The sequence below is a fragment of the Amycolatopsis sp. NPDC004625 genome (assembly GCF_040609695.1).
Taxonomy (GTDB): domain Bacteria; phylum Actinomycetota; class Actinomycetes; order Mycobacteriales; family Pseudonocardiaceae; genus Amycolatopsis.
Genome location: NZ_JBEXKX010000022.1, coordinates 115,632 through 156,145, shown reverse-complemented (window position 1 = coordinate 156,145; position 40,514 = coordinate 115,632). Strand labels below are relative to the sequence as shown.

The 40,514-nt window shown below is 74.4% G+C and carries 10 protein-coding genes (1 of these 10 only partly in view); 5 read left to right on the top strand and 5 right to left on the bottom strand.

Features of this window, described 5'->3' with window-relative positions; translation table 11 throughout:
- From ABZW17_RS25110 to ABZW17_RS25095, 4 genes are all read right to left on the bottom strand, one after another.
- Window positions 1-7,850: type I polyketide synthase (locus tag ABZW17_RS25110; RefSeq protein ID WP_354818768.1), on the bottom strand; the 7,850-nt coding region annotated here is incomplete at its 3' end.
- 20 nt (window positions 7,851-7,870) lie between these two features.
- Window positions 7,871-27,085, bottom strand: coding sequence for a type I polyketide synthase (locus ABZW17_RS25105; RefSeq protein WP_354818765.1), 19,215 nt, complete (start codon window positions 27,083-27,085; stop codon window positions 7,871-7,873).
- 38 nt (window positions 27,086-27,123) lie between these two features.
- A complete protein-coding gene (locus ABZW17_RS25100) occupies window positions 27,124-29,877 on the bottom strand; it encodes an acyltransferase domain-containing protein (RefSeq protein WP_354818762.1) in 2,754 nt (917 codons plus the stop codon).
- A 16-nt stretch (window positions 29,878-29,893) separates the two neighbouring features.
- On the bottom strand, window positions 29,894-31,366 hold the full coding sequence (locus ABZW17_RS25095; RefSeq protein WP_354818759.1) for an FAD-binding protein: 1,473 nt from the start codon (window positions 31,364-31,366) through the stop codon (window positions 29,894-29,896).
- 232 nt (window positions 31,367-31,598) lie between these two features.
- Between ABZW17_RS25095 and ABZW17_RS25090 the strand changes: the two genes are divergently transcribed.
- From ABZW17_RS25090 to ABZW17_RS25070, 5 genes are read left to right on the top strand one after another with little or no spacing between them, the layout of a single operon-like run.
- Window positions 31,599-32,390: a hypothetical protein gene (locus ABZW17_RS25090; protein ID WP_354818756.1), complete on the top strand. Its 792-nt coding sequence runs from the start codon at window positions 31,599-31,601 to the stop codon at window positions 32,388-32,390.
- Between the two features lie 34 nt (window positions 32,391-32,424).
- Entirely contained in the window at window positions 32,425-33,846 is a 1,422-nt protein-coding gene (locus ABZW17_RS25085) for a methyltransferase (RefSeq protein WP_354818753.1), read from the top strand.
- Window positions 33,833-36,592 carry a condensation domain-containing protein gene (locus ABZW17_RS25080; RefSeq protein ID WP_354818750.1) on the top strand — a complete coding sequence of 920 codons (2,760 nt, stop codon included), beginning with the start codon at window positions 33,833-33,835 and terminating at the stop codon, window positions 36,590-36,592. Before ABZW17_RS25085 ends, ABZW17_RS25080 begins: the two co-directional genes overlap by 14 nt.
- Entirely contained in the window at window positions 36,589-38,325 is a 1,737-nt protein-coding gene (locus ABZW17_RS25075; protein WP_354818747.1) for a non-ribosomal peptide synthetase, read from the top strand. Before ABZW17_RS25080 ends, ABZW17_RS25075 begins: the two co-directional genes overlap by 4 nt.
- 10 nt (window positions 38,326-38,335) lie before the next feature.
- Complete coding sequence (locus ABZW17_RS25070) at window positions 38,336-39,565, top strand: cytochrome P450 (protein WP_354818744.1); 1,230 nt, start codon at window positions 38,336-38,338, stop codon at window positions 39,563-39,565.
- Between the two features lie 185 nt (window positions 39,566-39,750).
- Here the strand turns inward: ABZW17_RS25070 and ABZW17_RS25065 are convergent, their stop codons facing one another.
- Window positions 39,751-40,514, bottom strand: partial view of a glycoside hydrolase family 3 C-terminal domain-containing protein gene (locus ABZW17_RS25065; RefSeq protein WP_354818741.1) — the end only. It continues 1,648 nt past the right edge of the window; only the last 764 of its 2,412 coding nucleotides appear in the window; its start codon lies off the right edge, out of view — the gene reads right to left on this strand; the stop codon is at window positions 39,751-39,753.

Genomic DNA, 40,514 nt, shown 5'->3' with positions numbered 1-40,514 from the left:
GTGTCCGTGCTCCAGTTGGGTCCGGGGCGGCCGGGGGGGGTCGGCCCCGCGGGCGTGGTGGGGGTGGGTTGTGTGTTCGGGCTGTAACCCGCCTTACCACTCACGACAGCCGAGGTGAGCGGGACCCATTCCGTTCGGAACAGGGCGTCCGGCACGTCGTCCACTGTGGACGACGTCGCCTGGAACGCGAGCGAGCCGATGCTCGCGACCGGGTTCCCGGCGGGGTCGGTGGCAGCGACCGACACCGCGTTCGGGCCCGCCGCGGCCAGCCGCACGCGCAGGGCGGTGGCCCCGGTGGCGAACACGGCGACGTCGGTGAAGGCGAACGGGAGGCGTGCCCGGCCGTCGTCGGGGAAGAACCCGCCGAGGCCCAGCGCGTGCAGGGCGGCGTCGAGCAGGGCCGGGTGGACGGCGAAGGCGTCCGTGGCGGGCAGGGCAACCTCGGCGAACACTTCTCCGTCGCCGCGCCAGGCCGCGCGCAGGCCGCGGAAGGCCGGTCCGTAGTGGTAACCGGCGTCCGCGAGGGCGGCGTAATGGGCGTCGACGTCGAGAGGTTCGGCGCCGGCGGGTGGCCACTCCGCCGGGGTCGCGGCGGGTTCGGGTGTGCCGGGCGCGAGGACGCCTTGGGCGTGCCGGGTCCAGCGCGCGCCGGGCCGGTCGGGGCGGGCGTTGACGGTGACGCCGCGGCGGCCGTCGTCGCCGGGTTCGTCGACGACGACCTGCAGCTGGACGCCGCCGGTGGCGGGCACGGCCAGTGGCGCGCCGAGGGTGAGCTCTTCGACGGTGCCGCAGCCGGTGTGGTCTCCGGCGTGGACGGCGAGCTCGGCGAACGCCGTGCCGGGCAGCAGGGCCGTGCCGAGGATGTCGTGGTCGGCGAGCCAGGGGTGGGTCTGGCGGGCCAGCCGTCCGGTGAGGACGAGCCGGCCGTCGTCGGCGAGGGTGGTGGCGGCGCCGAGCAGCGGGTGGTCGACGGCGCCGAGGCCGAGCCCGGCGGCGTCGCCGGTGCGGGTGGCCGGGCGGGGCCAGTACTGCTTGCGCTGGAAGGCGTAGGTGGGGAGGTCGACGGCGTGGGCATCGGGGAAGGCCGGGGTCCAGTCGACCCGGACTCCGTTGACGTGCGCTTCGGCGAGGGCGGTGTGGAAGCGGGTCAGGCCACCGTCGTCGCGGCGCAGGCTTCCCAGGGCGACGACGTCCTCGCCGAGCGCCATGGTCAGGACGGGGTGCGGTGACGCCTCGACGAAGGTGCCGAAGCCGTCGCTCTTCAGCCGCTCGATCGCGGTGTCGAGGCGGACTGTGCTGCGGAGGTTAGTGTACCAGTACTCGGCATCGACGCTCTCGTTCCACTCTCCCGTCACCGTCGAGATGAAGGCGATCTCGCTTCGGCGGGGCGTGATCGGGGCCAGGACGTCGAGCAGTTCGTCGCGCAGCTGCTCCACCTGCACCGAGTGCGAGGCGTAGTCCACCGGAACGCGCTTGGCGCGGATGCCGTCGGCTTCGCAGGACTTGACCAGCTCGTCGAGCGCGTCGGACTCGCCGGACACCACGACCGCCGACGGGCCGTTCACCGCCGCGATCGACAGTCCCCCGGTCAGCCGCCCTTCCACGGTGGCGAGGGACGCGGCCACCGAGACCATGCCACCACGCCCGGCCAGCGCCAGAATCGCCCTGCTGCGCAACGCGACCACGCGAGCACCGTCCTCAAGGGACAGTGCCCCCGAGACCACCGCGGCCGCGATCTCGCCCTGGGAGTGGCCGACCACCGCGTCCGGGACCACGCCGAACGACCGCCACAGCTCGGCCAGCGACACCATCACCGCGAACAACGCGGGCTGCACCACGTCGACCCGGCTCAACGCGTCCGCATCGGCCAGGACGTCGCGCAGCGACCAGTCCACAAAGGAGCCGAGAGCCGTCGCACACTCGTCGAGGCGCGCCGCGAACACCGGGGACGACTCGGCCAGTTCGAGGGCCATTCCCGGCCACTGCGCACCCTGCCCCGGGAACACCAGGGCGACCTTGCCGGGATCGCCGGCCACGCCGGTGACGACGTTCGCCGCCGGGGCGTCCTCGGCCAGGGCGGTCACCCCGGCGGAGAGGTCACCGACCACCACCGCGCGGTGCGGGAGGGAGGCACGCGTGGCGACCAGGGAAAAGCCGATGTCGGCGGCGGAACCACCGGTGTGCTCGAGCAGGGCCTGCGCCTGTCCGCGCAAAGCATCGGCTGACCGCGCCGAAAGCACCCACGGCACCGGTCCCGGTGCCGTGCTCGGCTCGATCGCCACCGCAGGAACGGCTTCCAGGACGGTGTGCGCGTTGGTGCCGCTCATGCCGAACGACGAAACCGCGGCCCGCAGCGGACGGTCGGCCGTCCACCCGCGCGACTCGGTCAGGAGCTCGACCGCACCCGCCGACCAGTCCACATGGGACGAGGGGGCATCGACGTGCAGGGTCCGCGGCAGCACACCGTGCCGCATCGCCATGACCATCTTGATCACACCCGCGACCCCCGCCGCCGCCTGGGTGTGACCGATGTTGGACTTCACCGAACCCAGCCACAGCGGCGTTTCCCGCTCTTGGCCGTAGGTCGCCAGCAGCGCCTGGGCCTCGATCGGGTCACCGAGCGTCGTTCCGGTGCCGTGCGCCTCGACCGCGTCGACGTCCGATGTGGACAACCCGGCGTCGGCCAGTGCGGCGCGGATGACCCGCTGCTGGGCCGGGCCGTTGGGCGCGGTCAAGCCGTTGGACGCGCCGTCCTGGTTGACCGCCGAGCCGCGGACCACGGCCAGCACGCGGTGACCGTGGCGCTCGGCGTCCGACAGCCGCTCCAGCAGCAGCAGGCCGGCGCCTTCGCCCCAGGCCGTGCCGTCCGCGGCCTCGGCGAACGCCTTGCAGCGGCCGTCGGGGGCGAGCCCGCGCTGGCGGCTGAACTCGACGAACGTCCCCGGCGTGGCCATCACCGTGACCCCGCCGGCCAGGGCCATCGAGCACTCGCCGAGCCGCAGCGACTGGACGGCCAGGTGCAACGCCACCAGCGACGACGAACACGCCGTGTCGACGGAGACAGCCGGGCCCTCCAGCCCGAACGTGTAGGCCAGCCGGCCCGAGGCGACGCTCGCCGCGTTGCCGGTGGCGAGGTGCCCCTCCAGGACGTCGGCCGAATTGAGGAGCAGGGTCGTGTAGTCGTGGCTGTTGGTGCCGGCGAACACGCCGGTCCGGCTGCCGCGCACGGTCGCCGGATCGAGGCCCGCGCGCTCGAAGGCCTCCCACGCGAGTTCCAGCAGGAGCCGCTGCTGCGGGTCCATCGCGAGCGCCTCGCGCGGCGAGATGCCGAAGAACCCGGCGTCGAACCCGCCCGCCGAGCCGAGGAACGCGCCCTCGGTCACGGTCACCGAGCCGAGGCGGGCCGGGTCGGCGTCGTACAGGTTCTCCAGGTCCCAGCCGCGGTCCGCCGGGAAGCCGGACACCGCGTCCGCACCTTCGGACACCAGGCGCCACAGGTCTTCCGGCGACGCCACGCCGCCCGCGTACCGGCAGCTCATCGCGACGATGGCGATGGGTTCGTCGGCGGCGGCCACCGTCGTGGCGACGTGTTCGACATCGTCCCCCAGAACCCCGGCGCGCAGGTGCCCGGCCAGCGCGACCGGCGTCGGCCAGTCGTAGACGAGCGTCGCGGGGAGGGCGAGCCCGGTTTCCGCGCGCAGGGCGTCCCGGAACTCGATCGCGGTCAGGGAGTCGAAGCCGATCTCCTGGAACGCGCGATCCGGGGCGACGGCGGCCGCGCTCGGGTGGCCGAGGACCGCGGCGGCCTGGTCGCGGACGAGCTGCAGCAGCACTTCGTCGGCGACGGCCGGGGTCAGGCCGCGCAGCCGGGCGACGAGCCCGCCGGGCTCGGTCACCGGCTCGTCGTGGGCGGCTTCGGGGATGGTGGCTTCGGGGATGGTGGCCAGCAGCGGGCTCGGCCGCCGAGAAGTGAAGGCCGCGGTGAACCGGGCCCAGTCGACGTCGGCGACCGTGACGTTGCCGCCCCCCGCGGCCCGCAGGAGGGCCGAGACGGCGTTGGCCGGGTCGAGCGCGCGGAGGCCGCGGCGCAGCAGGTAGTCCTCGGCGTCGTTGTCGGCGGCCATCCCGCCGTCCGCCCACGGGCCCCAGGCCACCGCGGTGGCGGCCAGGCCGCGGGCACGGCGGGCTTCGGCGAGCGCGTCGAGGTAGGCGTTGGCGGCGCCGTAGCAGCCCTGCTGTCCGCTGCCCCACACCCCGGCGATCGAGGAGAAGAGGACGAACGCGTCGAGGTCGGTGTCGGCGAGCAGTTCGTCGAGGTGCCGGGCGCCGGTCGCCTTGGCCGCCCACTGCGTGGCGAAGTCGTCCACTTCGGACAGTGGCGCGGACCGGACGACCCCGGCGGTGTGCACGACGGCGGTGAGCCCGGCGCTGACCCGGTCCAGGAGGTCGGCGACGAACTCCCGGTCCGCGACGTCGCCGGCGGCGAACGTCACGCGGGTGCCGAGTTCGGCCAGCTCGGCGCTCAGTTCGGTGGCGCCGGGCGCGCCGGCGCCGCGGCGGGAGACGAGCACGAGGTGGTCGGCGCCTTCGCGGGCGAGACGGCGGGCGACGTGCGTGCCCAGCGCGCCGGTGCCGCCGGTCACCAGCACGGTGCCGCGTGGGGTCCACGCCGGCCCGGCCGGTGGCGCGTGCTCGAGCCGGCGGCCGAAGGTTCCTTCCGGGCGCAGCGCGACCTGGTCTTCGGTTCCGCCGAGGAGGGCCTGGAACCGTTCCGGATCCACGGTGGACGACATGTCGACCAGGCCACCCCAGCGGCCGGGGTGTTCGAGCGCGGCGACGCGGCCGAGGCCCCAGACGGCGGCTTGATCCGGATCCGGTGCGGGGTCCGCCTCGGTGACCCGGACGGCGCCCGCGGTGACGCACCACAGGGGCGCGTCGATCCCGGCGTCACCGAGCGCCCGGAGCAGTTCGATGGTCCGTTCCGGACCGGCGCCGCTGAGCACGACGGCCGGTACGGCTCCGCGGAGGTCCTCGGCGGTGACCGGGCCGTCGAGCCGTACCACCCGGCCGTTCCACCCGGCCAGGGCGGCTTCCAGCTGCGGGGACGGGTCGACGACGAGGCAGTCACCCGCCGGTACGGGGGTGTCTTCGGCCGCCAGGGGCGTCCAGGTGACCCGGTACCGGCCGACGGTCTCGGCACGGCGTTGCCGCACGGCCGCCAGCGCGGGACGCAACGTGTCTTCGGGGAGGTCGAGTTCGGCGGCGAGAGCGGCCACGTCGAGCGTGCCTTCGCCGGGTGTCGGCCAGAAGCGTTCCCGCTGGAAGGGGTAGGTGGGGAGGTCGGCGCGCGGGCCGGCGGGCAGGTAGGCGGCCCAGTCGACGGCGCCGCCGCGGACCCACACCCCGGCGAGGGCGGTCAGGAGGGTCAGCTCCTCGGGCCGGTCGCGGCGCAGGGCCGGGACCGCGGCGCCGCCGACCATCGCACTGAGCACGCCGTCAGGACCGAGTTCGAGGAACGTGCGGACCCCTTCGTCCCCGAGGGTGGCGACACCGTCGGCGAACCGGACGGCTTCCCGGACGTGGCAGACCCAGTAATCCGCGGTGAACAGCTCCGCGAGAGCACCGCTCACATTCGAGATCACCGGTATTTCCGCCGGGTGGTACGTCAAGGTTTCCGCCACCGCACGGAACTCGTCCAGCATCGGATCCATCAGCGGCGAGTGGAACGCGTGACTCACCTTGAGACGCTTGGTCTTCGGGAACTGCGCCGCGATCGCCAGCACCGCAGCCTCGTCACCCGAGATCACCACCGACTCCGGGCCGTTCACCGCCGCGATCGAGACACCGTCGGTCAGCGTGATCGCCGACTCCGGCGCGGCGATCGACACCATCGCCCCGCCCGCGGGCAGCGCCTGCATCAACGAGGCCCGCGCCGAAACCAACCGGCAAGCGTCCTCAAGGGACAGCACACCGGCCACGTGCGCGGCCGAGATCTCGCCGATCGAATGCCCCGCCACGAAATCCGGGCGCACACCGAACGACTCGGCCAACCGGAACAGAGCGACCTCAAGAGCGAACAGCGCCGGTTGGGTGAACTCGGTCCGATCCAGGCGCTCGGCGTCGTCGAATGCCTCGCGCAACTCCGCGCCGAAGTGCGCGCACACCGCGTCGAAAGCTTCCGCGTAGACCGGGAAACGCTCGTACAGCTCCCGGCCCATCCCGGCCCGCTGGGCGCCCTGGCCGGTGAACAGCACCGCCAGGCGACCGTCCTCCTGCACCTCCCCGGTGACAACTTTGCCCTCGATGACGACCGCGCGGTGCTCGAACGCGGTCCGGGTGATCAGCGTCCGGGCGACGTCCGCGGGGTCGGCCGTCACCTCGGCGAGCCGGGAAATCTGCGCCTGCAACGCTTCCGGCGTCTTCGCCGACAGGGCCCACGGCGTCAGCGTCCCCGCCTCCGCGGGCACGGGCTCGGCAGGCGGAACGGATTCGAGAATGGTGTGCGCGTTGGTGCCGCTGACGCCGAACGACGACACCGCGGCCCGCAGCGGGCGATCGGCCGTCCACGCGCGCGACTCCGTCAGCAGCTCGACCGACCCGGCCGACCAGTCCACATGGGACGAGGGCGCGTCGACGTGCAACGTCCGCGGGAGCACGCCGTGCCGCATGGCCATGACCATCTTGATCACCCCGGCGACGCCCGCCGCCGCCTGGGTGTGGCCGATGTTGGACTTCACCGAACCCAGCCACAGCGGCGTTTCCCGGTCCTGCCCGTAGGTGGCCAGCAGCGCCTGGGCCTCGATCGGATCGCCGAGCGTCGTCCCGGTCCCGTGTGCTTCGACGACATCGATGTCCGAAGTGGACAGCCTGGCGCTGTCCAGGGCAGCCCGGATCACGCGCTGCTGGGCCGGGCCGTTCGGGGCGGTCAGGCCGTTGGAAGCGCCGTCCTGGTTGACCGCCGAACCGCGCACCACGGCCAGTACCTCGTGCCCGTGGCGCTGCGCGTCCGACAGCCGCTCAACCAGGAGCACGCCCACGCCTTCGCCCCAGCCGGTGCCGTCGGCCGCCTCGGCGAACGCCTTGACCCGGCCGTCCGGAGCGAGCCCGCGCTGGCGGCTGAACTCGACGAACGTCCCCGGCGTGGCCATCACGGTGACCCCGCCGGCCAGCGCGAGGTCGCATTCGCCCTGCCGCAGCGCCTGCGCGGCGAGGTGCAGGGCGACCAGCGACGACGAACACGCCGTGTCGACAGTCAGCGCCGAGCCCTCGAAGCCGAACAGGTACGCCAGCCGGCCGGAGACGACGCTCGCCGCGTTGCCGGTGCCGAGGTAGCCCTCGACGTCCTCGGCCGAGGACCGCAGCAGGGTGGCGTAGTCCTGGCCGTTGGAGCCGACGAACACGCCGGTCCGGCTGCCGCGCAGCGACGCCGGGTCGATCCCGGCGCGCTCGAACGCCTCCCACGACGTCTCTAGCAGCAGCCGCTGCTGCGGGTCCATCGCCAGCGCTTCGCGCGGCGAGATGCCGAAGAAGCCCGCGTCGAAGAGGTCCGCGTCGTGCAGGAAGGCGCCTTCGCGCGCGTAGGTCGTGCCTGCCCGGCCGGTGTCGTCGAACAGCGACGCGGTGTCCCAGCCGCGGTTGGCCGGGAAGGCCGAGACGGCGTCCCCGCCGCGGGCGAGGAGGTCCCACAGCCCCTCCGGCGAGCTCACGCCGCCGGGGAACCGGCAGGCCATCGCGACGATGGCGATCGGCTCGGTCGCGGCCTCGACGAGCTGCCGGTTCTGCCGCCGCAACCGCTCGGCCTCCTTGACGGAGGCGCGCAGCGCGTCGAGCACCTTCTCGGGCGTGGCCATGGTTCAGCTCCAGGAGTGGGTCATCGGGAATCGGTACCGTCGAGCGCCAGCCGCACCAGCGCCTCGGCGTCCAGGTCGTCGACGTCGCCGGGGCCGCCGGGGCCGCCGGCCGGCGCGTCGAGCCCGGCCAGTTCCAGCAGGGCCGTCATCAGCCCGGCGTCGCGGAACCGGGCCAGCGGCACGGTGGCCAGAGCCGCCCGGATGCGGGCTTCCTCGGGGTCGGCCGCGGCGTCCGGGCGCAGGACGCCGAGGAGGTACGCGGCCAGCGCGGCGGGCGTCGGGTGGTCGAACACGACGGTCGCGGGCAGGGCCACGCCGGCCGCGGAAGCCAGGCGGTTGCGGAACTCCACCGAGGTCAGGGAGTCGAAGCCGAGCTCGGTGAACGGCCGGGCGGCGCCGACGGCGTCAGTCCCGCGGTGCCCCAGCGCGACCGCGGCTTCGGTGCGGACCAGGCCGAGGAGTGCCCGTTCGGCCTCCACTTCGGACAGTCCGGCGAGCTGCTCCCGCAGGTCGGTCTCGGGGACCTCCGCTTCCTGCTGCGCGTCCGGGACGCCGCGCAGCAGGGCGCTCGGGCGGGCGGAGGTGAAGGCGGGCGCGAACCGCGCCCAGTCGACGTCGGCCACGGTCACCGCGGTCTCGTCGCGCCCGACCGCGGCGGCGAGCGCGCGGAGGGCGAGGGCGGGCCGCAGCGGGGTCAGGCCGCGGCGCCGCAGGTAGTCCTCGGCGTCGTGGTCGGCGGCCATGCCGCCGCCGGCCCACGGGCCCCAGGCGAGCGCGGTCGCGGTCCGGCCCGCGGCCCGGCGGCGGCGGGCGAGCGCGTCGAGGTGGGCGTTGGCGGCGGCGTAGGCGGACTGGCCGCCGCTGCCCCAGACCCCGGCGATGGAGGAGAACAGGACGAAGGCGTCGAGTTCGGTGTCGCCGAGCAGGGCGTCCAGGTTTTCGGCGCCGGTGACCTTGGCGGCCAGGATGTCCGCGAACGGGCCGAGGTCGGGGTCGTCGAGCGGGGTCGCGCCGCCGGTCCCGGCGGTGTGGACGACGGCGGTCAGGCCGCCACGGATGTCGTCGAGCACAGCGGCCAGTGCGGCCCGGTCGGCGACGTCGCAGGCCGCGATCGTCACCTGGGCGCCGAGGCCGGTCAGTTCGGCTTCGAGGGCTTCCGCACCCGGTGCGTGCCGGCCGCGACGGCTGGTGAGGACGACGTGGCCGGCCCCGGCGGTGGCGAGCCAGCGGGCGACGTGCGCGCCGAGGGCGCCGGTGCCGCCGGTGACGAGGACCGTGCCGCGCGGCTGCCAGGGCCGGTGGGCCGAAGTGCCGGTGACCGGGGTGAGCCGCCGGGCGAACCGGCCGTCCGGCCGGAGAGCGACCTGGTCTTCGGCTGGGTCGGCCAGGGCTTGGAGGAGGAGGTCGCCGATCCGGCCGGTGAACTCCGCGGGCAGCTCGATCAGGCCACCCCAGGCGTGCGGCCGGTCGAGGGCCGCGGTGCGGCCGAGGCCCCGGACCTGGGCCTGCACGGGGTCGCCGGCCCGGGTGACTGTCCACACCGGAGTGTCCGGAAGGGACCGCAGCAGGGCGAGCGTCGCCGCCACCCCGGGCGGGACGGCCCCCGTTCCCGGGGTGAGCGCCAGCAGCGACAGGACCGCGTCCGCGGTCCGGCCCGCCGCGGCGAGGTCGTCGGCGGTCGGGTCGTCGAGGCGCGTGACGTCCACTCCGCGCGTGCTGAGGGCCGCTTCGACCTGGTCGCCCAGCCTGGCCTCCCCGGCCGGGACGGCCAGCAGCCAGTGCCCCGACGGTGTGGCCGCGGTTTCGGGGGCCGGTTGCCATTCGACGCGGTAACGCCATCCGTCCACAACGGACTCTTCGGCGTGCTGGCGCCGCCAGGACGACAACGCCGGGAGCAACGCGGTCAGGGACGCCCGCTGGGTCTCGTCAACGGCCAGGGTGCCGGCCAGCTCGCCGACGTCCTCGCGCTCGACCGCCGACCAGAACGCGGTGTCCGACGCCGGGGCGGCCGCCGGTTCGAGCCAGTAGTGCTCGTGCTGGAAGGCGTAGGTGGGCAGGTCCACGCGCCCGGCGGGGCCGAAGACGGTGGCCAGGTCGGCCGGTGCGCCGTTGGCGAACAGGGTCGCCAACGCCGTCAGGGCCGCTTCGCCGTCGGGACGGTCGCGCCGTAGGGACGGCACCACCACGGCGTCCTCGGAGAGGCTGTCGCCGGCCATCGAGCTGAGGACGCCGTCCGGGCCGAGCTCCAGGAAGAAGCGGGCGCCTTCGGCTTCGAGGGTCGTGACGCCGTCGGCGAACCGGACGGCTTCCCGCACGTGCCGCACCCAGTAGTCCGCCGTGAACGGCTCGGCGAGAGCACCGCTCACATTCGAGATCACCGCTATCTCGGCCGGGTGGTAGGTGACCTTGTCGGCGGCCGCGCGGAACTCGTCGAGCATCGGGTCGAGGTGCGGTGAGTGGAAGGCGTGGCTGACGCTGAGCCGCTTGGTCCGCACGCCCCGGCCGGCGAACTCCGCGGCGACGGCCAGGACATCGGGTTCGTCGCCGGAGACGACGACCGACGCCGGGCCGTTGACCGCGGCGATCGAGACGCGGTCGCCGAGGCGGAGCCGGACCTCGGCCTCGGGGGCCGCGATCGACACCATCGCGCCGCCCTTCGGCAGTGCCTGCATGAGCGCGGCCCGTGCGGACACGAGCAGGCAGGCGTCCTCCAGTGAGAACACGCCGGCGACGTGCGCGGCGGCGAGTTCCCCGATCGAGTGCCCGGCGACGAACGACGGCCGGACACCCCACGACTCGAACAGCCGGTACAGCGCGACCTCGACGGCGAACAGCGCGGGCTGGGTGAAGCCGGTCTCGTCCAGGCCCGGGGCGTCGCCGAAGACGACATCGCGGACGGGCACGGTGAACTCGGCGCAGATCCGGTCGAACGCCGCGGCGTAGGCGGGGAACCGGTCGTACAGCTCGCGGCCCATGCCGGGCCGTTGCGCGCCCTGGCCGGTGAAGAGGACGGCGAGCCGGCCGGAGACCGCGGTCCCGCGGACGAGGCCGGCCGCGGATTCCCCGGCGGCCAGCGAGTGCAGCCCGGCGAGGAGGTCCGCCCGGTCGGCGCCGAGCACGACGGCACGATCTTCGAACTGCGCACGGGTGGCGAGAAGCGCCCCGGCGACGGCCGCAGGTTCGCCTGCCTCGCCCGGCCCGTCCTCGGGCGACAACACCCCCAAGAGCTTGCGGGCCTGGGCTCGCAACGCCGGCTCACCCTTCGCCGACAGCGCCCAAGCCACCACCGGCAGCTCCGGCGTCGCCACCGGCACCGGCGCCGCTTCCACCGGCAGCTCCAGAATCGCGTGCGCGTTGGTGCCCGAAATCCCGAACGCCGACACCCCCGCGCGCCGCGGCCTGCCCACCGAAGGCCACGGGCGCTGCTCCGTCAGCAGCTCGACCGCGCCCGCCGTCCAGTCCACCCGGGACGATGGCGCGTCGACGTGCAACGTCTTCGGCAGCACGCCGTGGCGCATCGCCAGCACCATCTTGATCACCCCGGCCACGCCCGCCGCCGACTGGGTGTGGCCGAGGTTCGACTTCAGCGATCCCAGCCACAGCGGCGCCGAACGCTCCTGGCCGTAGGTCGCCAGCACCGCCTGGGCCTCGATCGGGTCGCCCAGCGTCGTGCCGGTGCCGTGGGCCTCGACGGCGTCCACATCGGACGGTCGCAGGCCGGCGCTCGCCAGTGCCGCCCGGATCACCCGCTGCTGCGAGGGACCGTTCGGCGCCGTCAGGCCGTTCGACGCGCCGTCGGAGTTGACCGCCGATCCGCGCAGCAGGGCCAGGATCTCGTGGCCGTTGCGCCGCGCATCGGAAAGCCGTTCCAGGACGACCATTCCGGCGCCCTCGCTCCAGCCCGTGCCGTCGGCGGCGTCCGAGAATGCCTTGCAGCGGCCGTCCGCGGACAGGCCGCGCTGACGGCTGAACTCGACGAAGATGTCCGGGGTGCCGAGGACCGCGACCCCGCCGGCCAGGGCCAGGTCGCACTCGCCGTGGCGGAGGGCCTGGCCGGCCAGGTGCAGCGCGACCAGCGACGACGAACACGCCGTGTCCACGGTGACCGCGGACCCCTCCAGGCCGAGGTGGTAGGCGATCCGCCCGGACAGCACGCTGCCCGCGTTGCCGGTGAGCAGGTGCCCCTCGACGCCCGCCGTCACGCCCGCCGCGTAGCCCGAGTGGGCGGCGCCGACGAACACGCCGGTGTTGCTGCCGCGCAGCGTGCCCGGGTCGATGCCCGCCCGCTCGAACGCCTCCCACGAGACTTCCAGGAGCAGGCGCTGTTGCGGGTCCATCGCCAGCGCCTCGCGCGGCGAGATCCCGAAGAACGCCGCGTCGAACTGCGCGGCGCCGGGCAGGAAGCCGCCGCCGGTGGCGTAGAACGTGCCCGGGTGCGCCGGGTCCGGGTGGTACAGCTCGCCGACCGGCCAGCCGCGGTCGGCCGGGAACCCGCCGATCGCGTCGCGGCCCTCGGCGACCAGCCGCCACAGCGCGTCCGGCGAATCGACGTCACCCGGGTAGCGGCAGCTCATCGCGACGATCGCGATCGGGTCGTCCGAGGAGCTGCGCACCGCCGGAACCGCCGCCGTGGCGGCGAATTCGCCGTGCAGGAACCGGGCCAGGACCTCGGGGTTCGGGTAGTCGAAGACGAGCGTCGCGGGCAGCGGGCGGCCGAGCGCGGTGGCGAGCCGGTTGCGCAGCTCCACCGAGGTCAGCGAGTCGAAACCGGTGTCCTTGAACGCTTTCGCGGGGTCGACGGCGTCCGGGCCCGCGTGCCCCAGCACCGCCGCGACGTGCTTGCGGACCAGGTCCAGCAACCGGCGCCGGGCTTCTTCGGCGTCCAGGCCGGCCCAGCCGTCGTCGACGACGGTGGCGGCCGCGGCCCGGCGGACCGGAGTGCGCACCAGCCCGCGCCACAGTGGAGCGACCTCGCGCAGGGCCGCGAGGTCCAGGCGCAGCGGCACGGCGACCGGCCGGCCGAGCTCGACGGCGGCGTCCATCGCGGCCAGCGCGTCCTCAGTGGACAGTGGCCGGATGCCCGAACGCTCGATGCGGCCGCGGTCGCGTTCGCCGAGCTGCCCGGTCATCGCGCTGCTGAGCGCCCACTGGCCCCAGGCAAGCGAAACCGCGGGCAGGCCCTCGGACCGGCGTCGCACGGCAAGGGCGTCCAGCGCGCTGTTCGCCGCGGCGTACCCGCTCTGGCCGGCCGCGCCGACGATCCCGGCGACCGAGGAGAACAGGACGAACCAGGCCAGGTCGTGGTCCCGGGTCAGCCTGTCGAGCGCCGACGCGCCGTCCACTTTGGCGCGAAGCACCGAGGCCACCCGGGCCGGTGTCTGCGCTTCGAGCACGCCGTCGTCCAGGATCCCGGCGGCGTGCACCACCCCGATCAGCGGCTGCCCGGCGGGGATCGCCCGCAGCACGTCCGCCACGAACCCGGGCTCGGCCACGTCCCCGGCGACCACGGTCGCCTCGACGCCGAGCGCGGTCAGTTCTGCGCACAGCTCCGCGGCGCCGGGCGCGTCCGGGCCCCGCCGGCTCACCAGCACCAGCCGCCGGACCCCCGGCCGGTGGGCCAGGTGCCGGGCCACGGTGGCGCCGAGCGTGCCGGTGCCGCCGGTGACGAGCACGGTGCCCACCGGCTCCGGCCGCGGCAGCGTGAGCACGTTCTTGCCGACGTGCCGGGCCTGGCTGACGAACCGGAAGGCGTCGGCGGCCCGGCCGAGGTCCCAGGCGCGCACCGGCAACGGCGTCAGCTCGCCGCGGGCGAAGGCGGCCAGGAGGTCGGCGAGGATGGCCGCGATCCGGTCCGGGCCCGGGTCGCCGAGGTCGAACGGGTGGTGGCCCGGGCCCTCGCGGACGTCGGTCTTGCCCAGCTCGACGAACCGGCCGCCGGGCGCGAGCAGCTCCAGGGAGGCGTCGATGAACGGCCCGGTCAGGGAGTTGAGGACGACGTCGACGGGCCCGAACCGGTCCCGGAAGTCCAGGGTGCGGGAGCTCGCCAGGTGGGCGTCGTCGAGGCCGAACTCGCGCAGCAGGGCGTGCTTGCCCTCGCTCGCCGTCGCGAACACCTCGGCGCCCTTCCAGCGGGCCAGCTGCACCGCGGCCATCCCGACCCCACCGGCCGCCGCGTGGACCAGCACCGACTGCCCGGCGTCGAGCCCGCCGAGGTCGAAGAGGCCGTAGTAGGCGGTCACGAAGGCCACCGGGACGGTCGCCGCCTCGGCGAACGTCCATCCGGCCGGAATCCGCGCCAGCCGACGCGCATCCGTGCCGGCCCGCGGGGCGAAGGCGTCGTCGACCAGGCCGAACACGCGGTCCCCGACGGCGAGGTCGCTGACCCCTGAGCCGATTTCGACGACCACGCCCGCCGCTTCGGAGCCGAGGCGCGCTTCCGGGTCGGGGTACATGCCGAGGGAGATGAGCACGTCCCGGAAGTTCAGCCCGGCCGCGCGCACCTCGATCCGGACGTCCCCCTCGCCGAGCGGCGCTTCGGCCGCCTCGGCCAGGGCCAGGCCGTCGGTGGTCCCGGTGCCGGTGGTGACGAGCAGCCAGGAGTCGCCGGCCGGTGTCAGCGGCATTCCGGTCGCCCGGACCAGGCGCGGGGCCGTGGCGGCGCCTTCACGGAGGACCAGCTGCGGCTCGCCGAAGGCGTCCACAGTGGACAGCAGGGCCGCGGACCGGGGGTCGTCGTCGACGTCGACGAGGAGGAACCGGTCCGGGTGTTCCGACTGCGCCGACCGCACCAAGCCACCGGCGGCGGCCGCGGCGAGGGTGCCGTCGGCCGCCCCGCGGGTGACGAAGACGAGCCGGCCGGGCCGCTCTTCGGCGAGCCAGGACTGCAGCCGTTCCAGGACTTCGACGGTGGTTTCGCGGACGTCGTCGCCGGTCACGTGGGCGAAGGTGAGGTCCGAGGCTGCCGCCGAGGGGTCGGCTGTGACCGGGGTCCAGACCTGCTCGAACAGGGTGTCGGGAACGGTTTCCGCGGGCGCGGCGACCGCGCGCAGCAGCAGCGAGCCGACGGTCACCACGGGCGCGCCGGTCGTGTCCCACGCGGTGAGCGCGACGGCGTTCTCCCCTGCCGGTGACAGCCGGACCCGCAGCTCGGTCGCGCCGGTGGCGTGGACGGCCGCGCGGGTGAAGGAGAACGGGACCCGGGCCGAACCGTCGTCCGGGGTGACGATGCCGAGGCCCAGCGGGTGCAGGGCGGCGTCGAGCAGCGCCGGGTGCACCGCGAAGCCGGCGGCGTCGAACGGCTCGGGCAACGCCACCTCGGCGTACACGTCGGTGCCGGTGCGCCAGACGCGGCCGAGGCCGCCGAAGGCGTCGCCGTAGACGAAGCCCATCGCGGCGAGCCGCGGGTACAGCCCGGTGACGTCGACCGGCTCGGCTCCCGGCGGCGGCCACGCGGTGCCGTTTTCCCGGGGCAGGGGCGCGGGGCTGACGCTGCCGGTGGCGTGCTGCGTCCACTCGGCGCCGGCGGACCGCGAGTGCACCGCGATCGGGCGGCGTCCCGCGACATCGGCCGGACCCGCCGACACCTGGACGGTGACCGGGCCGCGGCTGGGCAGCACCAAAGGCGCGGCGAAGGTCAGCTCGTCGACGATCGCGCAGCCGACCTGGTCACCGGCCTGCACCACGAGTTCGAGCAGCGCGGTCCCGGGGACGAGCACGGTGCCGGACAGCGCGTGCCCGGCCAGCCACGGGTGCGTCTCCAGCGACAGGCGTCCACTGAGGACGGTGCCTTCGTCGCCCGCCAGGTCCACGGCCGCGCCGAGCAGCGGGTGCTCGAGCGCGCCGACGCCGGCCGCACCGAGGTCGCCGCGGGCCGCTCCGGCGCGTGGCCAGTAGCGCTCGCGCTGGAACGGGTAGGTCGGGAGGTCGATCCGGCGGCCGCCGGGGAAGAACGCGGCCCAGTCGACGTCGATGCCGTGGACGTGAACAGTGCTCAACGCCGAGAGCAGCGCTCTCTCTTCAGAGCGGTCGCGGCGCAGAGCCGGGACCGCGAGGCCATCGACCATTGCGCTGAGCACGCCGTCCGGGCCCAGCTCCAGGAACACTCCGACGCCCGCGGCCTTCAGCGCGTCGATGCCGTCGGCGAACCGGACGGCTTCCCGGACGTGCCGGACCCAGTAGTCCGCGGTGAACGGCCCGGCGAGAGCACCGCTCACATTCGAGATCACCGGTATCCGCGCCGGGTGGTACGCGAGGGTCTCGGCGACCGCACGGAACTCGTCGAGCATCGGGTCCATCAGCGGCGAGTGGAACGCGTGGCTGACCTTCAGGCGCTTGGTCTTCGGGAACTGCGCCGCGATCGCCAGGACCGCCGCTTCCTCGCCGGAGATCACCACCGAGTCCGGGCCGTTGACCGCGGCGATGGAGACACCCTCGGTCAGGACGATCTCGGACTCGGCCGCGGCGATCGAGACCATCGCCCCGCCCACGGGCAACGCCTGCATCAGCGCCGCCCGGGCGGCGACGAGCCGGCAAGCGTCCTCAAGGGACAGCACCCCGGCCACGTGCGCGGCGGAAATCTCACCGATCGAATGCCCCGCCACGAAATCCGGCCGGACACCGAACGACTCCACCAACCGGAACAGCGCGACCTCAAGAGCGAACAACGCGGGCTGGGTGAACTCGGTCCGGTCGAGCCGCTCGGCATCCTCGAAAGCGGGCAGCAAGCCCGGAAAGTGGGCGCAGACCTCGTCGAAGGCCGAGGCGTAGACCGGGAACCGCTCGTGGAGCTTCCTTCCCATGCCGGCCCGCTGCGCACCCTGGCCGGTGAACAACACCGCGAGCAGGGCGTCCGGGTCGGCGGTACCGGTGACGACGTCCTCGCCCAGCAGCACCGCGCGGCGCTCGAGCCGGGCGCGGCTGGTGGCCAGCGAGAAGCCGACGTCCACCGGGTTCGTGTCCGGGAGCCGGGCGATCAGGGTGTCGAGGGCCGCGTCGTCGTGAGCGGAGAGGACGAACGGCAGCAGCGCGTCCGTCGGCTCGGGTTCGGGTTGCGGGAGAACGCCCGGCGCCTGTTCGAGGATCGTGTGGACGTTGGTGCCGCTGACACCGAACGCCGAAACCGCGGCACGGCGCGGCCGATCGCGCTCCGGCCACGCACGGGCCTCCGTGAGCAGCTCGATCGCACCGGCCGACCAGTCCACCTGGGACGACGGCGCATCGACGTGCAGCGTGCGCGGGAGGACGCCGTGCCGCAGGGCCTCGACCGTCTTGATCACGCCGGCCATCCCGGCCGCGGCCTGCGTGTGGCCCAGGTTCGACTTCACCGACCCGAGCCACAACGGCTCGTCGCGGTCCTGGCCGTAGGTGGCCAGCAGCGCCTGGGCCTCGATCGGGTCGCCCAGCCGGGTGCCCGTGCCGTGCGCCTCGACCGCGTCGACGTCCGAAGTGGACAGACCGGCGGTGGCCAGCGCGGCCCGGATCACCCGCTGCTGCGAGGGACCGTTCGGGGCGCTCAGGCCGTTGGACGCGCCGTCCTGGTTGACCGCCGAACCGCGGACCACGGCGAGCACGGTGTGGCCGTTGCGCTGTGCGTCCGAAAGCCGCTCCAGCAGCACCAGGCCGACGCCTTCGCCCCAGCCGGTGCCGTCCGCCGCGTCGGCGAACGCCTTGCAGCGGCCGTCGGCGGCCAGGCCGCGCTGGCGGGCGAACTCCAGGAACGCCATCGGCTTGGCCATGATCGCCACGCCGCCGGCCAGGGCCAGGGAGCACTCGCCCTGCCGCAGCGCCTGCGCGGCCAGGTGCATCGCGACCAGCGCCGACGAGCACGCGGTGTCCACTGTGACGGCCGGGCCCTCCAGCCCGAAGGTGTAGGACAGCCGCCCGGACAGCACGCTGGGTGCCTCGCCGGTGAGCAGGTAGCCTTCCGAGCCGGATTCGAGGTCGGCGCCGTAGCCGGAGCTGCTGGCCCCGACGAACACGCCGGTCGCGCTGCCGCGCAGCGACGCCGGGTCGACGCCCGCCCGCTCGAACACCTCCCACGACGTCTCCAGCAGCACCCGCTGCTGCGGATCCATCGCCAGGGCTTCGCGCGGTGAGATGCCGAAGAAGCCCGCGTCGAACTCCGCCGCGTCGGCCACGAACCCGCCGACCTGGGCGAATTCCGCGTCGCCGAACGAAGCCAGGTCCCAGCCGCGGTCGGCGGGGAACGCCGTCAGCGCGTCGACGCCGTCGGCGACCAGCCGCCAGAGGTCCTCCGGCGAGCGCACGCCGCCGGGGAACCGGCAGCCCATCGCCACGATCGCGACCGGCTCGTCGACGGCCGCCGCCGCGGTGACCACCGCGGTTCCGGTCCGGCCGAGCAGCAGCCGGTGCAGTTCCGCGGCGAGCGCGGCCGGGTTCGGGTGGTCGAACACCAGCGTCGCGGGCAGGGTGAGCCCGGTTGCGGCGTTGATCCGGTTGCGCACCTCGACCGCGGTCAGCGAGTCGAAGCCGAGGTCGCGGAACGCGCGTCCGGCCGGAACCGCCGTCGTGGAGTCGTGTCCCAGCACCGACGCGGCCTGGCCGCGCACGAGGTCCAGCAGCATCCGGCGGGCTTCGGTCTCCCCCAGCTCCGCGACCCGCCGGGCCAGCGCGGGCCGCTCCGGCGCTTCGGGGGTCTGCGCGAGCGCCCGGACTTCGGGCAGGTCCTCGATCAGCGGACGCCGCCGGGACAGCGTGAAGCCGGGCGCGAACCGGGCCCAGTCGACGTCGGCGACGGCCAGGAAGACTTCCTGCGTGTCGAGGGCCTGGCAGAGCGCCTCCACCGCGGCTTCCGGCGCCATCTCGCGCAGGCCGCGGCGGCGCAGCTGGTCCTCCAGCTCGACGTCGCCCGCCATGCCCCCGCCGCCCCAGAAACCCCAGGCGACCGAGGTCGCGGCGGCCCCGCGGGCCCGGCGCTGCTCGGCGAGCGCGTCGAGGTAGGCGTTGCCCGCCGCGTAGGCGCCCTGACCGCCGCTGCCCCAGACCCCGGCGTTCGAGGAGAACAGCACGAAGGCGTCGAGGTCGTCGCCGAGGAGCTCGTCCAGGTTGCGGGCGCCGTCGACCTTGCCGCCGATGACGTGGGCGAACTCGGCCGGGGTCGTGTCCAGCACCGGGGTGGCCTGCGGGAGCCCGGCCGCGTGCACGACCGCGCGCACCGGTTCGTCCAGCTCCGCCAGCAACGCGGAGAGGGCGTCGCGGTCGGCGACGTCGCAGGCGGCGATCGTCACGCGCGCCCCGAGCGCGGACAACTCGGCTTCGAGGTCGGCCGCGCCCGGGGCGTCCGGGCCGCGGCGGCTGGTCAGCACGAGGTGCTCGGCGCCGTCGGCGGCGAAGCGGCGAGCGACGTGGCCGCCCAGCGCGCCGGTACCGCCGGTGATCAGCACCGTGCCGCGCGGCTTCCACCGCCGCGCCGGCGGGGTGAAGGGCGCGCGGACCAGCCGCCGGGCCAGCAGCCCGGACGGCCGGATCGCGAGCTGGTCTTCGCCGTCCACTCCGGACAGTGCGGCAGCGAGCACCGTCCCGGTCGCCGCGTCCGGCTCGGCGGGCAGGTCGAGCAGCCCGCCCCAGATCCCGGGCAGTTCCAGGCCGATCACCCGGCCGAGACCCCACGTCATCGCCTGCGCGGGCGAGACGGCGTCCCCGGCGACACCGCCGCGGGTCAGCAGCCACAGTGGAGTGTCGACCAAGGCCTGGGCGAGCGCGAGGTTTCCGATGGCTCCGGCGGTCTCGTCGAGTGCGAGCAGCGACACGACTCCGGCGCACCCTTCGGCGCCGGTGAATTCGGACGTCACGACCGGCTCGGCGCCGTGGGCGGCCAGCGCGTCCGGGACGCCGGCGTCGTCGCCGCCCTCGGGGACCACGACCAGCCAGCGCCCGGACAGCTCCGGCGCGGACGGCGTGGCCACCGGCTTCCACTCGATGCGGTACCGCCAGGAGTCCACTTCGGACGTTACGCGCGCCCGGTCACGCCAGCGGGTCAGCGCGGGCAGGACCTCGGCGAGAGTGCTGCCGGGTGCGATGTCGAGGGTGCCCGCGACGGCGTCGAGGTCGAGGCCGTCCACGGCGGCCCAGAACGCGGCGTCCACCGGGTCGGCGGCCGCGGTGCCCGCGTCGAGCCAGTAGCGACGGCGCTGGAAGGCGTAGGTGGGCAGTTCGACGCGGTGGGCGCCGGGGAACGCGGGCGTCCAGTCCACCGCGACCCCGCGGACGTGCGCCTCGCCGAGCGACCGGAGGAACCGCTCGTACCCGCCGTCGTCACGGCGCAGCGAACCGAGCGCCTCGGCACCTTCGGTCTCGCCGATCGCCGTGGTCAGCACGGGGTGCGGCGAGGCTTCGACGAACGTGGCGAACCCTTCCGCCGCGAGGGTGCCGACCGCGATGTCGAGCCGGACGGTTTCGCGGAGGTTGGTGTACCAGTACCGCGCGTCCAGCTCGGCGCCGTCGAGCCAGGTGCCGGTGACGGTCGAGAAGAACGCGATCTCGCCGGTCCGCGGCCGGATCGGGGCCAGCACTTCGAGGAGTTCCGCGTGCAGCTGCTCGACCTGCGCCGAGTGGGACGCGTAGTCGACGGGGATCCGCTTGGCGCGCACGCCGTCCGCCTCGCACGCGGCGACCAGCGCGTCCAGCGCGGCGGGTTCGCCGGAGACGACAACGGCGGCCGGGCCGTTCACCGCGGCGATCGAGAGCCCGTCGGCCAGCCGGGCCTCGACGTCCGCCAGGGGTGCCGCGACCGACACCATCCCGCCGCCACCGGCCAGCGCCAGGATCGCCCTGCTCCGCAACGCGACCACCCTGGCACCGTCCTCAAGGGACAGTGCGCCGGACACGACCGCGGCGGCGATCTCCCCCTGGGAGTGCCCGACGACGGCGTCCGGCACCACGCCGAAGGACCGCCACAGCTCGGCCAGCGACACCATCACGGCCCACAACGCGGGCTGCACGACGTCGACGCGAGCCAGCGCCTCGGCATCGGCCAAGACGTCCCGCAACGACCAGTCCACCAAGGCCGCCAGAGCGAACCCGCATTCGTCGAGGCGGGCCGCGAACGCGGGCGAGGTCTCCGCCAGCTCCAGAGCCATCCCGGCCCACTGCGAACCCTGCCCGGGGAACACGAGCGCAGTACGGCCGGGGGCCACGGTCCCGGTGACCACGTTCGGCGCCGGGAGGCCCTCGGCCAGCGCGGAAAGCCCGGTGGCCAACGCCGTCCGGTCGCCGGTGACGACCGCGCGGTGCGGGAAGCCGGTCCGCGAGCCGGCCAGCGAGAACGCGATGTCCGCCACGCTGTCCTCGCACTCCTGGAGGGCAGCGGCCTGCGCCTGCAGTGCTTCCGGCGTCTTCGCCGACAGCACCCACGGCACCACCGCGGGCTCGGGCGTGGGCGCCGGGCCGGCGTCCCCCTGCTCCAGGATGACGTGCGCGTTCGTACCGGAGATGCCGAACGACGAGATGGCCGCCCGCCGCGGCCGGGGCCGCTCCCAGCCGCGCGGCTCGTCGAGCAGCCGCACCGCCCCGCTGTCCCAGTCCACATGGGACGACGGCGGGCCGGCGTGCAGCGTGCGCGGCATCAGCCCGTGCCGCAGCGCCTGCACGGTCTTGATCACCCCGGCCACCCCGGCCGCCGCCTGGGTGTGGCCGATGTTCGACTTGAGCGAGCCGAGCCACAGCGGCTCGTCGCGGCCTTGGCCGTAGGTGGCCAGGAGCGCCTGCGCCTCGATCGGGTCGCCCAGCGCGGTGCCGGTGCCGTGCGCTTCGACCAGGTCGACGTCCGAAGTGGACAGACCGGCGTCGGCGAGTGCCGCGCGGATGACGCGCTGCTGGGCCGGGCCGCTCGGCGCGCTGAGGCCGTTGGACGCGCCGTCTTGGTTGAGCGCGCTGCCGCGCAGCACGGCGAGCACCGGGTGCCCGAGCCGCCGGGCGTCGGACAGCCGCTCGACCAGCACCAGGCCGGCGCCCTCGGCCATGCCCATGCCGTCGGCCCCGGCCCCGAACGCCTTGCAGCGCCCGTCGGCGGCCAGCCCGCGCTGCCGGCTGAAGGCGGTGAGCGACGACGGCGTCACCATCACCGCCACGCCACCCGCGAGGGCCAGCGAGCATTCCCCGCGGCGCAGGGCCTGCGCGGCCAGGTGCAGCGCGACCAGCGACGACGAACAGGCGGCGTCGATGGTGACGGCGGGGCCTTCCAGCCCGAGCGTGTAGGCGATCCGGCCGGACAGGACGCTCGACACGCTGCCGGTGAGCAGGTGCCCTTCGAGGCCGTCGGGGATCTCCCGCATCCGGGCGTGGTAATCCTGGTAGTTCGCGCCGACGAAGACACCCGCGGGCTCGCCGCGCAGGGTGGCCGGGTCGATCCCGGCGTGCTCGATCGCCTCCCACGAGATCTCCAGCAGGAGCCGCTGCTGCGGGTCCATCGCCAGCGCCTCGCGCGGCGAGATGCCGAAGAACCCGGCGTCGAAATCGGCGACGTCGTGCAGGAAGCCGCCTTCCCGGACCGTCGAGGTCCCCTGCTCGCCCGAGCCGAACAGCTTCGCGAGGTCCCAGCCGCGGTCGGTGGGGAACCCCGAGATGGCGTCGCGGCCTTCGGTGACCAGGGTCCACAGGTCGTCCGCGGACCGCACCCCGCCGGGGTAGCGGCAGCCCATGCCGATGATGGCGATCGGGTCGTCGGCGTCCGCCGCCCGCGTCACCACGGCCGGCCCGGTGCGGGTGCCGAGGACGGCGTCCCGCAGGTGCGCGGCCAGCCGCCGCGGGGTCGGGTGGTCGAAGACGAGCGTCGCGGGCAGCCGCACGCCGGTCGCGGCGGCGATCCGGTTGCGCACGTCCAGCGCGGTCAGCGAGTCGAAGCCGAGGTCGGTGAACGGCCGGTCCGGATCGACAGCGGTGCTGCCGGTGTGCCCGAGCACCGCGGCAGCCTGGGCGCGGACCAGGTCCAGCAGCAGCCGGTCGGCGTCGTCGCCGGACAGCCCGGCGAGCTGCTGGGCCAGCGGGGTCGCCCCGGGGCCCGGCGACGAGGCTTCCGGCCGGACTTGCGGCAGGTCGTCGAACAGCGGCCGGGCGCGGCCGGCGGTGAACACCGGCAGGAACCGGGCCCAGTCGACGTCGGCGAGCACCACGAACGGCTCGTCGTGGCCGAGGGTCTCGTGCAGCGCGGCGATCGCCGTGGCCGGGTCCATCAGCGGCAGCCCGCGGCGAGCGAGCTGACCGGAGTCGACGCCCTCGGACATCCCGCCCCGGCCCGCGATCTCCGTCGGCGCCCAGACGCCCCAGGCGATCGACGTCGCCGTCGCGCCCCGGGCCCGGCGCTGCTCGGCGAGGGTGTCGAGGAAGGTGTTGGCGGCGGAGTAGGCCGCGTGGTCGCCACTGCCCCACACCCCGGCGATCGAGGAGAACAGCACGAAGGCGTCGAGGTCGTCGCCGAGCAGCTCGTCGAGGTGCCGGGCACCGGCGACCTTCGCCCGGACGACCTCGGCGAACCCCGCCACGGTCGTCTCGCGCACCGGCAGCAGCTCGACCGTGCCCGCGGCGTGGAAGACCGAGCGGACCGGCTCGCCGGTGTCCGCCAGCAGCGCGGCGAGCGCGGCGCGGTCGGCGACGTCGCAGCGGGCGAGGGTGACGCGGGTGCCGAGCGCCTCCAGCTCGGCGGCCAGTTCACGCGCTCCCGGCGCGTCCGGGCCGCGACGGCCGGTCAGCACGAGGTGCGGGGCGCCTTCCGCGGCGAGCCAGCGGGCGACGTGCGTGCCGAGCGCGCCGGTGCCGCCGGTGACGAGGATCGTGCCCTCGGGCCGCCAGGTCCGCGGCCGGCCGCCGCGGGCGGCGGGGTGCAGCCGCCGGACGCGGAGGCCGCCCGGCCGGACGGCGAGCTGGTCCTCGTCGCCGGGGGCGGCGAGGACCCGGGCCAGCCGGTCGAGTTCGGCCGGGCCGGGGTCCGGCGTGAGGTCGACCAACCCGCCCCAGCGACCGGGGTGTTCCAGGGCGAGGACGCGGCCGAGGCCCCAGAGCAGCGACTGCTCGAGGCCGGGCAGGTCGTCGGCGGGCCCGGTGCGGACCGCGCCGCGGGTCAGCACCCACAGCGGCGCGGTGACCCCGGCGTCGCCCAGCGCCTGGGCCAGGACGAGGGTCAGGATCAGCCCGGCCGGGCTCGCCGGGAACTCCGGGTGGGGGCGTTCGTCGGCGGCCAGCAGCGACAGCACGCCGTCGAACGGCCCGGTGAGGCGCTCGGCCAGCGCCGCGCGATCGGGTTCGGTCAGGGTGAGGGTGACGACGTCGGCGGTGCGGGCGAGGGTGTCCACGACGTCCTGGCCGCGGCCGCCTTCGGGGCGGACGACCAGCCAGCGCCCGGACGGCGTGGCCGCGGGCCGCTCCGCCGCCTTCCAGGAGATCCCGTACCGCCAGGAGTCCACAGTGGACTCCTGGGTTCGGCGGCGGCGCCACTGGGCCAGCGCCGGGAGGACCTCGTCCAGGGGCGCGTCGGCGGCGACGCCGAGGGCGCCCGGGAGGTCGTCGCGGTCCACGAGGTCCCAGAAGCCGGCGTCGGCGGGAGCTTCGCGTTCGGTGCGCAGCCAGAAGCTTTCCCGCTGAAAGGCGTAGGTGGGCAGGTCCACGCGGGCCGCGCCGGGGAAGGCCGGGGTCCAGTCGACCGGGACGCCGGTGCAGTGCGCCTCGGCCAGGGCCCGCTGGAACCGGGCGAGGCCGCCGTCGCCGCGGCGCAGGGTGCCGAGCGCGGTCGCCGTTTCGCCGATGGCCATCGTCAGGACCGGATGGGGGGAGGCTTCGACGAACGTGCCGAAGCCGCGTTCGGTCAGCGCCCGCACGGCGTCGTCGAGCAGCACGGTGCTGCGGAGGTTGGTGTACCAGTACTCGGCGTCCAGCTCGGCGCCGTCGGCCCAGTCGCCGGTGACGGTGGAGAAGAAGGCCGTCCCGGCGGTTTGCGGGGTGATCGGGGCGAGCACGTCCAGGAGTTCGTCGCGGATCTCCTCGACCTGCGCGGAGTGCGACGCGTAATCCACCGGGATCCGCTTGGCGCGGACACCGTCGGCCTCGCAGGACGCGACGAGCGCGTCGAGGGCACCCGGGTCGCCCGAGACCACCACCGCGGCCGGGCCGTTCACCGCCGCGATCGAGAGTCCGCCGGTCAGCCGCGCCTCGACGTCCGCCAGGGGTGCCGCCACCGAGACCATGCCACCGCGTCCGGCCAACGCGAGAATCGCCTTACTGCGCAGGGAAACTACGCGAGCACCGTCCTCAAGGGACAAAGCACCCGCGACGACGGCGGCCGCGATCTCGCCCTGCGAGTGCCCCAGCACGGCGTCCGGCACCACGCCGTACGACCGCCACAACTCGGCCAGCGACACCATGACGGCGAACAAGGCGGGCTGCACCACGTCGACGCGCTGCAACGCGTCCGCGTCAGCCAGCACCTCTCGCAACGACCAGTCCACCCAGGATGCGAGCGCGGCCGCGCACTCGTCCAGCCGCGCCGCGAAGACCGGCGACGACTCCGCCAGCTCCAGCGCCATCCCGGCCCACTGCGAACCCTGGCCGGGAAACACCAGCGCGACCTTGCCCGGTTTCCCGGCCACCCCGGACACCACCGCGTCGTCCGGCGCGCCCGCGGCGACGGCGGCGAGCCCGCGCCGCAGTTCGGCCCGATCGTGGCCGACGACGACGGCCCGGTGTTCGAACCGGGCCCGCGTCACGGCCAGCGAGTGGCCCACCTCGGGCAGGCCGGGATCGTCCACATCGGATAGGCGAGCCGCCTGCGCGCGCAGGGCCTCCGCCGTGCGTCCCGACAGGACCCACGGGACGACCGCGGGGACCGGAGCAGGCTCCGAAGGTCCGGCGGGCGGCGCGGCTTCGAGAACGGCGTGCGCGTTGGTGCCGCTGATCCCGAACGACGAGACGGCCGCGCGCCGCGGGTGGTCGCGTTCGGGCCACTGGGCTTCCCGGTCCAGCAACCGCAGGGTGCCCGCCGACCAGTCCACTTCGGACGTCGGACGTTCGGCGTGCTTCGACGCGGGCAGCGTTTCGTGCTGCAGCGCCAGCACGGCCTTCATCACCCCGGCCACGCCGGCCGCGGCCTGCGTGTGCCCGATGTTCGACTTCACCGAACCGAGCCACAGCGGCTGCTCCGGCGACCGGCCGCGGCCGTAGGTCTCCAGCAGCGCCTGGGCCTCGATCGGGTCGCCGAGCGGCGTTCCGGTGCCGTGCGCCTCCATCAGGTCGACCTGGCTCGCCGCCACCCGGGCGTTGGCGAGGGCGTCGAGGATGACCCGCTCCTGCGACGGCCCGTTCGGCGCGCTGAGGCCGGTGGACGCGCCGTCGGAGTTGACCGCCGAGCCGCGCACGACCGCGAGCACCGGGTGCCCGTGGCGCTGGGCGTCGGACAACCGTTCCAGGACCAGCATTCCGGCACCTTCGGCGGCGCCGAAGCCGTCGGCGTCCGCGGAGAACGGCTTGCACCGGCCGTCCGGCGAGAGGGCCCGCTGCCGGCTGAGCTCGATCAGGATGCCCGGCGTCGCCATCACCGTCACGCCGCCGGCCAGCGCCAGCGAACACTCGTCGCGGCGCAGCGACTGCACCGCCCAGTGCAGCGCGACCAGCGACGACGAGCACGCGGTGTCGACGGTGACCGCCGGCCCTTCCAGGCCGAGGACGTAGGCGATCCGGCCGGAGGCGACGCTGGTGATCGTGCCGGTGAGCAGGTGCCCCTCGACGGACTCGGGCACCTCGTGCGAACTCGGCGCGTAGTTCTGCTGCATGGCCCCGACGAACACGCCGGTGCGGCTCGCCCGCAGCGTCCGCGGGTCGATGCCGCCGCGTTCGAGGGCCTCCCACGACGTCTCCAGCAGCAGCCGCTGCTGCGGGTCCATGGCCAGCGCCTCACGCGGGGAGATGCCGAAGAAGGCGGCGTCGAAGCGGTCCGCGTCGTGCAGGAACGCGCCGCCGCGCATGGAGAACGTGCCGGGCCGCGACGGGTCCGGGTCGTAGCGGGACGGCCAGTTCCGGTTGCCGGGCAGCTCCCCGATGACGTCGCCACCCTCGGAAACCAGGCGCCACAACGCTTCCGGCGTCTCGATACCGCCCGGGAAGCGGCAGCCCATGCCGACGATCGCGATCGGCTCGGTCTCCCGCGCCTCGAAGTCCCGCAACCGCTGCTTGGCCTGGCGCAGGTCCGCCGTGGCCAGCTTCAGGTAGTCGCGGAGCTTGTCCTCGTTCGCCATGTGCCGTCAACTCTCCTGCGTTGTCCGCCGGACCCGTCTCACGACAGGTCGAGCTCCCGATCGAGCAGTGCGAAGATTTCGTCGTCCGACGCGGCGTCGAGCGGGGCGTCCCCGGGGCCGGTGTCACCCGCTTCGGCCGCGCCGTCCAGCCGGAACAGCAGGTCGCGCAGCCGGACCTTGACCCGGCCGTGCAGCGACCCGCCGGGCTCGCCGAACAGCGCCGCCTCCAGCCGGTCGAGGTCCGCGAGCACGTCGGAGTCCGCCGGGCGCAGCGCCTCCAGCAGGTGCCCGGCCAAGGCGGCCGGGGTCGGGTAGTCGAAGGCCAGCGTGGTGCGCAGCTTCAGCCCGGTCGCCTCGGCGAGCCGGTTGCGCAGCGCCACCGCGGTCAGCGATTCGAAGCCGAGTTCGGTGAACGCGTCCTCGCCGCCGATCCCGGCCGCGCTGTCCCGCCCGAGCACCGCCGCGGTGTGGTCGCGGACCAGGTCCAGCACCAGTTCGGCGCGGGCCGGCTCGGGCAGCTCGGCCAGTTCGGCGGCCAGGCCGCCCGCGGGGCCGGGTCGCTCCGCCGGTTCGGCGTGCGGCGCCCGGACGTACTCCTCGGGCAGCGACCCCAGGACGACGTGCTCGGCGGAGAACACCGGCCGTCCCACGAGGTCGGTGGCCGAAACCGACACCGAGTCCGGTCCGGTGGCGCGCACGCGTACCCGCAGCGCCGGGACGCCGGCCGCGTGCAACGCCAGCCCGCTCCACGAAGACGCGAGCCAGCCGTCGGATCCGGCCGCGGCGGGGAACAGGGCCACCGCCTGCAGGGCGGAATCCAGCAGGGCGGGGTGGACGCCGTAGCCCGCGCCGCTCCCGGCCGGTGCGGGCAGCGCCACCTCGGCGAACAGCTCGCCGTCGAGCGACCAGGCGCCGGTCAGGCCGCCGAACTCCGGACCCAGCTCGATGCCGTGGGCCCGCAGGCGGTCGCGGGCGGTCCCGGCGTCCTCGGCGACCGCACCCGGCGGCGGCCACGCGACGGGTTCCGGGCCGGCCGCCGAGCCCGCGGTCTCGGCCATGATCCCGGTGGCGTGCCGGATCCACGGCCCGCCCTGGGCCGCCCCGACCGAGTCGGGCCGGCCGAACACGCCGATCCGGCGGGCCCCGGCGTCGTCCACCGGGCCGATCCGCACCTGCAGGCAGTGCGCCTCTTCGGCGAAGACGACCGGCAGGTGCTGGGTGAGCTCCTCGATCCGGGCGCAGCCCAGCTCGGACGCCGCGTGCAGGGTGAGCTCGACGAGCACCGAAGACGGCAGCACGGTCCGGCCGAGCACGGTGTGCCCGGCCAGCCACGGGTGCTGCGCGGCCGACAACCGGCCGGTGAACAGCCAGCCGCCGTCTTCGGCGAGCTCGACGGCCGCGCCGAGCAGCGGGTGCCCGGCGGCCAGCAGGCCGGCCGCGGCGACCGTGGCGTCCGAACCGGACTCCGGCAGCGCCACCGGCTCGGCCCCGCCGGGGAAAGCCGCGGTCCAGTCGACACCGGCCCCGGAGACGTAGGCCGCGGCGAGCGAGCCGAGGAAGGAACGGGGGCCGTCCTCGCGACGGCGGATCGTGCCGAGCACGACGGCCCGGCCGTCGAGCGCGTCGATCGTGTCCTGCACCGCGACCGTCAGCACCGGGTGCGGGCTGATCTCGGCGAAGACGCCGTGGCCCTGCTCGACCAGCCCGCGGGTGGCCTCGTCGAAGCGGACCGGGTTGCGCAGGTTGCGGAACCAGTAGCGGGCGTCGAGCGCGGCCGTGTCGAGGGGGCCTTCGGTCACCGTGGAGTGGAACGGGACCACTGTGGACACCGGGGTCAGCGGCGCGAGGTCGGTCAGCAGCCGGTCGCGCAGGTCGTCGATGTGCCGCGAGTGCGCGGCCAGCCCGACCGGGATGCGCCGGGCGCGCACGCCGTCGGCGGTCAGGTCGGCCAGCAGTTCCGCCACCGCGGCGGAGTCCCCGGAGACGATCACCCACGAGGGCCCGTTCACCGCGCCGATGTCCAGCCCCTCGCGGCCGGTCAGCCGCGCCCGCACCTCGGCCACCGGCAGCGGCACCGAGATCATGTCGCCGCGCCCGGCCAGCGTCGCCTGCGCGCTGCTCCACCGCGCGGCCACGCGCATGCCGTCCGCATGCGACAGGGCGCCGGTCGCGCAGGCGGCGGCGACCTCGCCGAGGCTGTGCCCGACGACGGCGGCCGGCTCGACGCCGTGCGCGCGCCACAGCGCGGCCAGCGCCACCATCACCGCGAACAGCACCGGCTGCACGACGTCGGCCCCGTCGTCCAGGGTCGGCGCGCCCGGCCGTCCACGAAGGACGTCCACAATGGACCAATCGGCGAAGGGACCGAGCGCGGCGTCGCAGCGGGCGAGTTCCGCGGCGAACACCGGCGACCAGTCCAGCAGGTCGAGCGCCATGCCCGGCCACTGCGAACCCTGGCCGGGGAAGACGAACACGACCCGCTCGGCGCGCCGGGCGCTGCCGCGCACGACGTCGGGCGGGTTCTGCCCGGCGGCCAGGGTTTCCAGCCCGCGCCGGCCGTCGTCGCGGTCGCCGGCCAGCAGCACGGCCCGGTGCGCCCGGCCGGTGTCCTCGGCGGCGACCGAGCGCGCGAACGCCTCGAACGGCGTGTCCGGGTGGTCGGCGAGGTACCGCGCGAGGCGGTGGGCCTTCGACCGCAGCCCCGCCTTGCTGTCCGCGGAGACGATCAGCGGCACGACGTCGTGACCGCTGCCGGTGTGCTCGTGCTCGGTGGTCAGGGTCGGGGTGGCCACGCGTTACCTCCCGGGGTCAGGGCAGCCGCACGGAGAACGGGTTCCGGAACACGTCGGCCGGGTCCCACCGCGCCTTGACCCGCTGCAGGCGCGGGTAGTTGTGCTGGTGGTAGAGCTCGTGCCAGGCCAGCCCGGAGGAGTTCCACCGCTCGTCCTGCACGTCGAAGTCCGGGTTGTTCACATAGGACCCGTTGGTGCGCTCGTCCGGCACCGGCACGCCACCGGTTGCGGCGTAGACGTCGGCGTAGCACCCGCGCAGCCACGCCAGGTGCGGCTCGGCCTGCTCGGAGGCGTCCCAGTGGGTGGAGTAGACGAGCTTGAGGATCGAGTCGCGCTGCGCGATCGCGGTGTCGGTGGGCGACAGCGCGTTCATCCGGCCGCCGCAGCCGACGAACATCACGCCGGCGCGGTGGTTGCCGTAGTCCTCGCGCAGCAGGTGCGCGTACAGCTTCGCGGCCTGCTCGTCGGTACAGCGTTTCCGCAGGTCAGCGGCCTTGATCTTGAAACTCAGCGTGTGGTCGCCGCTGTCGGCGATGCCGCCCCACGACGTCGAGTGCAGCCACGGCAGCTCCTGGCGGCTGCTCAGCGCCGGGTCGACGCCGAGGTCACGGCGGATCGCGGCAACGTAGTCGTCGAGCAGGGCGGCCGCGTTCGGCGCGGCACTGTCGATCTGTGTCGACATGGCGACGAACTGGGACGCGCGCGTCCCGCACCACAGGCCGCTGTAGAGGTCTTCGTACGGCGAGCCGGGGTCGCTGTTGCGCTCGTACCACTCGCCGTGGTTGCGCAGCAGGCGTGTGAAGGCGGCTTCGTCGAGCGTGTCCCACACCCAGACGTCCTGCTGCACCAGCAGGCGGGCCGGCGGGGTGGGCAGGAGGTCGCCGGGGGCGCCGGTCGCGCCGGGGATGCGCAGCCAATACCGCGTCACGACCCCGAAGTTGCCGCCACCGCCACCGGTGTGCGCCCACCACAGGTCGTGGTTCTCGTCGCCGGGATCGCTGGTCGCGACGACCGCGCGGGCGGTGCCGTCGGCGTCGGCCACCACGACCTCGACCGCGTACAGGTGGTCGGAGACGTACCCGAACTTCCGCGACAGCGGGCCGTACCCGCCGCCCGCGATGTGCCCGCCCAGGCCGACGCTCGGGCAGGAGCCGGCCGGGATCGTGACGCCCCAGCGCTTGTAGAGCGTCCGGTAGGCCTGGCCCACGGTCGCGCCCGGCTCGGCGAAGAAGGCGTCACGCTCGGCGTCGAAGCCGATCCGGTTCAGTTCGGACAGGTCGAGGACCACCTGGACGTCCGGCGCGCCGACCATCGCCTCGACGCAGTGGCCGCCGCTGCGGACGGCGATCCGCCGTCCCTCGCGCACGGCGGCGCCGACGGCGTCCACCACCTCTTCGGTGGAGGTCGGCACGCAGACGTAATCGGGTTTGCCGACCCAGCGCTGGTTGACCCCGCGCACGAGATCGGCGTACCGGGCGTCGTCCGGCAAAACTGTTACCGCACCCATCGATCGCCCTCGATCCCCAGTTATTTCATCGTCGCCGAACACTACGGCGACGCCGCCGGCCACTCCAACCCCTAACCCCCCGGAACCGCTGCTCACCAGCATCTTGCTTAGGGGCGCGCTAGGGGTTACCGGCCCGATCCGCCGCTGCTAGCTTCAGCGTGCGGAAATCTTTGTTCTGCCAGACTGTGCTGATGAAAAGACAGGGCGGGAAATCGTGGCCGAACTCCATTCATGGCATCCGATCGACGAAAACGCGGACGACAGGGAAGTAATCATCACGGTTGATTTCACGGTCACCGGACGGCCGGAAGCGGGGTTCGCCGAACTCGCGAAGCACCTCCAGACGCCGTACGGCATCTGGGAGAGCCTGCCGCCCGCCGTCGGCGACGAGACCGGGATGACCGGCGACGACTACCTCGACCGCTGGACCGGCGAGCTGCGCGCGAGCGGCGCCGAGGTCAAGGCGGTGTTCGGCTACTGCGCGTCCAGCGTGTTCGCCCTCGCCATCGCCGAGCGCATCGCGACCTGGCAGGCGAAGCCGCGGGTGGTGCTGTTCGACCCGACCGCCGCGACCGGGTTCACCGTGCTGCACTACGGCTTCTTCCGCGTGGTGGACGCCCTCGCGGCCGTGCTCACCGAGGACGAGGTGCGGCAGGCGCACGCCGCCGGCGAGGCCGCCCAGCGCACCCACGACGACCTCGAGACGCTCACGAAGGAGTTCGTGCGGCTGTACCGCGAGGTCGGCACGACGGCGTTCGAGCGGGTCGAGCTGGACGCCGACCGCGCCGAGGAACTCGTCTCCTGGTTCCGCAGCTACATGACCTACCTGGTGGCCGCCTCCCAGGTCACCCTCACCGGCGACCTCGACGGCGTCGACGTGATCCGCTCCGCCGAACTGCCCGGCGCGCTGGAGATCGGCGCGCGCGAGACCCGGTTCGACATCGACCACTCCGGCCTGCTGAGCCAGCCGGAGGTCGCGCAGGCCGTCCGCGGCCTGCTCCCCTGACCCGCCCCTCCCGGAAGACCAAGCAGGAGAGCTGATGCCGACGTCACCGACCGGTCTGGGCACCGGCACGGAAAGCCAAGCCGAAGCCGCGCTCGCCGGGCACCCCGGGGTCGCGCGGGCCAGCGTCACCCGCGAACGCGGGACCGGGCGGCTCGTCGCCCACGTCGTGCCGCGGGACCCGGTCGCCGAAGCCGGCGACGACCGCGCGCGCGTCGACGAGTGGCAGCTCATCTACGAGTGGGTCTACGGCGAGCTGCCCGAAGCCGGCGGGCTCGGCGAGAACTTCGTGGGCTGGCACAGCACCTACACCGGGCTGCCGATCGAGCTCGCGCAGATGCGGGAGTGGCGGGACGCGACCGTCGAGCGGATCCGCGCGCTGCGGCCCCGCCGGGTGCTGGAGATCGGCGTCGGCACCGGCCTGCTGATGGCCCAGGTGGCGCCGTCCTGCGAGGAGTACGTGGCGACGGACTTCTCCGCGACGGTGATCGAGACGCTCACCGGGCAGGTCGCCGCCGACCCCGCGCTGGCCCACGTGCGGCTGCACAACCGCGAAGCCACCGACTTCTCGGGGCTGCCGCCGGACCGCTTCGACACCGTGGTGATCAACTCCGTCGTCCAGTACTTCCCCGACATCGGCTACCTGGCCGACGTGCTGCGCCAGGCGGCCGCCCTGGTCGTGCCCGGCGGTGCGGTGTTCGTCGGCGACGTCCGGAACCTGCGGCTGCTGCGGGCCTTCCGCACCGCGGTGCTCGCCGAGGAGCTGGCCGCGGCGCCGGACCAGGCACGCGAGCTGGTCGAGAACAGCGTCCTGGAGGAGAAGGAACTGCTCGTCGACCCGGACTTCTTCCCGGCGCTGGCCGCCACGCTGCCCGGGATCGCGGCGGCGGACGTCCGGCTGAAGCGGGCGCGCCACCACAACGAGCTGAGCCGGCACCGCTACGACGCCGTGCTGCGCAGGGAACCCGCGGAGACCGTCGAACCGGCCCACACGCTGGCCTGGGACCCGGCCGCGCTGGAGACGCTGCTGAGCGACACCCGGCCGCTGTCCGCGCGGATCACCGGCGTGCCGAACGGCCGGGTCGCCCGCGAGCTGGCCGCGCTGGCGAAGCTGGACACCGGCACCGCGCCCGCCGCGGTGACCGCGCCGGACCCCGAGGACCTGCACGAGATCGGCCGCCGCCGGGGCTACCACGCCGCCGTGACGTGGTCGGCCGAAGGCCCCGGCCTGGTCGACGTCGTCTACACCCGCGAGCCGGTCGCCGTGCCCGCTTCGGCCGCCACGCCCGGGCTGCCCTTCACCGCCTACGCGAACGCGCCCTCGCGCGCCGCGAAGACCAGCACGTTCGTCGCCGAGCTGCGCGCGTACCTGGCCGCGCGGCTGCCCGCCGAGGCGGTTCCGCACGCCTTCGTCACCGTCGAAGACCTTCCCGAAGGGACCGGCCATGCCGACCGCTGAGATTCCGGCGACCCGCAAGGAAGAAGGGCTCTGGCTGCTCGAACGGCTGGTGCCCGGCGAAGGCGTCAACAACGTGCCCGGCGTCGCCCTGCGGGTGGCGGGCCGGCTGGACCGGGCCGTCCTGCAGGAGGCCGTCGCGCGGCTGGTGCGCCGGTACGACGCCCTGCGGACGGTGTTCCACGCCGGCGAAACCCGGCTCACCAAGTCGGTGCTGACGTCGGTCCCGATCCACCTCGAAGGCGCGGAGTGCGCCGACGTCGAGGCGGGGTTGCGGGAGCTGATCACGCGACCGTTCACTTTGGACGGATCGCCGCTGCTGCGCGTCGGCCTGTACCGCGGCCCGGAGCACGACTCGGTCGGCGTGGCCGTGCACCACCTGATCTTCGACGGCACGTCGATGTCGATCTTCCTGGAGGACCTCGCCGCCGCCTACGACGCCGTGCTCGCCGGGGACCTCCCGGACGCCGGTGCGCCCGTCCCGCTCTGGCCCGAGTCCGAGCCGAAGCCGGCGAGCCTCGCGTTCTGGCGCGAGCACCTGCGGGACTTCGATTCCGGTGGGCCCGGCCTGTGGTGCGGCGGCCAGGAGAGCGCGCAGCCGACCCTGCGCGGCGAGCAGCTCGTCCGGCCGTTCTCCGCGTCCGCGAAGGACGTCGTCACCGCGCTGCAGAAGGAACTCAAGGCCCCCGACGTCGTCGTGCTGCTGGCCGCCTACTACCTGCTCCTGCACGCCCACGGCGCCGGTGACGACTTCGCCGTCGGCTTCCCGGTGAACGTCCGCAGCCAGCAGGCGCAGCGCGCGATCGGCTACCACGTCAACATCGTGCCGCTGCGCGTGCGGATCGATCCCGCCGAGACGTTCCGGACGTTCAGCCGCCGGGTGCGGGACCTGTTCTTCGAGGCGATCGCGCACGCGGACGTGCCGATGGACGTGCTGCTGCCGGAGGTCGAGCGCGCCGGTTCGTCCTGGCGCACCACGATGTTCCGGCACGTGTTCAACTACCTGCCCTTCGGCGGGCGGGCGGCCACGAGCATCGGCGGCGCGCCCGCGGAGGTCGTCGAAATCGACCCGGGGCACAGCAAGTTCGACCTGGAGTTCGTCATCCTGCCCTCGGCGGAGGAGAGCCGCGTCAAGGCGGTCTACGGCGCCGAGGTGCTCGACCGCGGCGAGGTCGAGCTGCTGCTGGAGCGCTACGACGCCCTGCTCGTCGCGGCGGCGAGCGCGCCGGACCGGCCGCTGCGCGAGCTGGACGGCTGGGGCGCCACCGACCACGCCGTCCTCGACACGCCGGGGAACCCGGCCGGCACCGGCACCGTCCTCACCGCGATCGCCCGGCACGTCACGGAAAACCCCGGCGCGCCCGCGATCGTGACCGGGGAAGGCACCACGTCCTACCGGGATCTCTGGCGCGCCGCGGCCGCGGTCACGACCCTGCTGGCCGACGGCGGGACCGGGCCGGGTGACGTCGTCGCCGTGACCGCCCCGCGCGGCCCGGACCTCGCGGCCGCGGTCCTCGGCAGCTGGCTGGCCGGGGCCACCGTCACGACCTCGCCTTCCGCGGCGAAACGCGTGCTGGACGCCGAGGAAATCTCCTACGCCGTCACGGTGACCGTCGATCCGGACCCCTCGGCGGTGTCCCCGGACGGCCGGGCGCTGCCCGGCGTGACCCACCGGGAACTCGCCGACTCCGTCCGGCCGGTCCCGGTGGGTTCCCGGCCGGTGCTGTGGCTCTCGGCCGCCGTCCCGGAGCTGGTCCTGGCCCTGACCAACGGCGTGGCGCTGGTCGTGGCGCCGGACGCGGCCCGCACCGACGGCCACCTGCTCGCCGGGCTGCTCACCCGGCACGACATCGGCGTCGTGCACGCCACCCCGCTCGGCTGGGCCCGCGTGGCCGAGCAGCTCGGCGAGGCCGTCGGCGGCCGCACCGCGCTGGTCGGCGCCGAACCCGCGCCCGCCCCGCTCGTCCGCACCCTGCGGGCGCTCGAAGCCGACGTCCACACGGTGTTCTCCGCCGGGGGCCGCTGGGTGCTCGCCGACGGCGTGCCCGTCCCGGGCCTCGACGCCGACGTCGTCGCGCCGGATGGGCGACGGCTGCCGTTGGGCGTGCGCGGCGAACTGCGGCTGGGATCGGCGACCGGCGTGCTCGCGCACTGGCGTCCCGACGGGTCCCTGCACGTCCACGGCCCGCTCGACCGGCAGCTGACCTCCGGCGGCACCCGCGTCGACCTGGCCACCGTGGAGGACGCCCTGACCGCGTACACCGACGTCGTCGCGGCCGCGGTCACCCCGCGGCCCGGCGCCGAGGACCTGGTCGCCGTCGTGCAGGCGCCGGACAAGCCGCAGCTCGCGGCCGACCTGGCCCGGCACGCCGAGGCGGTCCTGCCGCCGCGGGCGCGCCCGGCCCGGTACCTGCGGGTCGACGCGCTGCCCGAGACGGCCGCGCACGAGGTGGACCGGGCCGCCGTCGCCGAGCTGGCCGCCACGGCCGGGCCGCCGCCGGAGGCCCCCGCCGAGGCCGCGCCCGACGCCACGACCAGTGCCGTCGTGGCGATGTTCGCGGAACTGCTCAAGCGCGCCGACGTCACCCCGGACACGAACTTCTTCGCCGGCGGCGGGCATTCGCTGCTGGCCGCCCAGCTCGTCCAGCGGATCCAGAAGCAGACCGGCGTCCGGCTCAAGCTGTCCGCCGCCTTCGCCCACCCGACGCCGGCCGCGCTGGCCGAGCTGATCAGCGGGAGCACCCGATGACCACGTCCTCCACCCCGTTCGAGCGGGCCGAAACCATGCACGGCCTGTTCGAGTGGTGTGCTTCGCGGTGGCCCGGCCGCACCGCGCTGCACCACCGCGGCCACGACACCACCTACCGCGAGCTGGCGGAGCTGGCCGACGCCTACGCCGCCGAGCTGCAGGCCCGCGGCGTCGAACGCGGCTCGATCGTGCCGGTGCTGCTGCCCCGCTCCCCCGAGCTGTTCGCGACGCTGCTGGCGGTCCTCAAGTGCGGCGCCGCCTACGCCGCGCTCGACCTGCGGTGGCCGTCGAGCAGGCTGTCCGACCTGATCGAGCACCTCGGCGGGCCGGTGGTCGCCGCCGAACGCGGTACCCCGTGGCCGTCGGTGTGGTCGCCACCGGCGCAACCGATCCTCGGCGCCAGGCCGGCCGCGGTCGACGTCGGTGCCGACGACCCCTGCGCGGTCTTCTTCACCTCCGGGACCACCGGGACGCCGAAGGGCGTGGTCACCGCCCACCGCGGCAACGTCCGGCTGTTCGACGACTGGCTGTTCACCCCGCTGGACTCCGGCGCGGTGATGCCGCAGGCCCTGGCCGCGACCTGGGACGCCTTCGGCCTCGACTCCTGGGGCGTGCTGTTCAACGGCGGCACGCTGGTCCTGCTCGAAGACACCCTCGAACTGGCGACGAAACTGCGTGACCTGATCACGATCCACGGCGTCACCACGATCTTCCCGCCCACCGCGGTGTTCCACAGCATGGTCGACAACGACCTCGACGCCTTCGCCGGCCTGCGCGCGGTGGGCACCGGCGGCGAGAAGCTCTCGGCGCGGCACGCGGCCCGGTTCGTCGAGGCGTACCCGGACATCCCGCTGTACAACATGTACGGCCCGGTCGAATCGAGCGTCGCGGCCACCTGCCACCGGGTGCGCCCCTCCGATGCTCCCGAGGTGCCGCTCGGCGTGCCGCTGCCGCACACGCAGGCGTACCTCCTCGACGGCGACCGGCTCTCCGACGCCGGCGAAATCTGCCTGGGTGGCCGGGGACTCGCGCTGGGGTACTTCAAGGACGAGGAACTCACGGCGCGGAAGTTCGTCACGATCGCCCTGCCGTCCGGGCCCGAGCGGGTCTACCGCACCGGCGACCTCGGCCGCCGGAGCGCCGACGGCCTGCTGCACTTCGAAGGCCGCGCGGACCGCCAGGTCAAGATCCGCGGCCACCGCATCGAACTCGACGACGTCGAGCACAACGCCGGGCGCGCGCCCGGGGTCGGCGCGTGCGCGGTGGTGCCGGTGACCGGGGCCGACGGCGCGTACGAAGACCTCTGCCTGTTCTACACCGGAACGCCGGCCGAGGACGAGCTGCGGGCCGGGCTGGCCGAGCGGCTGCCCGGCTACCTGGTGCCCGCGCTGGTGCAGCGGCTGGAACGGCTGCCCGTGCTGGAGGACCGGAAGGTGGACCGCCGCGCGCTGACCGAACTGGCCGGCCGCCTGCGGACGGCGGCTGCGCCGGTCGAGGACCTGCCGCTGTCGGAGACCGAGGCGGCCGTGGCGGAGATCCTGCGGGAGATCATCGGCGTGCCGTCGATCGCCGCCGACGTCTCGTTCTTCCGGCAGGGCGGCAACTCGCTGTCCGCCGCCCAGCTGTGTTCCCGGATCAGCCGCGACCTCGGCGTCAAGCTGCGGATCTCCCAGGTCTTCGAGGCGCCGACCGTGCGCGGGGTGGCCGGGCTGATCACCGCCGGAAAGCCGTAGGAGGAAAGCCATGCCGGTCCAGTCGGCCGAGGACATGACCACGCAGATGCGGGTCCTGTGGACCCTCGGCGAACTCGGCGACCCCCTGGCGCTGCTGTTGCGCGGCCCGGAGGATCCCTACCCGCTCTACGAACGGATCCGCGCGAAGGGCCCGCTGCACCGCAGCGAGCTCGGCGCGTGGACGACGGTCGACCACGCGACGGCCGCGACCGTGCTGCGCGACCGCCGCTTCGGCGTGCTCAAGTCCGACGGCACCCCGATCAGCCCGGTGATCACGACGTTCGACAACTCGATGCTCGGCGTCGACGGCGCCGACCACGGGCGGCTGCGGAAGCTGGCGACGCCGTTCCTCAGCCCGAAGGCGATCGCCGGGTTCCGCGACCGGCTCACCGCGATCTGCCACGAACTGCTGGACCGCGTCGACACGAGCCGCGAGTTCGACCTGATGACGACGTTCGCCGACCTCATCCCGGTGACGGTGGTCGCGACCGTCTTCGACATCCCCGAGCCGTTCCTGAGCCGGTACCTCGAGCACGGGCCGAAGTTCGGCACGATCTTCGACGAGATCACGTCGGTGGAGCACATCACGGCCGTCCAGCGGTCGCTGGACGAGCTCGACGCGCTGTTCACCGAGCTGATGGAGCTGCGCCTGGCCCACCCGGGCGACGACGCGGTCAGCAAGCTCCTCACCGCCCGCCGCGAGGACCGGCTGTCGACGCACGAGCTGGTGTCGCTGTGCCAGCTGCTGACCCTGGCCGGCGCGGAGTCGACGGTGAACCTCATCGGCGTCGGCGTGAAGACCATGCTGGAACGGCGTGACCAGTGGGAGAAGCTGGTGGCGGACCCGGACCTGGCGCCGCAGGCGGCACAGGAGTCGCTGCGGTTCGAGGCGCCGGTCCAGCAGTCCAGCCGGGTGTCCACTGAGGACGTCACGATCGGCGGCACGGTCATCCCGGCGGACACCGCGGTGGTGGTCCTGACGGCGGGCTGCAACCGCGACCCCGCGGTGTGGTCCCGGCCGGACGTCTTCGACATCACCCGCCCGACGACCCCGGACAACCTCTCGTTCTCGGGCGGCTCGCACTACTGCCTGGGCGCGCCCCTGGCCCGTCTGGAGGCGGACGTGGCGTTCCGCGTCCTGGCCACCCGCCTGCCGAACCTCCACCAGACGGGCCCGGCCGACCGCCGCCGCTCGGCCATCATCCGCGGCCTCCGCCACCTACCGGTGACGAACGGCTGACGAGAAACCAGAAACGGCCGGTGCCCCACAGGGCCCCGGCCGTTTCCACGTGTCCAGCGGGGCATCACCCGTGATCGGACAGGCATCACGCGTGCGCCAAGGGGCATCACCCGTGATTGGCGGGGCATCAGCCCCGATGCCCCGCCAATCACACGTGATGCCCCGCCAGACACACGTGATGCCTCTTAGCGCACGGCGATCCGGGTGGCGAGCGGGAGGGACGTGGCGGACGAGCCCACCTGCACCGCGCGGGTGCCGGCTCCGCGCTTCCACGCCTTCGCCGTTGTGTCCCAATAGGACAGTTGGCGTGGGTCGACGTGGATCGTCAGCGTCCGGTAGGCGCCCGCGGCCAGGGTCACCTTCGCGTAGCCGCCGAGGGCCGTCGACGGCTGGGGGGCCGTCACGTCCGGGCTCGGGCCGACGAACACCTGGGCCACCTCCGTGCCCGTGCGGGTGCCCGTGTTCCGCACCGTCACCTTCACGTCGAGGCCGCCGTCGGCGGCGTTGGCCGCCGTCAGGCCGCTGTAGGCGAACGTCGTGTACGAAAGACCGAAGCCGAACGGGAACAGCGGGGCCGTCTTGTGCCCCGCGTACCAGCGGTAACCGACGTTGACGCCCTCGGTGTAGGCGACCTGGCCGTCCTGCCCGGGGTACAGCCCGGCGCCGCCGCTGACGAGCGTGTGCGCTTCGTCCACCGGGAACGTCTGCGTCAGCTTGCCCTGCGGGGTGACGTCGCCGTACAGCAACGCCGTCGTCGCCTCCGCGCCCTTCTGGCCCGGGTACCACATCTCCAGCACCGCGGCCGTCTTGGCCAGCCACGGCATCTTCACCGCGGACCCGGTGTTCAGCACCACCACCGTGCGCGGGTTGGCCGCGGCGACGGCGTCGATCAGCTCGTCCTGGTAACCCGGCAGCGAGAGATCCGGCCGGTCGAGCCCTTCGGAACTGT

Excerpts from the sequence above, each read along its gene's own strand:
- ABZW17_RS25105 (WP_354818765.1), bottom strand. The coding sequence starts at position 27,085 with ATGGCGAACGAGGACAAGCTCCGCGACTACCTGAAGCTGGCCACGGCG.
- ABZW17_RS25085 (WP_354818753.1), top strand. The coding sequence starts at position 32,425 with ATGCCGACGTCACCGACCGGTCTGGGCACCGGCACGGAAAGCCAAGCC.
- ABZW17_RS25080 (WP_354818750.1), top strand. The coding sequence starts at position 33,833 with ATGCCGACCGCTGAGATTCCGGCGACCCGCAAGGAAGAAGGGCTCTGG.
- ABZW17_RS25075 (WP_354818747.1), top strand. The coding sequence starts at position 36,589 with ATGACCACGTCCTCCACCCCGTTCGAGCGGGCCGAAACCATGCACGGC.
- ABZW17_RS25070 (WP_354818744.1), top strand. The coding sequence starts at position 38,336 with ATGCCGGTCCAGTCGGCCGAGGACATGACCACGCAGATGCGGGTCCTG.